Raw genomic sequence first — 54978 nt, 5'->3', positions numbered from 1 at the left:
GCCGCGGCCCTGCGAGCGGCTGGCTTCGGGGCCGCTGAAGGTCGCACGGCCGGCTTCGGGGCCGCTGAAGATCGCACGGCTGGCTTCGGGGCCGCTGAAGGTCGCACGGCCGGCTTCGGGGCCGCTGAAGATCGCACGGCCGGCTTCGGGGCCGCTGAAGATCGCACGGCCGGCTTCGGGGCCGCTGAAAAGCGCGCTGAGATCCTGGCCTGCGATCCCGACGCCGAGGAGATCGCACGCGGCGTGGAGCTCGGGCTGATCGATCGGGGCGATACGCGTCTAACGTCGCTACTCGACGGCGTCGACCTGGTGGTGCTGGCGGTGCCGGTGCTGGCCATGCGCGAGGTGATGGCCGAGCTCGCTGCGGGGCTGGGACGAGCCGCTGCGAATCTGGTGATCACCGATGTAGGCAGCACCAAGGGGGCCATTCGTGAGGCTGCCGTGGCGGCCTTTGGCGAGCTGCCGGCAAACCTGGTGCTCGGCCATCCCATCGCCGGATCCGAGAAGAGCGGCGTGGCGGCGGCCAACCCCGAGCTGTATGCCGGGCACAAGGTGATCCTGACGCCCGAGCCCGGCACGGACTCTGATGCCGTGGCTCGTGTGCGGGTGCTATGGGAAACCGCCGGCGCCGAGGTGCTGGAGATGGACGTGGAGCGCCACGACGAGGTGCTGGCCCGCACCAGTCATCTGCCGCACCTGCTGGCCTTTTCGCTGGTGGACACCCTGGCCCGGCAGGACGAGCGGCTCGAGATCTTTCGCTACGCTGCCGGCGGTTTTCGCGACTTCACGCGCATCGCCGGCAGCGACCCGGTGATGTGGCGCGATATCTTCGTGGCCAACCGTGACGCCGTGCTCCACGCCCTCGACGACTTCGAGGACGGCGTGGCCCGGCTGCGTGAGGCTGTCGAACGCGGCGATACCGATGCCATGCTGGCCACCTTCGATCGCGCCAGCCATGCTCGTCACTACTTCGATTCCCTGCTTAACCAGACCAGTTACCAGGCGGAATATCAGATGCAAGCACAAGACCAGCTGCGCTACCGGGTCAGCCCCGGCGGCGGCGTGTCCGGGCGAATCCGCGTGCCCGGCGACAAGTCGATCTCTCACCGCTCGATCATGCTCGGCGCCCTGGCCGAGGGCGTGACCGAGGTCTCCGGCTTCCTGGAGGGCGAGGACAGCCTGGCCACCCTGCAGGCGTTCCGCGAGATGGGCGTGGCGATCGAAGGCCCGCATCAGGGTCGCGTGACCGTGCACGGCGTCGGCCTGCACGGCCTCAAGGCGCCGGCCGGGCCGCTCTACGTGGGCAACGCCGGCACCGCCATGCGCCTGTTCGCCGGCCTGCTGGCCGGACAGGCCTTCGATACCGAGCTGACCGGCGACGTCTCGCTGACCAAGCGCCCGATGGGGCGGGTTGCCGATCCGCTGCGAGAAATGGGTGCGGTGATCGAGACCGCCGAAGGCGGGCGCCCGCCGCTCAGGATCAAGGGCGGTCAGCCGCTCAAGGGCATCGACTACGACATGCCGATGGCCAGCGCCCAGGTAAAGTCCTGCCTGCTGCTGGCCGGGCTCTATGCCGAGGGCGAAACCCGGGTGCGCGAGCCGGCACCGACTCGTGATCACACCGAGCGGATGCTCAACGGCTTCGGTTACAAGGTCGAGCGACAGGGCGATACCTGCTGGCTGCAAGGCGGTGGTGAGCTGGCGGCGGCGCCGATCGACGTGCCCTCCGATATCTCGTCGGCGACCTTCTTCCTGGTGGCGGCTGCCATCACTCCAGGGGCCGACCTTGTGCTCGAACATGTCGGCATCAATCCCACGCGCATCGGGGTGATCAACATCCTTCAGCAGATGGGCGCCGACCTGCGCCTGGAGAACCAGCGCGAGGTGGGCGGAGAGCCGGTGGCCGATCTGCACATTCGCTACGCGCCGCTCAAGGGCATCGATATCCCCGTCGACCAGGTGCCGCTGGCCATCGACGAGTTTCCCGCGCTGTTCGTTGCCGCCGCCAACGCCGAGGGCACCACCCGGCTGCGCGAGGCCGCCGAGCTGCGGGTCAAGGAGTCCGATCGTCTCAAGGCCATGGCCGACGGCCTTGCCGTGCTGGGCGTGGAAAATCGCCTGTACGAAGATGGCATCGACATCGTCGGTCGTGCCGAAGGGCAGGGCGGCGATGGCCCGAGCTACGGTGGAGGGCGGATCGATAGCCTGGGCGACCACCGCATCGCCATGGCCTTCAGCGTGGCGGCGCTTCGCGCCTCCGATGAGATCGTCATCGACGACTGTGCCAACGTGGCCACGTCGTTCCCCGGCTTTGTGACTCTGGCTCGCCGCGTCGGGTTGTCCCTCGAGGAAGAGCGGGAGGCGTCATGAGCGATCTGGCACCGGTCTTGACCATCGACGGTCCCGGCGGGGCCGGCAAGGGCACCATCAGTCGGCTGGTCGCCGAGCGTCTGGGTTGGCATCTGCTGGACAGCGGCGCGCTCTACCGGCTGACCGCACTGGCTGCCACCAAGCACGATGTGGCGCTGGACGACGCGCCGGCCGTGGCGGCGATTGCCGAGACGCTGGACGTGATGTTCCTGGCCGAGGATGGCGAGCCGCGCGTTCTGCTCGAGGGCGAGGAGGCCACCCACACCATCCGCACCGAGCAGGTCGGCGATGCCGCCTCGCGGGTCGCCGCCCAGCCGGCAGTGCGCGAGGCGTTGCTCAAGCGTCAGCGCGACTTCCGAAAGGCGCCAGGGCTGGTGGCCGATGGGCGTGACATGGGCACCGTGGTGTTCGTCGACGCACCGCTCAAGATCTTCCTCACCGCCAGTGCCGGGGAACGCGCCAGGCGGCGCCAGCTCCAGTTGCGAGAGGCGGGGGTGGATGCTAGTCTATCGAGTCTTCTAAAGGAGATTCAGGCACGCGATGCACGCGATATGCAACGCAGCGTGGCACCGCTCGTACCGGCCGAAGATGCCGTCGAGCTGGACACCACGAGCCTGACGATACCGGAAGTGGTGGATCGGCTGACGGAACTGCTGGCCCAGCGTGGCCTCGCCTCCGACACCTGAACTCCCTTGCGGCGTCTTCGGCAAGATGTGATGACGTGGTCGAGCACCCCGTTTCCCGTGAGCTCGGCCAGGTCGAACCAGCGCCAACATCCCCGAAGACAGTCTGAAATGGCCCGCACTCGCTGGTGGTGCGGAGGAGCGGCCCTGCCGCACAACGTTGATCACGTAGGAACATCATGAGCGAAAGCTTTGCTGAACTGTTTGAACAGTCTCTCCAGGACATCAACATGGAGCCGGGCGCCATCGTCGCGGCTGCCGTCGTCGACATCGAGGGTGACTGGGTCACCGTCAATGCCGGCCTGAAGTCCGAAGGTCAGATCCCCGCGGCGCAGTTCCGCGACGAGAACGGCGAGCTGACCATTGCCGTTGGCGACGAAGTTCACGTCGCCCTGGAAGCCGTGGAAGACGGCTTCGGCGAGACCCGTCTGTCTCGCGAGAAGGCCAAGCGCGCCGAGGCCTGGAAGGTCCTGGAAGCCGCCTTCGAGAAGGAAGAGATCGTCAAGGGCGTGATCAACGGCAAGGTCAAGGGCGGCTTCACCGTCGACGTGGATTCCATCCGCGCCTTCCTGCCGGGTTCCCTGGTCGACGTGCGTCCGGTGCGCGACACCACGCACCTCGAGAACAAGGAACTTGACTTCAAGGTCATCAAGCTCGACCCGAAGCGCAACAACGTGGTCGTCTCTCGTCGTGCCGTGCTCGAAGCCGAGAACAGCGCCGAGCGTGAAGCCCTGCTCGCCACCCTGCAGGAAGGCCAGCAGATCGTCGGTATCGTCAAGAACCTCACCGACTACGGCGCCTTCGTCGACCTGGGCGGCGTCGATGGCCTGCTGCACATCACCGACATGGCCTGGAAGCGCATCAAGCATCCGAGCGAGATCGTGTCCGTGGGCGACGAGGTCACCGTCAAGGTGCTCAAGTTCGACCGCGAGCGCAACCGTGTCTCCCTGGGCCTGAAGCAGCTGGGCGAGGATCCCTGGGTCAACATCAAGGATCGTTACCCGGAAGGCACCAAGGTGCACGCCCGCGTCACCAACCTCACCGACTACGGCTGCTTCGCCGAGCTGGAAGAGGGTGTCGAGGGCCTGGTCCACGTGTCCGAGATGGACTGGACCAACAAGAACATCCATCCGTCCAAGGTCGTCCAGGTCGGCGACGAGGTGGACGTCATGGTGCTGGATATCGACGAAGAGCGTCGTCGTATCTCCCTGGGCATCAAGCAGTGCACCGCCAACCCGTGGGAAACCTTCAACGCCCAGTACAACAAGGGCGACCGCGTGGCCGGTACCATCAAGTCGATCACCGACTTCGGTATCTTCATCGGTCTGGAAGGCGGTATCGACGGCCTGGTGCACCTGTCCGACATCTCCTGGACCGAGACCGGCGAAGAGGCCGTGCGCTCCTTCAAGAAGGGCGACGAAGCCGAAGCCGTCATCCTGTCCATCGATCCGGAGCGTGAGCGTATCTCGCTGGGCATCAAGCAGCTCGACACCGACCCGGTCGCCGAGTTCCTGGCCGTCAACGACAAGGGCTCCATCGTCACCGGCCGCGTGGTCGAGGTCGATGCCAAGGAAGCCCACGTCGAGCTGGCGACCGATGTCGTGGCCGTGCTCAAGGCCTCCGAGATCAGTGCCGACCGCGTCGAAGACGCTCGTAACGCGCTGAACGAAGGCGACAGCGTCGAGGCCCGCATCATCGGCGTCGATCGCAAGAACCGCCAGATCAACCTGTCCGTCAAGGCCAAGGATCAGGATGATACTCGCCGCAACATGAGCAAGCTGCGCGAGCAGGACGTCGATACCGGTGGCGGCCCGACCACCATCGGCGACCTGATCAAGCAGCAGATGGGTCAGGACTGAGTTCTCGGGCTTTCGGCCCGGCTCTCACGCAAGACCGGAGGCGTCGCCCGCATGGGCGGCGCCTTTTCTATTTGTGTTGGCTCACAAGTGTATGGCGAATTACTTGCTCGAGTTGATGTCGCACAATAGTTAGGAGATCGAGATAAGTTATATTTTACTGCATCTCGATGGCTGGCTTATTCGTTTAGAGTTGCGAGATATGCTAATAGGCGTAATAATGTCGGTGCACTCCCGAACGGTTCAATAAGGATTTGTTAGATGTCATCACTACTCAGCAATTACATGCAGAAAGAGCAGCAGCTCAAGCAGCTCCAGAATGAGCTCGAGCGTCTGGAGAACGATGAGCGGCTCAAGGCCGAACTTGAGTTCAAGACCAAGCTCGAGGCACTCATGAAGGAGTTCGACAAGAGCGCGAATGATGTCATAGAGCTGCTCAACCCGAAGCCCGGCGCGGCGGCGCCCAAGGCCTCGGCTCCCAGCGCCGGTGGGCGCCGCAAGCGCAAGCTCAAGATCTACAAGAACCCGAACACCGGCGAGGTGGTCGAGACCCGGGGTGGCAATCAGAAGACCCTGAAAGCCTGGAAGGACGAGTTCGGTGCCGAGACCGTCGAGTCCTGGCTGGTGCGCACCGAGGACTGAGACCTTCGGCGTTTCCGTTTACGTCATGATGCCGCCCTGTGAGGCGGCATCATGGTGTCAGAGCAGCGGAATGCGCAGCTCAAGCACGCCGTGTTCCTGGAGCAGCTGTGGCGCCTCCCCGTTCAGCGGTGCGCCGCTGCCGGCGAGGCTTCGGCATGCCAGATCCAGTACGGCCGAATCGACCTGTTGGGTGCTGTCCAGAGTGATGCAGGCGAGGCGTCGTGCCGGCAGGTTCTGCAGACGGAAGGTTGGCGGTAGCGCCAGGTGGGACGTGGTGTCGTCGACTGCTACGCCGAGATCGAGACGTGGCAGGGCGCCCGCTATCGGCTGATCGTGAAAGACGGCCAGCGGCGAGGCTTGATTGAGCGCCGAAGGCAGATCCTCGGCTCCCCAGGTGTGGCGCTGCCAGCCATGCAGGTTCTCCAGGGGTTGCGGATGATAGAGTCGCGTCAGGACCGCCTGTCGCCTTGGCAGCTCGCGAATCCGGTAGCTGAAGGTGGTGCTGTCGCTGCACTGCCTCTGCAGCGTCAAGCGCAGGCGCTGCCGGTAGTGGCGTGGCGTGTCGCCGTAGTAGCGCTGGAAGGCGCGCGAGAAGGCCGAGTGATTGCGATAACCGCAGACCGCGGCAATATGACTGATGTTCTGTGGTGTATGGATCAGCAAGCGAGCCGCTTTTTCCAGACGCAATTGGTCCCGGTAAGTACCGGGCGAGACGCCGAAGCGTTTCCTGAAGCGACGCCTGATCTGCGACGATGAGTATCCCATCCTCGTAGCGAGTTCTTCGATGCCTTGCTGGCTGTCCAGGGTTTCCTGTAGCCAGATTTCCGCTCGCATCATGTCCTGGCACATGGCCTTCCCCTCGAACTGCATTATAAACCCGTGCCTTGCTGATGCCTGTCGAGGCATATCCGGTCGACGCGCCGCCAGATCTCATGCCGGGATCGTCGGGTGTTCCATGTCTGGCCCGATTCTTGTTGTTATGGACGCTTATCGTATTCTTGCTTTATGCCGGTTAAAGGGGGTCGAAGGCAAGTTTGCCTTTTGTCATTGATCGATTCGGCACATAATGGGGCCGGGTCACCCGCTGACAGGTGTCAGGCGAAGAGAATGGAGGTATACTGCGTTGGGTTTCCTTATCAGGCCACGGCCAGCGCTTTTTCCTTCCCGGCCGAGGCCTTGAACCGACTGGTCACGAATGAAACAGCAAAAATTCCGAAAGCCCATGGATGAGCGTGAGAAGTTACGCAAGTTCCGTGAACTCGACGATGCCTTCGCCGAAGCGCTGCGCGAACTCGAGAGTCCCGACCATCAACTGGATATTCCCACTGGCCCTCCCGTACGCTCTCTCGAAGAGCAGGAGGCCGATGAGCAGTCACGCCAACAGGTCTTCGAGCATCGCTTGAAGACTTTAATGACGGATTATGCCTTGCCGGCCGAAAGCGTCAGCGAACTTCTCAAGACGCTTCAGTCGCTCGGTCGCATCGCCTGATGCGGATGACTGAAAGCTTCAGTGGCGATACCGATATACTCTCAGACTGGGCAGAAAAGGCTCTTGCTCCAGTCGTTCGTCGCTGCGGCGAGCGCGCGTGCGTTTCTCGGGTGGGTGCTGCGGTGGCAAGTTGTGACTTGGCAGGCGGCCCTCGTCTGCCGGTATGAAGAGCGGTAGCGCCACGTTCATGGCGCGGCGTATGTGCCCGTCCTCCAGGGGATCAAGGAAGAACAGGTTGGCTCGCATCAGCGGTGCCTGCTGCTGCACCTGGGCCAGGGGTTCGCCGTCGGGAATGCCGGCCAGCTGGCGCAGCTGGATGCGAACATGTGGCGCATCGGTGTCGAGGGCCAGCAGCTTCTGTTCGGCCTCGCGTACGCTCAAGCGCTTGATGGAGCGGCCGCTGGCGTACCAGGCTAGCCTCACACGGGCGACCGGTGCCGGGGCCAAGGGAATGGCTCGCCAGCACTGCTTGAGATGCAACCGTGCCAGGCCACTGCCGCGCAGGTGATCGTGCAGCTCGGGATGGCGGAACGGTAGCACCGCCTTGACCTCGGGCAGCAGGCTGGGAACTTCCTCACGAATCTGGCCGAGCAGATCGGCGAAGGCGCGCTTGGCGGCGTTGACCTCTCGGGCGCCGTCCATGAGCGGTGGCGTTGCGGCGATCAGGCCGACGTGACTGCGCGTGCTGCGGCCGTCCTGGCCATCCTGATACCAGAAGTCCAGCAGCGCCCGATGCAGCCAGGTGGCATCGGCGCATGCTTCCCCGAAGGCCCAGGCCTCGCCGCCTTCGCTGCGCCAGGTGGTGGCCAGTGCCTCGCTGGCGTCGATCAGCGTGTCATAGGCGGCCTCCAGCCTGGCCAGCAGCCGGTATTCGGGGGCGGCGTTCATCGCTTCAACTGCCGCCATCCCGGTCTGCCTGGGCCAGCCAGGCGTCGATATCGGCCTCGTCCATGGACGGCTCACCGGCGATTCGATGCGACTCGTCGGCCCAGGCGCCCAGGTCGAGTAGTCGGCATCGCTTGCTGCAGAAGGGGCGGTAGGGATTGTCCTCGCTCCAGCGGACCTTCTTGCGGCACTGAGGGCAGGCGACCTCGAGGGGGCGGTCGGAATCGGCTGGGGTCATGCAATGTCTCTCGGTGGCTGGGGCGTTCTCGATGATGACAAGGATGGCGAATCCGCGTCCCGGGGGCAAATCCGCGTCACTTCCCCGAGGGCTGCGCGTGGCGGCGATCGCCCGCGCTGTCGGACATCATGGCCCGCCGGTCGCCAACGCCCGGTAATGACGGTCCAGTTCGGCAACCCGCGCTGCCAGGCCGGATCGGCCGGTGTCATTGTCGAGGATGTCGTCGGCGCGGGCCAGGCGTCGGTCGCGCGGCATCTGGGCGGTGACGATGGCGCGCGCTTGTGTTTCGTCCACGTCATCGCGGCTGGCGGTCCGGCGGATCTGCAGCGACTCCGGCACGTCGATGACCAGCACGCGGTCGACGAGTTCGTGCTGCCCTGACTCGAACAGCAGGGGCGAGACCAGCAACGCATAGGGGGCGTCGCTGGTGCGAAAGTCGGCCAGCCGCTCCAGCAGCCGCTGGCGTATACGCGGGTGGGTCACGGATTCCAGCCAGCGCCGCTCGCTGGGGTCGGCGAACACGATCTCGCGCAGCGCACGACGATCCAGGCTGCCGTCGGGCTGCAGTACGCGCTTGCCATAGCGTTCGGCGATGGCGATCAGCGCCGGCTCGCCGGGCTCGACTACCTCGCGGGCCACGTCGTCGGCATCCACCCAGGGAGTGCCCAGCGCAGCGAAGGCGCGGGCGACGGTAGACTTGCCGGAGGCGATGCCGCCGGTGACGCCGACGATCAAGGTCGTATTGGACATATCACATCACCAGGGTCAGATAGGTCGCCATCAGCGGCTTGCCCAGCAGCAGTGCCATCCAGCCGGCTGCGGCGAGCCAGGGACCAAAGGGCATGGGAGCACCGCGTAGCCGGGGCACCGCCAGTTGGACTACCACCCCGACGATCGCGCCGGCACCAGCGGCCAGGATCAGCACCAGTGGCAGATAGATCCAGCCCAGCCAGGCGCCCAGCGCCGCAAACAGCTTGAAGTCGCCGTAGCCCATGCCCTCCTTGCCGGTCACCGCCTTGAACAGCCAATAGAAGCCCCACAGCGAGAGGTAGCCCGCCATGGCGCCGATGACTGCATTGGGCAACTGCAGCGGCTGACACAGTAGCTGATAGAGCAGCCCGGCCCACAGCAGGGGGAGCGTCAGCATGTCCGGGAGTAGCTGAGTGCGCAGGTCGATGACCGCCATGGCCAAGAGGCTCAGGCACGCGGCGAGGATGAAGACACCCTCTAGGGTAGGACCGAACAGGGCCGTCACCGCCAGGGTCAGCAGGGCGCCTGCCAGTTCCACCAGCGGGTATTGCGGGCTGATGCGGGTGTGGCAGTGGGCGCAGCGCCCGCGTCGTTTCAGCCAGCCGAGCACTGGCAGGTTGTCGTGCCAGGCGATCGGCGTCTCGCAGCGCGGACACAGTGAGCGAGGCGTGACCATGTTGAAAGCCGGCGTCGTCTCGGTCTCCAGTTCCAGGGCCTCCCGCGCCTCGGCGCGCCACTCGCGCATCAGCATGACCGGCAGGCGCGTGATCACCACGTTGAGAAAGCTGCCGAGACACAGGCCGATGAAGGCCGCCAGCGGCCAAAGCAGCTGAGAGGGCAAGTCGACGGGCAAGAGGCGCTCCTGATTCACGAAGAGTGTCGGTGTCCATTCTACGGTCCAGACGCCGGCTTGTCCGGGGTGACGGGTGTGAGACGCTGGCGCATTGCGTCGCGCGACGACAGGCCGGGAAGTGAAGGGCGCTCTGGTTCGCCCACTTGAGATCCAGGCATCTGCCACGATGAGTCACCTCTTTCCGACGCCTGTCAGGCAGGATGCCAACGCCGTTCGTCGCTCATGGTGCGAAAGCGCGCTACCATGGTCCTGGAAGTTCGACGGGGGCGTGGGCTGTCGCAACAGGTGTCTTTGGTCTAGAATCGCCCCCCTTCATCCGTCAGGAAGGCGATCATGACCCAGACGCTTGGACCGGTGATGCTGGACCTGGAAGGGCCTCGGTTGCGTGACGAGGAGCGTGAGCTGCTGGTACAGCCGGCAGTTGGCGGCGTGATCCTGTTCGCCCGCAATGTCGAGAATGCCGCCCAGGTGCGCGAGCTGTGCCGGTCGATTCGCGAGGTGCGTTCGGACCTGCTGCTGGCTATCGACCAGGAGGGTGGGCGCGTTCAGCGCCTGCGCGAGGGAGTTACCCGGCTGCCCGCCATGTCGCGGTTGGGCCGCGAGTATCTGGCCGCGCCCGAAGTCGCCCGACGCCTGTGTCAGGATACCGGCTGGCTGCTCGGCATGGAGATGGCAGCCTGCGGGTTGGATCTCAGCTTTGCCCCGGTGCTCGACGTCGATGCCGGACACTCCACGGTGATCGGTGATCGCAGTTTCGGTGGCGATCCCGAGATCGTGACCACTCTGGCCGGTGCCTTCATCGAGGGACTCAACGAGGCCGGCATGGCGGCGGTGGGAAAGCACTTTCCCGGCCATGGAGGCGTGGCCGCGGATTCCCACCACGAGCTGCCGGTGGACGAGCGTCCGCTCGAGGCGCTGCGCAAGCGCGACCTGATACCCTTCGATGCGCTGTCGTCTCGCCTGGGGGGCGTGATGCCGGCGCATGTGGTGTATCCGGCGTTCGATCATCGGCCGGCGGGGTTCTCCCCGGCCTGGCTGGGCATGCTTCGCGAGTCGCTGGGTTTCAAGGGCGCCATCTTCTCCGACGATCTCAGCATGGCGGGGGCCCGTACCGCCGGCGCGCCCGCCGAGCGAGCTCGTCAGGCCCTAGAAGCCGGATGCGACATGTTGCTGGTGTGCAACGATCGTGCCGCGGCACTCGAGGTCGTGGCCGCCTGCGAGGGGCGTGCCAGCAAGCGTGCTGCCAAGCTGCGCTACGGGCGCGCCCGTCCCGAGCTCGATGCCCTCGGGGCGCTGTCCCGGTGGCGCCGTGTGCATGCACGCCTCGAGGCGATGGCCGCCGACTGACGTTTCTCTGAACTTCGAACCACGACGAGCTTCCGATGCCCAAACTCGATGCCGATTCCCTCCCGTCCCTGGCGGACATGCGTGAGGTCATGGATTCTGCCGATTGCCTGATCAGCCAGGCAGAGGTGGAGCGTGCCCTGGACCGCATGGCCGAGGAGATCGCCCGCGACCTGGGCGACAAGCTGCCGGTCTTCTACTGCGTGATGAACGGCGGCTTGATCACGACGGGCCATCTGCTGACCCGGCTCGGGTTCCCGCTGGAAGTCGACTACCTGCATGCGACCCGCTACCGCGGCGGCATCCGTGGCGGCGAGCTGTTCTGGCGCGTCTCGCCCGAGATTCCCATGGCGGATCGTCATGTGGTGATCGTCGACGACATCCTCGATGAAGGGGCGACCCTGGCCGCTATCCTCGACTACTGCCGTCAAGCCGGTGCCGCCAGCATCTCCACTGCCGTGCTTGTCGACAAGCGACACGATCGCAAGGCCGTACCGGACCTCAAGGCCGACTACTGCAGCCTCGAGGTGGTGGACCGCTATGTCTTCGGCTTCGGCATGGACTACCAGGGCTACTGGCGTAACGCACCGGGGATCTTCGCGCCGAAGGGGCTGTAACCAGACGCTGCCATTCGCCGGGAGCCGATACCATGACCCCGCGGGCCAGGCCCGCGGGGTCTTGTCATGTCGGCGTTGGCATCAGTGGCAGCTCCAGGGTTCCTGGTTAGCATTGTCCTTGATGTTTCGACATGCGAAATACTCTCCATTCGTGTTGGCATGCATCACCAGATCCTCGCCCGGCGCAGGCGCAGGGCGTTGCCCACCACCGACACCGAGCTGAATGACATGGCCGCAGCGGCAATGATTGGCGACAGCAGAATCCCGAAGGTGGGATAGAGCACGCCGGCGGCGATCGGCACGCAGGGCCTCGGCGTCCATCATGGCGCGGTTCCAGGGCCATGCCGCACTTGGGGCATTCGCCGGGGGCGTCACGCACTATCTCCGGATGCATCGGGCAGGTCCATTCGGTGCTGGCCGGCATTGATCGCCGGGAGTTCCACATAGCTTAAGACTCCGGGGTAACCCAAGGGTCAAGCCAAGCGGGAAAATGGCTGGCTGTCGGCACGTCTTGTGGATCGGGATCAGTAAACGGGGCCCATGGCGGGAACGAGACGTCGGGGCCGAGGCGCGCTACGCAGGCGAGGGCCGGGCAGGGGTCATGCATGAAAGCCGGCGCCCTGGGGGCGCCGGCGGTGCGTTGGTGATCGAGAGTCTTTACAGCGTCATGAACGGCGACGCTTGATGGTCGCGGAACTGGTAGACCTCATAGGGGGCGTGCTGCGGTCCCGGCATGCCGGGAGTGCCGCTCGGCATGCCCGCCAGGCCGATGCCGTCGGTGTCGGGGTGTTGCTCGAACAGCGCTTTCAACGCGGCCATCGGGACATGGCCCTCGATCACGTAGTCGCCGATCTCGACGGTATGGCAGGAACCTTGCCCGTAGGGAACGCCGGCGGCTTGCTTTACCTCGCCGAGTTCACGGTCGTCGACGATGGTAACGTCGATGCCCAATTGCTCGAGGTGGCGGGCATAGCCGTCGCAGCAGCCGCACTGGGGATTCTTGTAGAGGATAGCGGTGTCCGGCAGGGCGGCCTGCGCGGTGCCGGCCCCCAGCAGCAGGCCGGCAAACAGCAGCAGGTGGGGAAAGGCGGGTCTCATGAGCGATCTCCCTTGTGGGTCGTGAACAAGTATTTGATGAGGGCGGCGATACCGAGCCCCAGCAGCAGCAGGACGGCCGGCGGCATCAGCCAGCCTGGCCATCCCATGTGATCCATGGTGGCGAAACAGTCGATCAACATGGTGCGACTCCCTGGCGCCGTTGCCGTCAACGGCGGGTGGATGCGAAACGCGTTGGATGGCGGGCATGGGCCCGGGGAGTCGTCAGGATCTTGGAGGGCGTCGTGGCGGCTGGGGCACGTGGTCACTGGCGAGGGTGACCACGGCGGCGGTCAGGCCGCGAGAGGCCACTGCCGCCGGAAACCGGGACGCGACGGGCGCGGCACAGGCCGTGCCGCAGGCGTCGCCAGAGTCGGGCGAGTCGAGCTGGAACGTGGCACACTCGGCCTGACAGGCCTCGGTGGAGGCATGGCTGGAGAGGGAAGCGATGGCCAACGTCATGACCAGCAGCAGCGCCAGCAGGCGCTGCCACAAGCGGCAAGAGTGCGGTGTCCAGGCCAGTGAGGTCATGCGCCATTCCCGAATGAGGAGAGGCTATTCAATCGCGATAAGGCCCCACAATGCAATTTCTGCCGAGCCGCCGGGAGGCTCAGTCCAGCCCTAGCTCGTGGGTGGCTTCCTCGCGCATCTTGAACTTCTGGATCTTGCCGGTAACGGTCATCGGAAACTCGTCGACGAACTTCACGTAGCGGGGGACCTTGTAGTGGGCGATCCTGCCCTGGCAGAAGGCCTTGAGGGCCTCTTCGTCGAGCGCTTCTCCGTCGCTGAGCTTGACCCAGGCCATGACCTCCTCGCCGTACTTTTCGTCGGGCACGCCGATCACCTGCACGTCGGAGATCGCCGGATGAGTGTACAGAAAGTCCTCGATCTCGCGGGGGTAGATGTTCTCGCCGCCGCGGATGATCATGTCCTTGATGCGTCCCACGATGGCCACGTAGCCCTCGTCATCCATGGTCGCCAGGTCGCCGGTGTGCATCCAACCGGCCGAGTCGATGGCCTTGTCGGTGGCTTCTTCGTTGTTCCAGTAACCCAGCATCACGCTGTAGCCGCGGGTGCACAGTTCGCCGGTCTCGCCTCGTGGTACCACCGCACCGCTGTCCGGGCTGACCAGCTTGACCTCCAGGTGGGGGTGAATGGTGCCCACCGTGGTCACTCGCTTGTCCAGCGGCGCGTCGGTCTGGGTCTGCAGGCTGACCGGGCTGGTCTCGGTCATGCCATAGCAGATGGTGACCCCTTCCATGTGCATCTGGTCGATGACCCGACGCATCACCTCGATGGGGCAGATGGAACCGGCCATGACGCCGGTGCGCAGGCTGGAGAGATCGAACGTCTCGAACTCTGGATGCTCCAGCTCGGCGATGAACATGGTCGGTACGCCGTAGAGGGCGGTGGCGCGCTCTTCGGCAACGCTCTGCAGGGTGGCATGGGGGTCGAAACCGTCGCCCGGGTAGATCATCGCCGCGCCGTGGGTCATGCAGCCCAGGTTACCCATCACCATGCCGAAGCAGTGATAGAGCGGCACCGGGATCACCATGCGATCGGCCTCGCTGAGGCCCATGGTACGCGCCACGAAGAAACCGTTGTTGAGGATGTTGTGGTGCGAGAGGGTAGCGCCCTTGGGTGCACCGGTGGTGCCCGAGGTGTACTGGATATTGATCGGTTCGTCGAACTGCAGCCCGGCCTGCACCTCGGCCAGCCGCGAAGCGGGCACTTCGTCGGCGTAGGCGAGCATCCCTTCCCAGGTATACATGCCCGGTAGGGCACGCTCGGCGTCGAGGCAGATCACGCGCTCGAGGTCCGGCAGTACGGGGCTGTCGACGTGGGCCGGTGTGCCCTCGCTAAGCTCCGGCACCAGTTCGGCCAGGGTGGCGACGTAATCGGACGTCTTGAAGGCACCTTGCAGGATGAGCGTGGAGGTGCCCGATTGCTTGAGGGCATATTCCAGCTCGTGGGTGCGATAGCTTGGGTTGATGTTGACCAGAATGGCGCCAAGCTTGGCGGTGGCGAACTGGGTGATGGTCCACTCGGCGCAGTTCGGCGACCAGATGCCGACCCGATCTCCCTTGGCGACGCCCAGCGCCAGCAGCGCGCGGGCCGCCCGGTCTACCGCGTCCTGCAGGGTGCTCCAGCTGTAGCGCAGTCCCTGGTGGCGGCTTATCAGGGCGTCATGGTCGGGAAAACGGGCGACGGTGTCGTCGAAGCAGTCGCCGATGGTCTGTCCCTTCAGGGGGGTGTCGCTGATGCCGCTGACGTAGCTGTTGTGACGGGTTAGGCGTGACATGGTGGCTCTCGTTGTTGTGGCATGAACGCAGGGAGCGGGGTGCGCGCCCCGGGGATCACGGCCCGGCCGGCATCGAGCGACGCTGCTTGCAGGAACGTCGCTCGATGCTTTCAGTCTTCCTGGTCCAGATGGCGCAACACCTCTCGCGCCCGCTGATCCACGTCGTCGATCTCCATGCGCATCAGGCGGATGTCCTCGAGCTGCTGCTCAAGATCGGCGCGCTTCTCCTTGAGGATTTCCAGCAGGCGTTTCAGCTGGCGCGCGTTTCCGTCGGGCATGGCGTCGTACATCATCACCACTTCCCGGATTTCGGCCAGCGAGAAGCCCAGACGCTTCCCGCGCAGCGTCAGCTTGAGGCGCACGCGGTCCTTCTCGCGGTAGATACGCTTCTGGCCTTGCCGGCTCGGCGCCAGCAGTCCTTCCTGTTCGTAGAAGCGAATGGTGCGCGGCGTCACCTCGAACATTTTCGCCAGCTCGCCGATGCTGTAGGTACGCTGCTGCCGGGGCAGGGCGTCCGAACTGGCTTCCGGGGCCTGTGATGAGGTTCGACTCATGACGATCATTCCTGTAGCCGGGTGGTCCGCCGGCGGTTTCCCACCTCGTCAGGAAACCCTAGACGAGGTTTACGTTAACGTAAAGTGCTTGTTCGACCATGGGGTGATATGGGATAAACCAAGCAAGTGCTAGGTTGGTTGTCGTGGCCGGTTGGCGATCGCCCGTGTGGCGCGGCCGGCCGGCGACCGACCCGGATCCCGTTCTCCCAAGCCGTATGACGAGAGGTTCCCATGGATTTTGCGCTCACCGATGACCAGAAGGCGCTGGCCGATGCCGCCGCCGATTTCGCCCGGGTCGAGCTGGCCGAGCACGCCGCCGACTGGGACGCGCGGAGCCATTTCCCGGTTGACGTGATCCGCCGCGCCGGCGAGGCCGGCTTCCTCGGCATCTACACACCGGAGGCGCAGGGCGGCCTGGGCCTGTCGCGTCTCGATGCGTCGCTGATCTTCGAGCAGCTTGCCCAGGGCTGCATCGCCACCACCGCCTACCTGACCATTCACAACATGGTGACCTGGATGGTCGCCAGCTGGGGCAGCGATGCCCTGCGCGAGCGCTATGTCCCGGCCATGATAGCCGGTGATGCCCTGGGCTCCTACTGTCTTACCGAGCCGGGCGCCGGTTCGGATGCCGCCAGCCTCAAGACCCGGGCGGTCAGGGAAGGCGACGAATACGTCATCAGCGGCTCGAAGATGTTCATCTCCGGGGCCGGTGCCACCGACGTGCTGGTGGTGATGGCGCGCACCGGCGAACCGGACAGCGGCGCCGCTGGCGTCTCGGCGATCCTGGTGCCGGCCGATGCCGAAGGCGTGGTGGTCGGCAAGAAGGAAGAGAAGATGGGCTGGAAGAGCCAGCCGACCTGCCTGATCAGCTTCGATGGGGTGCGGGTGCCGGTGGGCAACCGCCTTGGTGATGAGGGCGAGGGCTTCAGGTTCGCCATGAAGGGGCTCGACGGCGGTCGCCTGAACATCGCCAGCTGTTCGCTGGGGGCCGCCCAGCAGGCGCTGACCCTGTCGCGCGACTACATGGCCGAGCGCAAGCAGTTCGGCCGCGAGCTGGCGAGCTTCCAGGCCCTGCAGTTCAAGCTCGCCGACATGGCCAGCGAACTCACGGCGGCCCGGCTGATGGTGCGCCATGCCGCCTGGCGGCTCGACCAGGGCGATCCCGAAGCCACCGCGCATTGCGCCATGGCCAAGCGCTTCGCCACCGACATGGGCTTCAACGTTTGCAACGAGGCCCTGCAACTGCACGGCGGCTATGGTTATATCCGCGAATATCCCCTGGAGCGGTTGGTGCGCGACACTCGGGTCCACCAGATCCTCGAGGGGACCAACGAGATCATGCGGCTGATCGTCGCCCGCCGGCTGCTGGCCGACGGCGTCATCGAATCGCTTCAGTAACCGGACACCAGGAGAGACAGTGATGTCGGACCTTGCGGTCAGTTTCGACGAATTGCCCACGCGCGGTGGCGGCCGGGTGGGCGTGGCCACCCTCAATGCCCCGAAGTCGCTCAATGCCCTGTCGCTGGAGATGATCCAGTCTTTGGCGGCCAAGCTAGAGGCCTGGGCGGTGGACCGCAGCATGGTCGCTGTGTGGCTCGAGGGGGCCGGTGACAAGGCGTTCTGTGCCGGCGGTGACGTGGTGGCGCTGTACCGCTCTCTCGCCGAGGAAGGGGATGTCCGCGGTGCGGCGCGCGGCGGCCTGTTTCCCGAGACCTATTTCACCGCCGAATATCGGCTCGACCATCGTATCCATACCTATCCCAAGCCGCTGATGGTATGGGGCGATGGCATCGTCATGGGCGGCGGCCTGGGGCTGATGGCCGGCGGCTTCCAGCGACTGGTCACCGAGACCACGCGCATCGCCATGCCCGAGATCACCATCGGCCTCTATCCGGACATCGGCGCCAGCTGGTTCCTCAATCGCATGCCCCCCGGCATCGGCGCCTATCTGGGGCTCACCGGCGCCCAGCTCAATGCCCGCGACGCCCTGGACCTGGGGCTGGCGGACCGCTTCGTGCCGCGTGAACGCCGCGATGATCTGCTTGGCGCCCTGGCCGAGGCCGACTTCGGTGATCGCGAGCCGGCCGATTGCCGGTTGGCCGTGGAGGGCGTGCTCGATCGTTTCGAGGCTCGGGACGCCGCGCCCGAGGGCCAGGTCTGGCCGCGCCGCGATCACCTGCAGTCGCTGGTCGGCGAGGTCGGTGCCGGCGATGCCGTGACGCGCATCCTGGCCGACGATCGCGACGATCCCTGGCTCGCGGCCAATCGCGCCCGGCTTGCCGCCGGCTGCCCCATGACCGCCCACCTGGTGTGGCGAATGCTGGATCGCCATCGCCACACCAGCCTGGCCGACGCCTTCCGCGACGAACTCGCGCTCTCTGTACAGTGCTGTCTGCGCGGCGACCTGGTCGAGGGCGTGCGTGCCCTGCTGATCGACAAGGACAAGCAGCCTCGCTGGTCGCATGCTGACGTGAACGGTGTTCCCGAGGCCGACATCCAGGCGATGCTGACCTCGCCCTGGTCGAGCGAGGCGCACCCGTTGAGAGACCTCGGCGTAGGCCGCCGGGTCGGCTAGTCGACTCGCGCGGTTGCCGTATTGCACAACAACATCAACAGCCTTCAGGAAGTGCTGAGTAAATCGCCGAGCATAGTGAAGCGCAAGGCGCACGGAGCACAGAAAGCGAGACATAACGAGGGGTTAGGCGAGCTTTCGACCGAGCTGGCGTGCCAGCACCGCGCCATGATGCGACTTGCCTGCGCCGGCATTCAAGCAGTGTTTCCTGTATCGGACTCAAGGAGCAACGCCATGACAATCGCCTTCATCGGACTCGGCAACATGGGCGCGCCGATGGCCGCCAACCTTCTGGGCGCCGGCCATGACGTCTGCGTCTTCGACCTGGTCGAGGATGCCGTGGCGGCGCTGGAGGGGCAGGGCGCCCGGCGCGCCGATAGCGCCGCGGCCGCCTGTCGCGACGCCGAGGTGGTCATCTCCATGCTGCCTGCCGGCGCCCACGTGCGCGGGCTCTATCTCGGCAGCGACCAGTCGCCCGGGCTGCTCGACGACCTGGCGCACCAGCCGCTGATCATCGATGCCTCGACCATCTCCCCGGACGATGCTCGCCTGGTGGGCGAGGCCGCGGCCGCACGCGGCCTGACCTACCTGGACGCCCCCGTCTCCGGGGGCATCGGCGGTGCCAAGGCCGGCACCCTGACCTTCATCGTCGGCGGGGACGCGGCCGGCTTCGAGAAGGCGACGCCGGTGCTCGAGGTCATGGGCAAGAACATCTTCCATGCCGGCGAGGTGGGTGCCGGCCAGGTGGCCAAGATCTGCAACAACATGCTGCTCGGCATCCTGATGAGCGGCACGGCAGAGGCACTGGCACTGGGCGTCAGGAATGGGCTGGATCCCGCCGTGCTGTCCGAGATCATGAAGCAGAGCAGCGGCGGCAACTGGGCGCTCAACGTCTATAACCCCTGGCCGGGGGTGATGGAGGGCTCGGCGGCGTCCCGCGACTATCAGGGCGGCTTCCTCACCGACCTGATGGCCAAGGACCTGGGGCTTGCCTGGGAGCTGGCGCTCAAGACCCGCGCCAGCGTGCCCATGGGCTCCCAGGCTCGCAACCTGTTCGCCCTGCACAGCGCCCAGGGCAGCGGTCGGCTCGACTTTTCCAGCATTCAGGCGCTGTATCGGGCAGGGGAGGAGTCCTAGCCTCGGGCTACGGGCTACGGGCTACGGGCTACGGGCTACGGGCTACGGGCTACGGGCAGCATGTTGCCCGTGGCTCGCCGCTCACCACTCACAACTACCCATGATGCAACTCTTCCCCGCCGTCGGAGAACGACGGCGGGGTATTGGCGCTGACGATCACGCACTCGCGCTCGCCGATGTTGCGAAAGCGGTGGGGCAGGCGTGAATCGAAGTAGTAGGCGTCGCCTTCCGAAAGGACTTCCACCTCGCCGTTGACGGTGATCTCGATCTGCCCGGAGATCACCACGCCGCCTTCCTCTCCGTCGTGTTCGAGCATCTCCTCGCCGCTGTCGGCGCCCGGTGGATAGCGCTCGTGGAGCACCGACATGCGTCGATCCGGGCGTCGGGCGGCGACCAGCCGCCAGGAAAGCTTGCCGTCGCCGATCTCGGTCAGCTCGCCGGCCTTGTAGAAAGGGCGGGGGTGGCTGGTTTCCTCCCCGGCGAAGAAGGCGCTGATCGACACCGGCAGGGCATCGAGGATCTTCTTCAACGAACTCACCGAGGGGCTGACGCTGTTCTGTTCGATCAGCGAGATGCTGCTGTTGGTGACCTGTGCGCGCTTGGCGAGCTCGCGCTGGGAAAGCCCCCGTTCCAGGCGCAGTTGGCGGAGGCGTGCGCCTACGTCGAAACCTTCATCCATTGATATCGTTCACGGTGCGTGCCGCGATCCTGCTCATGTCGGAGAATGGTATGTCGTGGAAAATTATTGACGGATGATACCGTTTGCAGGCCGTGGCGATAAGTCATGACGCCTCCGATGTCGCGATCGGCACCGAACCTGACCCTCTGGTCATGGAACCTGCGGCGAGGCTGAGGCATCATGAGGCCATGCCCGATCATCCTGCTGGAGCCTCGTTGTGATCCATCGTGACGCCCTCACCGGCCTGGTCCTGGCCGGTGGCCAGGGCCGACGCATGGGCGGCCGCGACAAGGGCCTCGCGCCTTTCGCCGGTCGCCCCCTGGTCTGCCATGCCCGTGCACCCCTCGTCGGTCGTGTGGCGGAGCTGCTGATCAATGCCAATCGCCATGTCGATGCCTATGCCGAGTGGGGCGACCGGGTCATCGGCGACGTCGAGGCGGGGTATCAGGGGCCGCTGATGGGGATCTATAGCGGACTACGGGCGGCGACCACCGACTGGATAGTGGTGGTGCCCTGCGACAGCCCGTCGCTGCCGGGTGACCTGGTCGCTCGCCTGGTCGACGGCCGCGGCGAGTCCGACATCGCCGTGGCCCACGACGGCGAGCGGTTGCACCCGGTGGTGGCACTGATCCGCCGCTCGCTGGCCGACGACCTGGCTCAGGCGCTGGCCGCCGGCGAACGCAAGATCGATCGCTGGTATGCGCGTCACGCCTGGCAGCCCGTGGACATGTCGGACTGTGCCGAGGCCTTCGCCAACCTCAACACCGAGGCCGATCGTCGGCGTCTCGAGGAGACGCGACCATGAGCGATGCGAACGCTGGCCCCCTGCCGCTGCTGGATGACTTGCCGCTGCTGGGCATCGCCGCCTGGAGCGGTACCGGCAAGACTACCCTGCTGGAGCGGCTGCTGCCGGCGCTGCGTCAGCGCGGGCTTCGGGTGGCGGTGATCAAGCACGCCCACCACGCCTTCGACGTGGACCAGCCCGGCAAGGACAGCCATCGGCTGCGCCAGGCCGGCGCCGAGCCGATGCTGGTGGCTTCCCGGGCGCGGATCGCGCTGATGATGGAAACGCCAGGCCGCGACGAGGCCGATCTGGCCGAGCTGGTTGCCATGGTGCGGCCTCAGGCGCCGGACCTGGTGCTGGTAGAGGGCTTCAAGGCCTGGCCACTGCCCAAGCTGGAGCTCTATCGTGAAGACGTGGGCAAGCCGCTGCGGGCCGCCGAGGACGGCTGGATCAAGGCGGTGGCCAGCGATGGTGCGCCGTCCTTGCCGGTCGGCGTGGAGGCGCTGGATCTCAACGACCTCGAGCGTCTTGCCGACTGGGTGGCCGCCTGGCCCGGTCGCTGGCCCGACCAGCGTCGGCCGCGCCACCAGGAGCCACGGGCATGACGCTGTCCTGTTTCGATCTCGGCGAGCACATGCTGACACCGGACGAGGCGCGCCAGGCCCTGGCCGAGCTGGTTGCCGGCGTTCTGCCTGCGGAGCGATTGCCCCTGGTTGACCTGCACGGTCGGGTGCTGGCCGAGGAGGTGATCTCCCCCATCGACGTTCCCCAGAACACCAATGCCGCCATGGATGGCATCGCCCTGGCCTGGCCACAGCGGGACGAGCCCCCGGCGCGCTGGCGGCTGGTCGGCGAGGTGCTGGCGGGGCATCGTTGCGAGGTCCCGCTGGCGCCGGGCGAGTGCATGGCGATTACCACCGGCGCGCCGCTGCCGCCGGGCGCCGATACGGTGATCATGCGCGAGCAGTTGCATGAGACGGCAGCAGAGGTGAGCGTCGACCGACCCGAGGTGGTGCGTCACGGCCAGCACGTGCGCCAGGCCGGAGAAGACATTGCCCGAGGCCAGCGTGCCCTGGCCGTCGGCCACCGGCTCGGTGCCGCCGAACTGGGCCTGCTGGCATCGCTCGGCCTTGCTCACGCGGTGGTGTTCCGCCGCCCTCGGGTGGCGATCTTCTCCACCGGCGACGAGGTCACCGCGCCAGGGGAGCCGTTGCCGGCGGCCGGCATCTACGACGCCAACCGCTTCAGCCTGCATGGCCTGCTGGTAGAGCACGGCGCCGACGTGATCGACCTCGGCATCCTGAGCGACGATCCCACGGCCGTCGTCGCGGCTCTCGATGATGCCGCTCGATGCGCCGATCTGGTGCTGACCAGTGGCGGCGTATCGGTGGGCCAGGCGGACTACACGCGGCAGGCGCTGGAAACGGTGGGGCAGCTGGCCTTCTGGCGTATTGCCATTCGTCCCGGTCGGCCGCTGGCCTGTGGCGTTCTCGGCGCGCGCCGGGTGCCGTTCCTCGGCTTGCCCGGCAACCCGGTGGCGGTGATGGTGACGTTCCTGCAGTTCGTCGCTCCGCTGCTGACGCGGCTTCAGGGACGTACCGATCTCGAGCCCGTGCGGCAGTACGCCCTGGCCGACGCACCGCTGAGAAGCCGCCCTGGCCGCACCGATTATCTGCGCGGAGTCCTCCGCAGCGATGATCAGGGCCGGCGCTGGGTGCGGCCGACCGGGGCGCAAGGCTCCGGCATCCTGTCTTCGATGGTGGCCGCCGATTGCCTGATCGAGCTGGACGCGGCCTGCGGGTCGGTCGAGCCCGGCGAAGCGGTGGTCATTCAACCCCTTTTCCGATTGTCATGAGGCCCCTTTCATGAGCCTGACCCACCTCAACGCCCGCGGCGAAGCCCACATGGTCGATGTCGGTGACAAGCCCGAGACGCACCGCGAGGCGAGTGCTTCCGGCGTGATCCACATGCAGCACGCGACCCTGGCGCTGCTCGCCGACGGCGGCCTGCCCAAGGGTGACGTGCTGGCGACGGCCCGGATCGCCGGCATCCAGGCCGCCAAGCGGACCCACGAGCTGATCCCGCTGTGTCATGCGCTGCCCCTCTCCAAGGTCAGCGTGGCGTTCGAGCTGGACGAAGCCAACGCCTGCGTGCGGGTTACCGCCAGCTGCCGGCTGACCGGCCGCACCGGAGTCGAGATGGAGGCGTTGACGGCCGTGTCGGTGGCCTGTTTGACGCTCTATGACATGTGCAAGGCAGTGGACAAGGACATGGAAATTGGCGAGATCCACCTGGATGCCAAGAGTGGCGGCCGCTCCGGCGATTACCGTCGCGATATGGGGCTCGGTGAAGCGCCTATCGTCACCGGTGAAGGCGAGGCCGGCGAGGTGACCCTGGGGGCTCGCTGTGGGCTGGATGAGCCCTGCGTACTGGTCAAATGCCTGGCCGAACTGCGTGAGCGCCTCGGTGTCGGCGAAGTTTCCGTGCCGTTCGAATCGCTCGAGCGTGCCGACGTAGGCGGACTCAAGGCGGCGCTGAAGGCCATGGACCCTCGCTTCGCCGGCCTCGAGGAAGGGCGCGTGCTGTGTGCCGTCAATCAGGTGATGGCGGGCAATGCCACGCCGCTGACTGCCCAGGACGAAGTCGCCTTCTTTCCCCCGGTCACCGGAGGCTGAAGATGTCACGTGTGCGCGTACAACAACAAACGTTCGACCCCGGCGCCGTTCAGAGGGAAGTCCTCGGTGAGCGCACCGATATCGGCGCGGTGGTCAGTTTCACCGGCCTGGTGCGCGATTTCAACGAGCGACCTGACATCGAGGCGCTGAGCCTGGAGCATTATCCGGGCATGACCGAGTCGGCCCTCGAGTCGATCGCCGACGAGGCCGAATCGCGTTGGCCGCTTCAGGGCATCCGGGTGATTCACCGGGTCGGACGTCTGGCCCCCGGGGATCCCATCGTGTTAGTGGTAGTCGCCAGTGCCCACCGACGCGCCGCCTTCGAGGCCTGCGATTTCATCATGGATTACCTCAAGACCCGTGCGCCCTTCTGGAAGAAGGAGCACTCCGCCAGCGGCGACTATTGGGTGGCCGAACGTGAAACCGATCATCAGGATGCCAGACGCTGGGAGACTTCATCATGACCGACGAACTCATCGACGATTTCGGCAGGCGAGTGCGCTATGTCCGCATCTCGGTCACTGATCGGTGTGATTTTCGCTGCGTCTACTGCATGAGCGAAGAGATGACCTTCCTGCCTCGTGCCCAGGTGCTCACCCTCGAGGAGCTGTCACTGGTGGCGAGGGCCTTTACCGAGCTCGGCGTGGAGAAGGTCCGACTGACGGGAGGCGAGCCGCTGGTGCGCCGGGACATCGACCGCCTGGTGGCGGACATCGGTGCACTGCCGGGGCTCAAGGACTTCGCCATGACCACCAACGGTGCCAGCCTTCCCAAGTATGCCGAGCGGCTGAGGGAAGGGGGGCTCCAGCGTCTCAATATCAGCATCGATTCCCTCGACAAGGAGCGCTTCCGTCGACTGACCCGCACGGGGGATCTGGACAAGGTGATCGATGGCATTCGTGCGGCCAAGGCGGCTGGCTTCGAGCGGATCAAGCTCAATGCGGTCATCCTCAAGGGGCGTAACGACGACGAAGTCGTCGATCTGGTGGACTTCGCGCGTCGCGAGGGGCTAGACATCAGTTTCATCGAGGAAATGCCTCTGGGTGACGTCTCGGACCATACGCGCGACGAGACCTTCTGTTCCAGTGATGACGTCCAGGCATTGATCGAGGCGCGTCATCGTCTAGTGCCCACCACCGAGTCGACGCTGGGGCCATCCCGCTATTTTCAGATGCCCGATAGCGATACTCGGGTCGGCTTCATCTCGCCGCACAGCCATAACTTCTGCGCCAGTTGCAATCGCGTCCGGGTCACTGTGGAAGGACGCCTGTTGCTGTGTCTCGGTAATGAGCACTCGGTCGATCTGCGCGCCGTGCTGCGTCGCCATCCCGGCGATATCGATGCCCTCAAGGAGGCCATCGTGGCTGCCATGCCTCTCAAGCCCGAGCGCCATCATTTCACCACCGACGGCGATGTACAGGTGGTACGCTTCATGAACATGACGGGGGGGTAGGCACCCCGCCATGAGCGGGGGGGGTGCATGGAATGCCGCCCTCGTTGCCTTTTCCCTTTCTACCAATACCTAGGGTTTTTCGGCCTGATCGCCACTCCTCCAGCCTGGTCTTTCGATATCATCTGGACGTATTTTTGTGTCGCTTTTCTTGCCAAAGCGACAGTGACGCATATACTTTCCCGTACATCGGTCAGATATAGGCCGTGCGTCAATTTTCTTCATGGAGGGGGCAATGTCAGAACATACCCTGGAGCGCATCGCTCGCAACAAGAACGTCGCCCGAGCGGCGGCGCGTCAACTCAGCATGGAGCAACTCCACAAGCTGGCCGAGGTGATCGGCGAGGTCATCGAGCAGAAGCACGACGAAGAGCGTCAGCGCCAGGAAGAAGAGGCTCTCAAGGCTCGCAAGCTGGCCGAAATTCGTGAGCAGATCAACGAAGCCGGCCTGTCGATCGAGGACCTGGTCCCCGAACAGCCGCAGCGCAAGCGTGGGCGTCCGCCGAAGAAGGCTGCCGACAAGGCGTGAAGCCAGCGCCAATGTACGCGCCATTCGGGCAGTGACAAGCGCAGCGTGAAACGTAAACCCCGAAGGTCACCACCTTCGGGGTTTGTTGTTGCACAGGATCAGATCACGCCATTTGGCTCACCACTCCCACTCACCACTCCCAGCCCTTACTTCGAAATTTCGGCTTCTGCGGCGAGAATCTGCAGATGGATCTCTGGCATGCGGCGCAGATGATCGCCGAACCACGCGAGCATGCGGGGGCGCAGCGCCAGTCGCAGCTCGGCAAGGGATTCCACCTGAATGTCATCCAGGCAGTCGTCGAGCCAGTCGCTGAAGGCATCCTCGTCCAACGGACTCGCGTCATGGGTATCCAGCAGCAGGCGGCCGATACGCGTCCAGCCGTCGTCGGTGGCGGCCACGGTCAGGGCCAGGTACAGCTGGCCATGTCGGTGTTCGACGTTTCCGCCAAGGCCGGGCAGCCTGGCCACCTCGTCCTGATGAATGATGCGTGGCGTCTGGGGATGACGCGTCTCCAGGTGCAGGCCTTCGGTGTCCAGGCGGATCATGTCGCCATTGCGGGGGATCAGCGGGGCCATGATGCCGAGTGCCCGGGCCACTTCCCGATGGGCCTGCTGATGGCGGGATTCGCCATGTACCGGCAGCAGGTGACGGGGACGGACCCAGCCATACAGGGTGGCGAGCTCCTCCTGGGCGGGATGGCCCGAGGCGTGCAGTTCCGCGTGGTTGGTCTCGTCCAGCAGCGACACGCCGAGTCGTGTCAGGCCCCGTTTGAGGCGCTCGATCAGCCGCTCGTTGCCCGGGATGGCCTTGGAGGAAAAGATGACGCTGTCGCCGGGTTCAAGCTCGAAATGCGGGTGCCGGCCCTTGGCGAGACGCGACAGCGCCGCGCGGGGTTCGCCCTGGCTGCCGGTCGCGACCACCAGCACCTCGTCGGGTGGCAGGTAGCCCAGGTCGGTGACCGGCACCAGAGGAGGCAGATCGTCCAGATAGCCGAGCCCCCGGGCCACGCCGACCATCCGCTCCATCGAGCGTCCCATCAGGCTGACCCGGCGGCCGCAGCGCTCGGCGGCGCGGCCAATGGCCAGCACGCGGGCCAGGTTGCTGGCGAAGCAGCTTACTACTACGCGTCCCTGGCAGCCATCGATAGCCGCGGCCAGAGCGTCGGCGACTTGCCCCTCGCTGCGCGAGTGCCCTGGCAGGGGGGCGTTGGTGGAATCCCCCACCACCAGGTCGACCGGGGCCAGGGCCCGGTAAGTCTCGGGATCCACGGTGGGGCCGATCAGCGGAGCCGGATCGAGTTTCCAGTCACCGGTGTGCAGCACCCGATGGCAGCCGGCAGCAATCAGCAGTGCGCAGCTCTCGGGGATTGAGTGCGTCAGTGGCAGGTAGCGCAGGGTGAAGGCGCCGACGCTCAGCGCCTCTCCGGGTTCGATGACCTGAATGGCCTGCTGGCTGAGGCCACGCTCGGCGAACTTGGCACGCAGCAGGCCGGCCGCCAGAGGAGTGGCGTGGATCGGACATCCCCACTGGGGCCACAGCCAGGCGGCAGCGCCGATATGGTCTTCGTGGCCGTGGGTGATGATCAGCGCCTCGGGCGTGATGTCCAGCGTGTCGAGGGTCGACAGGTCAGGGACCTGAAGCGGGCTGTCGGGCAGATCCTGACGGATCATCATGCCGCAATCCACGGCGATCCAGCTCTCCTCGTGGTTCTTCTCCCCGTAGCCGTAGAGGTTGAGGTTCATGCCGATCTCCCCGCAGCCCCCCAGCGGCAGGAAACGCAGGGGAGGGCGGCGGCGGGGGCGAATCTGGACGCGGGCTTGAGGCATCGAGGGGCCGGGAACGGAAAATGTGGTTTTCACTATACGGGATCGTGGCGTTGGCCCACAACGCGACGGAATCACTGGTGAACGGGTCTGTCCTGCGCCGGGGATTTCGCTACAATGCAGGTCCGTTCGACACTTCCAGGGTTACGGTCTTTCGATGTCACACTATTACCGGCTCGTGGTTTCCTGCCCCGATAGATTGGGGATCGTATCGCGCGTCTCGAGTTTCATTACCGGCCAGGGCGGCTCCATCACCGAAGCCAGCCAACACTCCGACCTGGAGTCGGGGCGCTTCTTCATGCGCTACGTGATCCTGGCCGATTCCATCGGTATGTCCGCCGAGGCCTTGCGCGATGCCTTCTCACCCATTGCCGATGAATTCGGCATGGACTGGGCGCTGACCGATACCCATCAGCGTCGTCGCGTGGTATTGATGGTATCCCGCGAGAGCCACTGCCTGGTGGACCTGCTGTATCGCTGGACCGCCAATGAGCTCGACTGCGACATCGCCGCGGTGATTTCCAATCATGATGACATGCGCTCGCTGACCGAGTGGCACGGTATTCCCTACCATCACGTCCCGGTCGATCCCGACGACAAGTCGGTCGCTTTCGCCGAGGTGCAACGCCTGGTTGATGAAACGCGGGCCGATTGCGTGGTGCTGGCGCGCTACATGCAGATCCTGCCGCCCAGCCTCTGCGAGCGATATGCCGGTCGCGTGATCAACATTCACCACAGTTTCTTGCCGTCCTTCGCCGGTGCCAAGCCTTACCATCAGGCGTACCAGCGTGGCGTCAAGCTGATCGGCGCCACCTGCCACTACGTCACCGAAGACCTGGATGCCGGTCCGATCATCGAGCAGGACATCCATCGCGTCAGCCACTGTCACACGCCCAACGATCTGGTGCGCTTTGGCCGCGACGTGGAGAAGGCCGTGCTTGCTCGCGGCTTGCGCTGGCATCTCGAGGATCGTGTGCTGGTGCATGGCAACAAGACGGTGGTCTTCGCCTAGATCGCCGGCGAGGACGTACCGCAATCGGGAGCGGCGCGATGTCCTTTTCCGAGCCGGTGCTGGCGCCTTGGCTGCTGTGGCTGGGAAGCGGCATGTCACTGGCCTTTCTCGGGCTGGCGCTGACACGTCGTCCTTGGCAGGCGCTACTGGTCGATCGTGCCCTTCAGCATCGTTGGTTGGCGGCCACTGTCATGGTCATGCTCCTGTGGTTGCTCAGGGCCCAGGCGGTCGACTGGCTGACCCTTCACCTGATGTTCACCGCCTTGCTGACGCTGCTGTTCAAGGCGCCGTTGGCGCTGGTGTCGGTGACCCTGGTGAACCTGGCCATGGTGCTGCTGGGGCGGGATGCCTGGCCACTGCTGGGCGTCAATGTGCTGGTGACCGGCGTGGTGCCGGTGCTGATCATCAGCCTCGTCTGGCGATGGGTCGACCGACGCCTGCCCGATCATCTGATGGTCTTCCTGTTCGTGTGCGCCTTCTTCGGCTCGGCGTTCACCGCGCTGGGCAGTGGGCTGGCCGCGGTTGGATTGATGGCGCTCGGTGCTACCGATATCCAGTCGATGCACCAGGCCCTGGAGTATGCCCGCTTCCTGCCGCTGCTGATGCCTTCGGAAGCCTTCATCACCGGCATGTTGATGAGCATCCTGATGGTCTATCACCCCGAGTGGGTCGCCACCTTCAACGCCCATCGCTATATCGATACCAAGTAGTGGCGTTGCCGCCAGGAAGTGAATCGGCGTCTCTCAAGTGTCGATATGTGTCAAAAAGTATCTTTAATGTAACTTTAGCTGAATTAGCGAGTGCTTTAGGCGCGTGATGTGGGGATTGATCGGCGCCAGGTTTGTCACAGTAAGGCCATCTTCGTAGTGGCTCAGACTCGACATGACCCTGACGGCTTCCCCTGTAGCGCGTTCTGCCAGGCTGATCCGCCGCCAACTGCTGAGTGACCATCGCTTTCTTGGCCTGCATCAGCTTTGGTTCGCCCTGCTGATGACCCCGGTGATCAGCTATGGTCTGGCACTAGGCTTCGATCCCACCGGCTGGTGGCTGGCCGGCTGTGGTTTCCTGGTGGCCTGGGCCCTGGCGGAGCTGGTGTTCCTGCCACGCCGTGTCGCCATTTACCGGCTGGCCAGCAAGGAAAGCAACGACGAACGATGTCAGGCGGCACGGCGTCATGGGGTCGCGCTGCATGAAGTGCAAATCATCGATCGAATAAACTGAGCGACGGGCGACGGGCGACGGGCGACGGGCGCTATAGTGGCAGGGTCAACTGCTGGCGGGCGGCTTCGGGTTGCAATCGCACGCCCACCCCCAGCAGCCGCACGGGCCGTTCGGCGCGGGCCCAGGCCTGTGCCAGCAAGCGCTCGAAGCTGGGCCGGTCGATGGCCTGGCCGCGGCTCTCGAGGGTGGTCAGGCTGAAGTCGTCGAAGCGGACCTTCACGAACAGCCCGGCGATCGCCGGGCGTCCATGGCGCTCCAGGCGTTCCTCGAGCCGGTCGCAGAGAGGCGCCAGGCCGTCCCTGGCCTGGCCGAGGTCGGGGAGGTCGCTGTCGAAGGTGGTCTCGACGCTCACTGACTTGCGTTCTCGCTCGATCTTCACCGGACGCTCGTCGATGCCTCTGGCCAGTTCGAACAGCCGGTGGCCGAACTTTCCGAACTCCTCGATCAATCGCTCGCGTGGCAAGCGTCGAAGCTCCGCGCAGTTTCCTACGCCCAAGGCTTCCAGTCGCGCACCGGTGGCAGGTCCGACGCCATGCAATTTCTTGACCGGCAGACTGGCTACGAAGCTGTCCACTTGCTCCGGCGGTATCACCGTCAAGCCATCGGGCTTGTCCCAGTCGCTGGCCACCTTGGCCAGGAACTTGGCAGGCGCGACGCCCACCGACACCGTGATGCCGGTTCGGGCCAGGCACTCCCGTTTGAGCCACTGCGCCATCCAGGTGGCGCTACCCTGGAAGCCCTCGACGCCAGTCACATCCAGGTAGGCCTCGTCCAGCGAGAGTGGCTCGACCAGGGGCGTCAGCTCATGGAAGATCGTCTGGATCTGCCGCGATACCTCGCGATACTTGTCGAAGTCGCCGGGCAGCAAGGTGAGGTGAGGACACAGGCGCAGGGCCTGGGCTGTAGGCATCGCCGAGTGAATGCCGTAGGCCCGAGCCGGATAGTTGCAGGTGGCGATGACCCCGCGATGCTCGCGCGAGCGGCCGATGGCCAGGGGAATATCGCGCAGGCTGGGATCATCGCGCATCTCGACCGCCGCGTAGAAGCAGTCGCAGTCGGCGTGCAGGATCTTGCGCTGTGAGTTCATGTCATTCGTATGGTGGCTCGACGCCAGGCGGGCGTAGCCTGCGTCAGGCTAGCGCCTGACCGTTGCCGCCGCGTATCACCCCCACGCCAATGCCCTCGATCTCGAGTGCCTCGTGGCGCAGGTCAATCTCGATGGCGGCAAAGTCGGGATTCTCCGCCTCGAGCCGCACGTGATGCCCCTGGCGATGGAAGCGCTTGACGGTCACTTCCTCCTCGAGACGCGCCACCACGATCTGGCCGTCGCGGATGCGGTCGGTGCGATGCACGGCCAGCAGGTCACCCTCCAGGATGCCCACGTCCTTCATCGACAGACCCCGCACCCGAAGCAGGTAGTCGGCTCGCGGGGTGAAATACTCGGGAGGCAGCGGGCAGTAACGGTCGATGTGTTCGGCGGCGAGGATGGGGCTGCCGGCGGCCACTTCGCCAATGATCGGCAGACCTTGGCTCGGCTCGTCGTTGGAGGCCTCTCCGGCGGCGGCAGGTTCGGCCTCCTGAACGGGAAGGCGGATGCCCCTTGAGGTACCGCGGATCACCCGGATGACCCCCTTGCGCTCCAGGGCGCGCAGATGCTCTTCGGCGGCGTTGGCCGACTTGAACCCCAGTGCCCGGGAGATCTCCGCTCGGGTGGGGGGATAGCCCAACTCGTTCATGGTCTTGACGATGAAGTCGTAGACGTTCTGCTGGCGTGGCGTGAGGGGGCGTGTCATGCGACCTCCGGAGCGGATGGCTAGGCGATTATTGGTTAAGTATACAGCATGGGATTCCATCCAGTAAAAGCCATCTTGTACCGTCAGCAGAGGCTGTCGGCCAGCCCTTCCGCATCCAGGAAGTTGACTCGTTTCAAACGTATGGCGCTTGACCTCGTTGAGGTAAATCCCTCACTGTCTTAGACTGTACGAAGATTCAAACAATCGTTTCTAACTGAGCGTTCAATTTAAACCTCTGCCTACCCCGGATTGACACGATGGCCCAGCCCGATACCGTCACTCGCATTCTCGATACCGCCGAGGTGCTGTTCGCCGAACGCGGCTTCGCCGAGACGTCGCTGCGCAACATCACCAGCAAGGCCAAGGTCAACCTGGCTGCAGTCAACTATCACTTCGGTTCCAAGAAGTCGCTGATCCAGGCGGTCTTCGCGCGCTATCTCGATCCCTTTACCGAGCGCTTTCACCGTGCGCTGGATGAGCTGGAAGCCCGACATGAACGGGATGGAAGCGAGATTCCGTTGGAAGAGCTGCTCGAGACCATGGCCAGGACGGTGCTCGAGGTGCCGGCCGAGCGCAACAGCCTGAAGGTATTCATGCGTCTGCTGGGGCTCGCCTATAGTCAGGCCCAGGGCCACCTGCGTGGTTACATTCAGAGCGAGTACGGCGATGTCTTCACCCGCTTTACCGAGCTGGTGAGGCGAGCCACGCCGGAGCTGCCGGATGCCGAACGCTTCTGGCGCCTGCATTTCATCCTCGGTTCGGTGATCTTCACCCTCTCTGGGCTGGATGCGCTGCGCGACATCGCCGAGCACGACTATGGCGAACGCGTCTCGGTGAGCGATCTGGTGCTTCGCCTGCGGCCTGTCGTGGTTTCTGCCATGCAGGCGCCGCTGCCGGGGTAAGGCCCGAGGTTCGACAGGCTTCTCGCGCCTTGTCCCCTTACCCCTAAATCACCGTCCCCAGCTCGAAGATCGGTAGATACATGGAGATCACCAGGCCGCCGACCAGCATGCCGAGTACCACGATGATGAAGGGCTCGAGCAGGGAAGTGAGCGCATCGACCTTGTTGTCGACTTCCTCCTCGTAATAGTCCGCGACGCGGTTGAGCATGGCGTCCAGGGCGCCGGCTTCCTCGCCGATACCGACCATCTGCACGGCCAGGGCCGGGAAGCGTTCGCTGAGGCGCATGGCGAAGTGCAGCTGTTGACCGGTGGCCACGTCATCGCGAATCTGATGCACCACACGTTCGTAGACCTTGTTCCCGGAGGCGCCGGCGGCCGTTTCCAGCGCCTCGACCAGCGGTACCCCGGCTGCGAACGTGGTGGCCAGGGTGCGTGAGAAGCGCGCCACGCAGGACTTGTCGAGGATGTCGCCCACCACCGGAAGGCGTAACGACAGGGTGTGCATGCGGTAGGCGAAGGTGTCGGAGCGTTTGATGCCGGCCCGGATAAGGAAAAGCGCGATCACCACGACACCCAGCGCACTGAGCCAGTATTGCTGGGCGAGTTCCGAGAGCTGAATCGTCATGCGTGTCATCGCCGGCAGTTCGGCGCCGAAGCCGCGGAACAGGCCTTCGAACTGTGGCACCACCTTGATCAGCAGCAGGGCGGTGACCCCGATGCCCACCGCAATCACCGCGGCCGGGTACCAAAGTGCCTTTTTCACCCGCGACTTGATGGACTCAACCTTTTCCTTGTAGGTGGCGACGCGTTCGAGCATGCGGTCCAGCGAACCGGATTGCTCGCCGGCCTCCACCAGATTGCAGAACAGCCGGTCGAAGTCGTGCGGATGACGCCTCAGTGCCTCCGAAAAGCTGGCACCGGCGGCCACCTCATTCATCAATTCCTGTACCAGGGCGCGCATGGCCGGTTTCTTCATGCTCTCGGCCACCACCTGGAATGCCTGCATGGCCGGGACTCCGGCGCGGATCATGGTTGCCATCTGGCGTGCGAACAGCATGGTATCGCGCGGCTTGACCTTTCCCATGCCGCTACCGATGCCGCTCTTGCGGCGGATGCTCTTGACGATGATGTTCTGGCTGGTGAGCTCGCGCTCGACCTCGATGCGCCTCGAGGCGATGATCTCACCGCCGATCTTGCGACCCTGTGGCCCCTTGCCGGACCATCGCCAGCGATAGAGCTTCAACTTTTGCGGCTTGCGCATGGTGGCGGTGGGCATGCTGGCATTTCCTGCGGTCTGGTGAGCGGTGAGTCGTGAGTCGTGAGTCGTTATGCGGGGGCGGTGGAGAAGTGACGGGTCCTCAATCCGTTGTCACGCGATTGACCTCGGCCAGGCTAGTCACTCCCTGGATGACCTTCATCAGCCCGCTGCGCCGCAGGTCCGGGTGGCCTTCCTCGCGAGCCTGGGCGTCGAAGTCCATGGCGTTGCCGTGGGTCATGATCAGGCGGCTCATCGACTCGCTGATCGGTACCACCTCGTAGATACCGACGCGGCCCTTGAAGCCTTGGGTACAGTGCTGGCAGCCAACGGGCTCGAACAGGGCTGCGCCGTCGACCTCGGTCTCGCTGAAACCCTGTGCCAGCAGCGTCTCACGGGGAATCTCGGTCGGCTGTTTGCAGTGATGGCACAGTCGCCGCGCCAGGCGCTGGGCAATGATCAGACTCACCGAACTGGCAATGTTGAAGGGGGGCACGCCCATGTTGGCCAGGCGCGTCAGCGTCTCTGCCGCGGAGTTGGTGTGTACGGTGGAGAGCACCAGATGGCCGGTCTGTGAGGCTTTCACGGCGATCTCGGCGGTTTCCAGATCGCGGATCTCACCGACCATCACCACGTCAGGGTCCTGCCGCAGGAAGGCGCGCAGGGCGCTGGCGAAGTCCAGGCCGATCCTGGGCAAGACATTGACCTGGTTGACTCCAGGGACCTTGATCTCCACCGGGTCTTCGGCGGTGCAGATATTGCGCTCGATCTCGTTGAGCATGTTGATGCCGGTGTAGAGCGTCACCGTCTTGCCACTGCCGGTGGGGCCGGTCACCAGGACCATGCCCTGCGGCTGGTCCAGTACCGCCTCGTACATGGCGCGCTGCTCGGCGGTGAAGCCGAGCTCCTCGATGCCCATCTGCGCCGAGGCCGGGTCGAGGATCCGCAGCGCCAGCTTTTCGCCGTAAACGGTAGGCAGCGAGTTGACGCGAAAGTCGATGGAACGCGTGGACGATATCTTCAGCTTGATGGCGCCGTCCTGGGGGAGGCGGCGCTCGGAGATATCCAGCCGCGACATCACCTTGAGGCGTGCGGCGATACGCGTGCGCATGGCAAAGGGTGGATGGGCCACATCGTGGAGGAGGCCATCGATGCGAAAGCGCACCCGATAGCTGGTCTCGTAAGGCTCGAAGTGGATATCCGACGCACCGCGGCGGATAGCATCCAGCAGGATCTTGTTCACGAACTTGACGATCGGCGCGTCGTCACTGGCGGTGGCGCTGGCCTGCGATTCGTTGCGAGCGTCGGTGGCCTCATCTTCGTACTGCAGCTCGCCGATGCCGTCGTCGGCGGCCGTGAGTTCATCGAGCATCGATGCCTCGCCATGCGACAGGTAGGCCTCGACCACCGGGCCCAACTGGTCCACCGGTGCCAGGATGCCTTCCGGCGTCAAGCCGGTGGCGAACTGTAGCTCGTCCAGCAGGGCCAGGGTGCTCGGGTAGGGCACGGCGACCGTGAGTCGATGCCCATGACGATGCAGGGGGAGTACGCCCAGCTTGCGCAGAATGCGTTCCGGGTACTCCTGGGCGGGCGGCAGGCTTTGATGGCGCAGGGCGTCGAGATCGATGATGGGCAGGCCGTATTCTCGAGCGGCGGCCAAGGTGGCCTGTCGGGCCGAGACCAGGCCGGTTCGGATGGCGTGCTCCAGCAGCGAAACCTCCGAGTCGTGGGCCTCCTGCTCGGCGCGGGTGGCCGCGGCCTCGTTCAACAGCCCTTCCTCCACCAGCCGTCGGGACAGACCTCGCATGCCATGACGCACTCTGCTGCGGCCCAGCGCCTGAGAAGGGCGCGAGTCAGGGGTAGTCGTCGGCTTGGGGTGTTCGGCAGAAGCGGAGTGGTTGTCGTTCATGCAGTTCCCTGGGCGGATGGAGCGACGGTCTAAGGTTGCATAGCCAAGATTCTAGTCCTTATGCCTTGCTCCCGCCCAGCGACGGTGGGTATTGAGTAAGACTTTAGTATGATGATGCATGGCCATCTATCGTATGGCTGGGGGTATGAGGCGCTTCAACGGGTCGGATGGCAAACTTGCAGGCATGCGGGCTGTAACTTAGTGTAAGTGAGTGGGCGGTATGGGCCAATTGTAGATAAACCGGCCTGTTGGCGAGCTCGGCTGCCAGGGACGCTGCAGCAACCTTCGGCAAGGTGGCGCCCGAACGCGAAGTCTGCCGTCAGGCGACGTGATGCGATCAAGGCAAGGAGGTAAACGATGAACGTACAGATCATGCAGAAAAGGATGCCGAGTGCTCAAGGCGGCTTTACGCTGATCGAGCTGCTGATTGTCGTCGCGATTATCGGGATTTTGGCCGCGATTGCGATTCCTCAATACCAAAATTATGTTGACAGATCAGCAGACGCTGCCTGCAAAGCCGAGGCTAGATCTTTTGGTACTGCTGTCGCCGCTGAGCGTGCAAGTGATGAAGCTGATCCTACTCTAGCAGAAGTCTTTGGCGACGATTATGCAGATGAATGTGGAGTAGGAGTAAGTGGCGATGATAGCAATTTGATTGATTATGATTCTGGCACTGGGACTGATGATGCATCCGGGACGATAAGAGTCGGAAGTTAATTAAGTTGAAGTTGGCAGCAGTCTTTTTTATCCAAGATGACTGCTCGACGAAAGACCTTGTGTAAAGTGACGGCCGGCTCGTGTCGGCCGTCTTCTTGGTGTGCGCCAGGCATGGCGCGCAGCGCCTGATTGGCGCTGTTCCTGAAAGTGGTGTTTCGGGATGACTTGGGGGTGAAAGTCCCCTGCACGCCCGGCAAGGGGAAGTGCTAGCCGACGGCAAGGGTGTCCGCCGCGAGGGGGAATCCGAAGGCAGCCCGAGGCAAAACGCTGGCCTGACGAACAGGAAGCGGATATGAGGCGGCATGGCGGGGTGAGATGGCACCAATCATCAAAGCCCAGTACTTGCACGGAACGCCATGCCGTAAATCCGACAGGCATAAGCGGGAAGGTCGCGCGTCTTACCCTGGGAGGTCTGATGGCCTGCCACAGTGCTACCGGCGTCGAGAGGCGAGGGGATGGGCCACCAAACGTCAGCAGAGGCCATAGTAAGTGCCGATTCACCCCGGCACCAAGGGCCGAACATGAAGAACCGCGAGTAGGCGATGACGTCTCGAGGATCGATCAGGAAGACAGGAACTGGCGCTGATGCCGCCACCCACCCAGAGGGGCAGGGGCAGCACCCTGAGTCCCAGCCGGTGGGCGTCGAGACGGTTCCGGCGTCGTCATCGTGGACGAAAGCGAAGTCCGCCCCGCTCATGGAAGTCGTGGTAGAGAAGGCCAACATGGCGCGGGCTTACCGGAAGGTGGTCGCCAACCAGGGCGCACCGGGTGCCGATGGCATGCCGGTGGACCAGTTGGCTGACCACCTGAAACAGATCTGGCCAACACTGCGCGAGCGGCTGCTGGCCGGTGAGTACCACCCCAGTCCGGTCCGAGCCGTCGAGATCCCCAAGCCCAAGGGCGGGACGCGACAGCTCGGTATTCCCACGGTCACCGATCGGCTGATCCAGCAGGCGCTGCTGCAGGTGCTGACGCCGATCTTCGATCCGGGCTTCTCCGCATCGAGCTACGGCTACCGCCCGAAGCGCAGCGCCCAGCAGGCCGTCTCGGCGATGAAAGCCCATGTCACCGCCGGCCACCGCTGGGTGGTCGACCTCGACCTGGCGGCCTTCTTCGACCGGGTGAACCACGACCTGCTGATGGCGCGGGTCGCGCGCCGCGTCCGCGACAAGCGGGTGCTGCGCCTGATCCGCCGTTACCTGGAAGCCGGCATGTTCCAGGACGGCCTGGCCGCGCCACGCCGACAGGGAACGCCCCAGGGCGGACCGCTGAGTCCGCTGCTGGCGAACATCCTGCTGGACGACGTGGACAAGGAACTGGAGCGCCGCGGCCACCGCTTCTGCCGCTACGCCGACGACATGCAGGTATATGTCAGGAGTCGGCGGGCGGGCGAACGCGTCATGACCAGCCTGAGTGATTTTCTCGAGAGCTCGCTCAGGCTCACGGTCAATCGCGACAAGAGCGCGGTGGACCGGCCGTGGAACCGAGGGTATCTGGGCTACACGCTGACTCGGCACAGGCTGCCGAAGCTGACATTGGCCAAGGCCAGTCTGCAACGCTTGATGGGGCGTGTCCGCGAGATCCTGAAGCGCGGCAGGGGACGCGATGTTCGGCGCGTCACGAGGGAGCTGGCCCCCGTCCTGCGGGGCTGGGCCAGCTACTTCCGTCTCGTCGATGTGAAGCGGCCACTGGAAGCGCTGGATCAATGGATACGTCGCCGGTTGCGCGACTTGATCTGGCGGCAATGGAAGCGCCCACGAACCCGGCGCCGTAAGCTGCTGGCACTGGGGCTAGATGCGCAGCGCGCCTGGAAATCATCGGTAAACGGGCGAGGCCCCTGGTGGAATGCAGGTGCGCTGCACCTGCGCCACGCCTTGCCCAACCGCTGGTTCGCTCAGCGTGGGTTAATCTCGGTACTGGACACGGTAAGAGGGCTTAGCCGTTCTTCGTGAACCGCCGTGGTACGGAACCGTATGCCCGGTGGTGTGAGAGGACGGGGGAGGTGACTCCCCCTCCTACTCGATTGGTTTCATCATCCTGTATCCGGGCGTAAGAATACTTCACCACTCACCACTCACCACTCACCACTCACGATCCCGTATCATATGCTGCCAGTGACGCCATCGCCCTTTGGAGCCCCTCTGGATGTTCGAGCACCTTCTCGTCGTGTGTACCGGCAATATCTGTCGTAGCCCCGTCGCCGAAGCCATGCTGAAGGTGACGTTCCCCGAACGGCACGTGGTGTCGGCGGGCCTGGGGGCGCTGGTCGGTCAGGGCGTCGAGCCCAAGGCCCGCAAGCTGGCCGAGGCCGATGGCCTGCAGGTCGAGGCGCATCAAGCAAGACAAATCACCCACGAGATGATTCATGACGCCGACCTCATCCTGGTGATGAGCGAAGGCCAGCGTCGATCTCTCGGCGATCTTTCCCCGTCAGCGCTCGGCAAGATCATGCTGATCGGTCGCTGGCTCGATGGTGGCAAGGGAGTCGAGATCCCCGATCCCTACCGCAAGAGCGACGAAGCCTTCGAGCACGTGCATGGGCTCTTGAAGGAAGCCATACAGACATGGCGGGAGAGACTATAGCCGAAGGGCGTGTGGCGCCACCAAGCGCCTAAGGGATTCAGCCAATGCCCGGCTCGGCGGACCGAGCCGGGCATTGTCGTCTCCGGAACGCTAGCCGGCAAGCACCGTCGGTAGCCACAGCACGATGGTCGGCCAGACGCTGATGATCAGGGCGGCGAGGCACATCAGCGCGAAGAAAGGCGCCGCGGCCAGTGCCACGCGGCCGATGCTCTCACCGGTCAGCCCTTGAAGCACGAAGAGGTTGAAGCCCACCGGCGGGGTGATCTGCCCCAGCTCCACCATGATCACCAGGAAGACGCCGAACCACAGCGGGTCGTAGCCGGCCTGGATGATGATCGGCAGGGTGATCGGCAGGCTCATCACGGTGATCGAGATGCCGTCCAGGAAAAGCCCCAGCAGCACGTAGAACAGCGCCATGGCGAGCAGCAGGGCGACCGGCGAGAAGGACTGTGCGGCGATCCAGCCGGCCAGTTCGCTCGGCAGATGCAGGTAGCCCATGGCGGTGGAGAGCAGGGCGGCGGCCACCAGCAGACTGCACACCATCACCGCGCTCACCAGCGCGCCGCGCAGCGCGTCCAGGAACAGCGCCACCGTCAGCTGGCGCTCCCACAGCAGCAGCGCCAGGGTCGCGGCGCAGCCGACGGCGGCGGCCTCCGAGGGCGTGGCGATGCCGGTGTAGATGGCGCCGATGACGATCACGATCAGCCCCAGCACCGGGGCGAGGTCGTGCAGCGCCTGGAGGACATTGGTGCCGGTGTCTTCGGCCTTCGGTGCGAGGGCCGGATCGGCCAGGCAGCGCAGCCCCACATAGCCCACATACAGCGCAGCGATCAGCAGCCCCGGCAGCACGCCGGCCATGAACAGCTTGCTGATCGACACCTCGGCCTGCACGCCGTAGACGATCATCACGATCGAGGGCGGAATCAGCAGTCCCAGGCTGCCGGCGCCGGCCAGCGAGCCGATCGACAGGCCGCGATCATACTGGCGCTGGGCCAGCTCGCGGGTGGTGATCTTGCCGATGGTGGCGGTGGTGGCGGCGCTCGAGCCGCTGACCGCGGCGAACAGCGTGCAGCCGAGCACGTTGGTGTGCAGGATGCCGCCGGGCAGTCGCCGGGTCAGCGGCGTCAGGCCACGGAACAGCCGCTCGGAGATGTTGGAACGGAAGATCAGCTCGCCCATCAGGATGAACAGCGGAATGGCCGAGAGCTCCCAGCTGTTGGCGGCGCGGAACAGGATCTTGGACAGGATCAGGCCGATGCGGTTGGCATCGAAGTCGCCGAGCCCCCACAGCGAAAGCATGGCGACGATGACCAGGCCGGCGAATACCCAACTGCCGAGCGCGAGTACGGCGAGCAGCAGGCCGATCACGCCGGCTCCGACGAGTAGCGTTTCCATATCAGGCGTCTCCGCTGTCGAAGGCATGGCGCTGCACCAGGATGCGCAGCGAGCGGACGGCGAGCACCAGGCACAGCAGGTAGAGGCCGACCAGCAGCGTGCCCTGGGGAATCCACAGCGGCGTCTGGGCCAGGGTTTCGCTGACGATGCCGCGCTGGAAGCTGCGCTCCACGGCGACGGTCCAGTAGCGGGCCAGCCAGCCGAAGGCCAGCAGGGCGGTGACGCTGGCGAACAGTTCGAACGGCCAGCGCCAGGCCCTGGGGAGACGCTCCAGGACAAGCGCCACGCGGATCAGCCCGCCCTTCTCCAGCGCGTAGGGCAGCCCGAGGAAGGTCATGGCGGCCACGGCGTAGCCGATGTATTCGTCGAGAATGAAGGTGGAGCGTCCGAACAGGCGTAGCCCGATCTCGAGCAGAATATGGCCGAGCATATAGACCACCAGCAGCATGGCCAGGCCGGCGCCCAGCGCCGCCAGGGCGCTGGTCATCCGGCCGAGGGCCTCGACAAGCAGGGCGGCGACGCTGGGGAAGGCGGCACCGTCACGGCGATGCTGTGAGCTCATTCGGCGGTCTCTTGGTGGAAGGCGTCGAGGATGCGGGTGGCGCGCTCGCCGGTGCTGTCGATCCAGTCGTCGACCACCGGCTGCGCGGCCTCGGCGAGGGCGTCATGGAACACCTCCGGTACCGGATCATGGATGGTCACGCCGTGTTCCTCGAGCTGGGCGTAGTTCTCGGCCACGCGCTCCTTCACCACGTCCCAGTTGTGGGCATCGGTTTCCCTGGCTGCCTGCAGCACGGCCTGCTGGTCGTCCTCGCTCAGCGATTCGAAGGCGTCACGGTTCATGTGCACCATGTTGAGCGGCACGGCGTACTGGATGGCGTTGAAGTCGCTGAGGTGCTCCCAGAAGCTACCGTTGGCGCCGGCCTCGGCGGAGGTGAGCACCGCCTCGATGCCGCCCGTGGCCAGCTGGGGCACCACATCGGCCCAGGAGAGCTTCACCGGGGCAGCGCCGGCGTTTACCAGGGTGGCAGTGCCGCTGCGGTCGTAGCTGCGGATCTTGAGACCGTCGAGTGCCTCCATGCTGGTGACAGGCTTCTCGGCCCAGATGCCGCTGGCCGGCCAGGGCGAGGCGTAGAGCAGGATCTGATCGTTGTCCTCGAACACCTTGGCGTATTCCGGGCGGGCGATGTCGTAGAGACGGTGGGCGGATTGGACGTCGTCGGCAACGAACGGCAGCGAGGACAGCAGGAAGATGGGATCGATGCCGCCAAGGGTCCCGGAGAGGCTGTCGGCTATCTGCACCGCATTGTCGGCCACCGCGTAGAAGTGATCCCCCGAGCGGAAGCCGAGCGAGCCGCCGGTGTGCAGGGTGATATCGACGTCGCCGTCGGTCAGTTCCTGGACTCTATCGATGAACCAGGCATCGCCCTGGGCGTGGATCGAATTGGCGTTGTACTCGTTGGAGAAGTCCATGCCGGCGGAGTGGGCCGGGAGAGAGACGGCGGCCATGCCGAGCACCAGCAGGGGAAGGGCCGCCTTGGCGAACGTGGGGCGAAAGTGCCGTTTCGGAAAAGAACCGGGCATCAGCAGAATCCTTGTAGGTTGTGATCGTTAGCCGATTCAGCATCCTGAAATACGCGTTGTCCTGGGGGCACCGTAGCGACACCGAATGTTCCAGACGCGGCACGCGTGGAGGGAATGAGGGGAACGATGCTTTTCCGCGGGGTGTTTGACAGTGTCGAAATAAACGACTCATATTGAGGTGGCGACATAATAAAATTCACCAAGTTGCGAGAAAATCATGAAAGGAACAAACGTATCGCTTCTGTCCGCCGCCATCCTTGCACTCGGTGGGGGCATCGCTTCCACGGCCCACGCGCAGGATCCCTACACGGTCGGGGTGGAAGCATCGTTTCCCCCCTGGGCCTATGTGGAAAGCGGAGAGTTCAAGGGAATCGCCATTGATGCCATGGAGGCGATTGCCGATGAAATCGGCATTGATATCGAGTTCCAGGACATGCCGTTTCCTTCGCTGATTCCGGCATTGGCCGCTGAAAAGATCGATATCCTGGCGACCGGGCTGACGGTTACCGAGGAGCGCAGCGAGAACATCGATTTCACCATTCCCTGGTGGGAAACCAACGATGTCGTACTGGTGCCCGAGGATTCCGATCGCAATGTCTTTACCGCGGTGTGCTGCGGGGCGCGTATCGGTGTACAGGGTGGGTCTTCCCAGGAAGCCTGGATGGAAGAAAACGTGGTGGATTCCAGTGACATCGACGTCGAGCTGGCCAAGTACGACAGCTACGTCACGGCGGTTGATGACATGGCGATCGGTCGGATCTCCTCGGTGATCGTGGATGACACCTCGGCCCAGGAGTACATCAACGCCGGCAAGCCGGTGAAGATGGCCGGCAAGATCTACATCCGTGCACCGCTGGCCCTGGCAGTATCGAAGGATGACCCTCAAGAGATCCTGGGGCAGCTGAACCAGGGCATCATGGCCATCTACGAGTCTGGTGAGTGGGGGGAGATCGTCGACCAGTACATTCCTGGGGTGTCCGTCCCGACCATCCCGGGCCATATGCCGGACTTCGTCGATACCTACCAGAAGCCGGTTGCCGGACTTCCCGAGCTTGGTAACGAATGATTCGATGCCACGACGAACGCCTTCTCCCCGGGGAAGGCGTTCGTCTTGCTAGGAACCCAGCATGGATATCTACGACGTACTCATTCGAGACTTTCCCTTTTTACTGCAAGGACTGGGGGTGGCCATCGTGCTGCTGGTCGCCCTGCTGTCGATCGGTTTCGTCCTGGGCATGGCCATCTGCCTGATACAGCTGTATGGACCCAGAACCCGGCTGGTGCAGTGGCCGCTGCTGCTCTACGAGCGGATCTTTCGCGGTATCCCGATCATCATCATGCTGTTCATCTTCTACTACGGCATATCCGGCGTGTTCGATATCTCGGCATTCAGCGCGGCGATTCTTACCATGGGGCTGCGTTCGGGGGCCTACCAGTCTCAGATCTTCCGTAGCGCCTTCCAGTCGGTACCTTCCGGCCAGATGATGGCCGCTCGCGCCATGGGCATGTCCAAGATCAAGGCGATCCGCCACATCATCTTTCCCCAGGCGGCGCGACACGCCATTGGTCCGTGGACCAACGAGTTCTCCTCGGAGATCAAGGAAACGTCGCTGGCCTACGTCATCGGCGTGGTGGAGCTGACGCGCCAGGCCCACTACATCATCACCAGTACCCAAGGCAACGTCCTGACGGTCTTTGCCGTCGTGGCGCTGCTGTATTTCATCCTGAACCGGACAGGCAACAGCCTGTTGTATGCCTTCGAGCGGAAGCTGGCAGTGCCGGGTTTTGAAAAATAATGCAAGGGGACAGCCGATAATGGCGGATGAACTGATTCTGGACGTACAGGGAGTGAAGAAGGCCTTCGACGGCCTCGAAGTCCTCAAGGGCATCGGCTTCGGGCTTCGCAAGGGCGAGACCAAGGTATTGATCGGCCCCTCCGGTTCGGGCAAAAGCACCCTGTTGCGCTGCATCAATTACCTGACGGTGCCGGATGCCGGGCGTATCTATCTCAACGGAGAAGAAGTCCTGGATGCCAACATCGATTCGATGCGAGCTCGAATGGGTTTCGTCTTTCAGGATTTCAACCTCTTTTCGCACCTGACGGTGCTCGACAACGTGCGTATCTGCCAGGTCAAGGTCAATGGCGTGGACAGGGAGGCCGCCACGCGGCGGGCTCATCATGAGCTGGAGCGAGTCGGCCTGGGCGACAAGGCCGCTGCCTATCCGGCGGAGCTTTCCGGCGGCCAGCAGCAGCGCGTCTCGATCGCCCGCGCCCTGGCCATGGACCCCGACCTGCTGTTGTTCGACGAGCCTACCTCGGCGCTGGATCCGGAATTGACCGGGGAGGTAGTACGCGTGATGCAGCAGTTGGCCGCCGAGGGAATGACGATGGTGGTGGTGACGCATGAAATGAGCTTTGCCCGGCAGGCGGCGGACGAGATCATCTTCATGGAAAAGGGCCATATCGTCGAGCAAGGGACGCCGGACGCCATGTTCACCGCGTCAGAGCACGCGCGGACGCGCGCTTTCCTCAATGTCATCGCGGAGCACGGGTGAGCCATGCTGGAATTCATCGAGTTCGGTATCGAGTGGTTCCCCGAGTTGCTGCGAGGCATCCCCGTCACCTTGTCGATGTGGGCGATCGCCATTTCGCTGGGGTTTATCCTTGGGCTGATGCTGTGCTGGGCCAGGGTCTACGGCAATCGGCTCCTTTACTGGATCAGCACCGTGTACGTGGAGCTGTTCCGTGGCACGCCGATGCTGGTACAGATGTTCTTCATCTACCTGGGACTTCCCCACGTCGGGATCGTCTTCGATGCTTTCACCGCGGCGGTGATCGCCATCACGCTCAACAGCGCCGCCTACCAAGCCGAATACTTCCGCGGTTCGGTGCTATCGGTGCCCAAGGGGCAACTGGTCGCCGCCCGAGCCTGTGGCATGACGCAGTGGCAGGCGATTCGCTACATCATGCTTCCCCAGGCCCTGCGGCGTGTGATCCCGCAGTGGTCGAACGAGGCGATCATCGAGCTCAAGTTCACCTCGATCGCCTACACGATCGGCGTTGTGGAGATCACCGCCATTGCCTCGGATATCGGGTCGAAAACCCTGGATTTTTTCCAGATCTTCCTGTGGGCGGGCCTGATCTACCTGGTGCTCACCTCCACGGTGGCGAGCCTTTTGAGGCTACTGGAACGGCGTTTCTACGTCCCCGGGGTCACCAGTGCCTGATGCGCTTTCGGCATGCGGAGCAGCCAACGTCGTTGCCGACACCAGGACATCGCCGCACTGGCGCCGATACGGTTATCTCCGGCCGAGGCCCAGCAGCCAGTGCTGGAAGGCCCGGCTGGCCTGGGAGATGCGCGCGCCTTGAGATCCGAGACGGCGCCATGCGGGTTCCGGAACGTCCGGGGCTTGGCCTGAGCCTGCATGAGCGGGTCGCCGGCTGGACGCTCGCCACGGCGGAAGTGGGGCAGCGCGCCTGAGGAGAGCGGAGGCGAGTGGCCTGGCGCTGGCTGTATCGCGAAGGACCCCGACACACCGTGGTCGGGGTCCTTGTCACAAGACAATATGGGAATGAGGCCAGGAGTGACCTGGACGTCATCGGTCAGCAGTCAGTCGGCACTCAGTGCCGGTTCATCTCCATCGGATGGATCAGCCTGACTGGAGCTGCTCTTCAGCGAAAGCGAGAAGCGACTGATAGTCACGCTGGCGAATGATGTTCTTGACGATGTCCGAGTCCAGGTTCAAATAGTCGTGGACAAGCGCATTTCGCAGACCGATCACCTTGTTCCATGGCGTACCGCTATGGTCGTGACCCTGCGTCTGGAGTTTGGCAAAGGCCTGGCGGGCATCGCTCGGCACGACCAGGCCCTGGGATTTCAGCCGCTGCTTGGCGATGCCGATGCACGCTTCTGTCAGCAGCTGCAAGTTGCGCTCGGCGGCTCTATAAAGCAGCGAGTTGAGGCCGCCAGGCTCGGTCGCCGCTTGATGGAGCTGATCCAGTTCTTCTCCCAGCGTGGCAAGGTGCTCTCGCATGGCGTCAATGTACTCGGCTTCCATGGGATGTCACCTCGTTGCTTCAGGCATGATGGCGTTGATGATATTGATGATCGAGCTCCCACATCGAGGTGATCCGGTTCTCCTCTCGGATCAAGCGCAGGCGGTCGTTGGCGTGGAGCACCTGACCCGTTCGGATCACGGCGTGTGCCAGTGGGATAGGCGCCAGATTGATATCCACGATGGACAACTGGTCCCCAGTCAGGCCCAGGGCATCTTGCCAGGCCTGGGCGAGCAGTTCTGGACGCAGGCGCCGCTCGAGGGGATCCTCCTCGAAGGACCGAAAGGCAACGGCCAGATCGTAGTCGCTGTTCGAGGTGGCGGTTCCCTTGGCACGCGAACCGTATAGCCACAGCACGGCAATTTCGTCGTCCGTGGTTGCGAGCTTGATGAGATCGTCCAGGGGGGCGGATGTAGCGGACATTCAGGATCCTCGCGTGATGCCATGGGTAGCAGCAAGCACAGTCTATCATCCCGGCGAGTCGATACCGTGGTGCGGCGAACATCTCCCCGTCTGGATCGGGTCACATGCGCTCTTGCCAACAGGCGCGATGGTCTTGGCACGAGGAACTGGCAATAGAGGGGGAAGACAACAGCACCATGCTGGCGCGGAGGCGCAAGAAGTGAGTTCACCTGGTGCATGGCTGGTGGCCGGAAAATGACCTGGAGAAGGCAAAGCGACAAGGTCTTTGTTTGTTGTTGTTGCCAAGACCTTGATTCAGAAGCTTATTGTATTTGTTGGCGTGGCTTTCGCTTATTGTTGGATGAATGGTCGCCAAGGCGGCGGCTATTCAAACGTGAGCTGGCGTGCTCCAACTGGTCCCCTTCGGGGGACTTTTTTTATGGGCGGATCTTCAATGTGCGGGTGCGTTTGTTGTTGTTGGTCGTTGGCCGCCGTGTCCGTCTCGATGGTCGCTATCATGGCGGCAGCGGGATGCTGCGACAACGCGACCTTAGTGGTGCGACCTTAGTGGTAGGCTCGAGAGATCTCTTGCATGATGGACGCGCATGGCCAGCGACGGCCCATGAAGTCCGTGATGAAATCTGCCTGACATGGCACCATAGCGAACCTTTCGCCCGCAGGCGGGTCAGTCGGCTGATAGGTGTCGACGGCACGGGGCGCGCGGCTGACACAGAGAAGGTGACATGCAGGACGTAATTCAGGCATTCCATGACATCCATCCCGATCCGGACGAGGCCGGGCAGGCCGTTAGCTTCGGGACTTCCGGGCACCGCGGCCGCTCGCTGGCCGGCTCCTTCAATCGGGCGCATATCCTGGCGGTGACTCAGGCGGTGGTGGATTACCGACGCCAGGCAGGCATCGAGGGTCCGCTATTCCTCGGCCGCGATAGTCATGCGCTGTCTCGGCCGGCCTGGGAAGCCGCGCTGCAGGTGTTGGTTGCCAACGGCGTCGAGACGCGTATCGAGCGTGACGGCGAGCTGACCGCTACCCCGGTGGTAAGTCGTGCCATCCTGCACCATAACGCCGATTCCCAGCTGGCACGGGCCGACGGCCTGATCGTGACGCCGTCGCACAACCCGCCCGAGGACGGTGGTATCAAGTACAACCCGCCGCATGGCGGGCCCGCCGAGGGCGAGGTGACCGGCTGGATCGAGCGTCGAGCCAATGCCCTGCTGTCTCAGGAGCTCGATAGCGTCGCCGAGGTATCCCTCGACGAAGCGCTGACGCAGTCTGTCCGCCATGACATGGTCGGAGATTATGTGGAGGAGCTGGCATCGGTGGTGGATCTTTCGGCCATTGCCGCCTCTGGCTTGCGGCTGGCTGCCGACCCCATGGGAGGAACGGCGCTGCCGGTCTGGCAGGCCATCGCCGAGCGTCATGGGCTGGATCTCGTGGTGGTCAACAGTGATGTCGACGAGACGTTCGCCTTCATGCCGCCGGATCATGACGGCAAGATCCGCATGGACTGCTCCAGCCCCGCGGCCATGGCCAATCTGCTGGCGATGAAGGATGAATTCGACCTGGCCTTCGGCAACGATCCGGATGCCGACCGCCACGGTATCGTCGATGCCGCCGGCCTGATGAATCCGAACCACTACCTGGCGGTCGCCATTGATTACCTGCTTGGCCATCGCTCCGGCTGGGCAACATCCCTCAAGGTGGGCAAGACCCTGGTCTCTTCCTCGATCATCGATCGGGTGGTCTGCGACCATGGGCGTGATCTCCATGAAGTGCCTGTCGGCTTCAAGTGGTTCGTCGATGGGCTGCACGAGGGGTGGCTGGCCTTTGGTGGCGAAGAGAGCGCCGGGGCGAGCTTCCTTACCCTGGACGGTCGGCCCTGGTCGACCGACAAGGACGGCATCCTGTTGTGCCTGCTGGCGGCCGAGATCATGGCCGTTACCGGGCAGCGTCCCAGCGAGCGATATCGCGAGCTGACCGCACGTTTCGGGGCCCCCCACTATCGACGGGTCGATACTTCCTGCACGCTAGAGCAGCAGCAAGCGTTCAAGCGCCTTGACCCCGCAAGGCTGACGCTGACCACCCTGGCCGGCGACTCGGTCGAGCGGGTGATGGCCAATGCGCCCGGCAACGGAGCTCCCATCGGCGGGCTCAAGGTGGAAACGGCCAACGGCTGGTTTGCGGCTCGCCCCAGTGGCACGGAACCGCTCTACAAGATCTATGCCGAGAGCTTTCGTGGCGAGGCACACCTGCAGTCACTGATCGATGAGGCCCAGGCTACGCTGGATGCGGCACTGTAGCAGGGCATTCCGCGGCGCGGCCCATGCCCTGCTGACCAGTCTCTCGTTTGCCACCTTCCATGATCGAATGGATGGCACAACGGTTTTGCTGGCAGACAAGCATGGGCCCCGGAGCAGGTATCCCTCGCGATACCTCAATGTATTTGGTCTTCGTGGCCTTTTCGGCGTCTCGTTCATTTGATTCGGCATGCTAAAATTAGCGGTGGCTTCATCTGGTCGTGTGGCGTCAAGCTGTCATGAAGTAACGTGTTTGTGGTTAACAAGCTAATAAAAGGCGATTAACGCCAATGCATAAGTATGAGATTTTTCATTCGCCATTATCAGGGAAATGCATTATGTCGGGGTCGCTTGGTACCTCCAAGTTAAATTAGCCGGATCGGTGTGTATGTGGTTAATACATGGAGGAGCTATGGCTACTGGCGTAAAATATTGGCCTTTCCATCCAAGGGGCGACGTAAAAGAGCCAGTCGACACACAAGCACCGTCAAGCTACACGACAGAGATAAATAGAGAGGGGTCATGACTAGGCCGCCTCTACATTGGTTGTGCAGTGACGTCAATAGCTCGGTGGGTCAGGACGGTGCCTGGAGAACTGTCAACGGGTTTCTGTTCCTGCTCAGGACAGGTAGGTGCTAACGTGGCCAACGTCAAGGAATGCTAAAAAATCATAAATCCCTGAAGTGCAAGCGGAAAGATGGGGGCGCTATAGCTGATTTGCTCAGCGCTGTAAAACTGGTGAGCCATGAGCAGCAACATGGATTACGCAAGTTACTCGGCGAGCCATGGGTAAAGTGTTGATATGGTGGATTGCTGTTGCCGCGAATGTCCAGTGAAGGTTCGTGGCATGACAAAGTGTCCGCGCTGAGCCGATAGAGTGGCTTATGCCGACGCCAAGCATTATAGGGTATGGGAAATCGCCCGGAACAATCCCGGGGCGGTAGCGTGCCAATAAAGATATCGTCAGAGAACGTCCTGAGTTGTCGTTGCTTTCAGCGCTGTTCGATTTCGATAGGCTGCGGAGAAGTGCCTGGCTTTTCAGGAAAGGGCGAGTCTCTGGAAAAATAATGTTCTTGAGTCGTTTAAATGAGTTTGTCAGGTTGCAGTGTAATAATTCTGGCAAGATTTAGAGTGAGTGTCATTTTGTAGATTCCTGTGAAGTCCAGAGGAGAAGCTTTAATGGTTATGTCGGCGTTTTTGATGTGTTTGAAGTCTTGACAAAGTTGAGATGCGAGTCGGCATTATAAGTCATGATCCGCATGGCTTGATTATTTAACAAGTGAAATCATTTCCTGCAATGAATGAGCAATCGATAGAAGAAAATCCGGGGATCGCGAAGCTTCCACCAGCAAGCAATGCGTTAAGCTGGCCTCGTGAGGCCATGCGCCAGGCTGAATGGGACAAAGCCTGCGAGCGGTGGGCCATTATGCGCCAAGTCTACTTTGATGAGGTGGCTGTTTGGGTGCAAGCAGCGATTGCCCATCGTAAGTTGGGTCAGTTCGACTTGGCAAACGGGCTGCTCGATAGTGCACGGGAGCGATTTCCCGACTTGCCTGACCCCTTGATTGAGTTGGCCATGCTGCAATGTGAGAGAGGTTGCTTGGCCGAGGCCGAGGCGCTGGCGGCAGAATTACGGAAGAGATTCCCCGGCAACCTGGCCGTCATGCTGAATTCAGCACGGGTATCTGCCAGGCGTGGCAACCTCTCGGAGGCACTGGTGTTTAATCGCCAGGCCCGTGAAACATTCGAGGAGTCTTCCGAGCCATGGCTACAGTATGCGGAGCTTGCCATGCAGGCCAAGGATTGGTCACTGGCACTGGAGCGGTGGCAAGAAGTGAGGCAACGGTTTCCCAAACACGCCGAGGGCTTTACTAGAGCCGCGGTCGCTGCCGATGCTCTTGGTGACGGGAGTCAGGCCCGACGCCTCAGGTTGGCACAGGAATACGGCAATGCCTGGTTGGAAAGCGTTCAGGATACAGACCTGGGCGAGAATGAGACGGCACATACGATTAATCCCCCTCAGCGCCGAAATTGGCGAACCTTTGCGGATCTCGTCTGGACCAAGGCTCGACTGAACCTCAAGAGCGAAGCCAGCAAGAATCACCTGCGTTATCTATGGTGGATACTTGATCCTGTGCTCTACATGACGGTTTTCTATGTCGTGTTTGGTATCTTGATGGAGCGAGGCGGTCCCGGTTTTATCGCCTATCTGCTGACTGGGCTGGTGCCTTTTCAGTGGTTTGCCAAGACGGTGCAGCATACTTCTAACTCCATTGTCGGAGGCAAGGGGTTGATGCATAAAGTGCGAATCTCACCCCTGTTTTTTCCGCTAGTGGGGATCGTGCAGAACACGGGAAAGCAGTTGCTGGTGTTCGGCATGTTAGGAATCTTCCTGGCTCTCTATGGGTTGCCGCCGACGATTCACTGGCTGGCTTTTATACCCATTGTGCTGGTTCAGTTAATGTTGATGACGGCAGTCAGTTGCACGTTGGCTATGTTGGTGCCATTCGCCAGGGATCTGACCAATTTGATTCCCACCGGTATCCAGTTTCTGCTTTTCACCAGCGGTATCTTTTATACCATCGACAGGATTCCAGAGGAGTGGCGCTCGCTGTTTTTTACCAATCCGATGGCCAATATTCTCTATCAGTACCGTCAAGTGTTCGTCGAGAACCAGTGGCCGGACTGGAGCGGACTCGGTTGGGTGGCTCTCGGGTGTGTTGTAGGGCTTAGCATGGTGATTTTTCTGTATCGTCGCCTGGAACCGATCTTTCCAAGGGTGGTGATTGAATGAAGTCCAGTGATCTCAATGGAATGTGCGGCGATGTCATTATTTCTCTACAGAATGTAGGCGTGCGTTATAAACGTCGCGGTGGGTTCCTTCGCAAGCCTGAATATTTTCAGGCGCTGGAGGGAGTCAGTTTCGATATTCATCGTGGCGAGACATTAGGCATCCTTGGTCGAAATGGTGCCGGCAAGTCGACACTGCTTCGCGTGGTAGCTGGCATCATCCAGCCGGATAGCGGAGAAATAGTGAATCATGGTGTTACCGTTTCGTTGCTAGCGCTCCAGGCGGGCTTTGATGCTGAATTGCCAGGAACGGATAATGCCATCCTCAGTGGCATGCTGATGGGGTATACCCGCAAGCAGGTTGAGGCTCGCCTGGATGATATCGCTGAGTTTTCTGAGCTCGGCGATTTCATGTATGAGCCAGTAAAAACCTATTCGTCAGGCATGAAGTCAAGGTTGGGTTTTTCGGTGGCGATGTATATGACACCTGACGTGCTTCTTTTAGATGAAGTCTTGAGTGTGGGTGATAAGGATTTTAAAAAGAAAGCTGAAACGGAAATGATGAAAAAAGTGCACTCCAATCAGACGGTTCTTCTTGTTACGCACTCTGAACAGCAAGCGAAAAGGCTGTGTGAACGTAGTATTTCTTTGTGAATGTTTCTTGTCAAGAGGTCGTTATGATGGCAAGGGTTGCAGTTGTTATTCCGGTGCATAATGAAAGAGATCGACTGGTCGGTGCTGTTCAGTCTATAGCGGAATATAATAGTGTCTCGGTCAAGTTCTATATAGTCGATGATGCCTCTACAGATGGGACCAAGCAGGCAGTTGAAAACTACCTGGATAATAAGAGGCTGCGACATGAGATAATTGTCAATACTCATCCTCAAGGGGCTGGAAGCAGCAGGAATCTTGGGTTTGAGAGAGTAGAAGAGGACTATACTCTTTTCTTTGATGCGGATGATTTTGTGTTTCCGGGTATGCTGGACAGGTTGGTGGAAAAGGCAGATCTGGAGTCAGCACAGGTCGTCGTGGCAGAGTATGATCGTGTCTACGCGGAAAATGACCGCAAGCTGGGCATGAATCATCACGACGAAAGAGTATTTGAACGAGTAAGAAGAGAACGAGCGGCTTCTCCTTATTCAATAAGACGTATGGGGTTTGTTCTGGAGTTGGTTAACTATCCCTGGAATAAGCTTGTCTCTACCAGCTTTGCGAAAGAGATAGGCCTCCGGTTTTCCTCGACCCCCGTCCACAACGATGTCTTTGCGCACTGGCAGATTCTGATGAACTGTGATCGCCTTTCAGTTCTTCACGAGTCACTTTGTGGTCATAGAGTCTCAATGAAAGCGCATCAGATTACCAATATATCAGACTCCAGGCGTTTGTCTATGCTGGATGTCTTTTCTGAGGTTGATGACTACTTCAGGATCAATAAAGACTTCAAGGACATTTTTTATCATTATTTTGTTTCTTTCAAAATAAAGCTCTTCAGGTGGGGGAACGCCAGAATAGATGAGCCTCACCGGGAAGAGTTTCATAATGCTTTTTGTGAAACTTTTTCAATGATGACGAAGCGAGATTTTTATCTTCTTTCTGAAAGGATGCCGCGTGTCGCGGTGGAAGCCCTTCGTTATCGACTCCGTCTAGCCTGAAGGTGATCCATGATCTCGGTAATTGTTACTACTTACAATATTGAAAAGTATGTTGAGCAGTGTCTAGAGAGTGTCATTGGTCAGACATTTAAAGAATTGGAGATAATAGTCGTTGATGATGGTTCTAGTGACGGAACCAGAGAGATCATCAACCGAATAGCAGGGCTTGACGATCGTGTGGTGCCTGTGTTGCTCCCGGAAAATACTCTTGGGGGAGTGGCTGTCGCTGCAAATATCGGCTTGTCGAAGGCGAATGGCGAATATATCGGCTTTGTCGATGGTGATGATTGGTGTGAGCCTTTCATGTTCGAGAAGTTGGTGTTTTCGGCTACAGAACTTGGTTCGGACATCGTCATTGGTAATTTCAAGAATTACGATGAGTTGTCAGCTTCTTACTATGACGCAAGCGACAAGAGACACTGGATCAATGGCCTTCCGAAGAACCAGTTGCTCTCTGGGGAGGAAGCTACAAAGTCTCTGCTGAAGTTCAATCCGGTGCCATGGAGAAAGCTTTATAAGCGATCGTTTCTCGAGGAGAATCATATAAGGTTTCCCGAGGGCGATTATTTTTATGAAGACAATCCATTTCACTGGTTTTGCGTTACCAAGGCGAAGACGTTTTCTTTAGTTCCTGAATATCTTTGTTATCATCGAATGAATCGCGTGGGTCAAACCATGTCATCTGGTGATAGAAGACTTCTTGCAATGTATGAGCACCATAAAACCATTCATGACTGGCTGGTGAATAACTCTTTGCTTGAAACCTACAAGAAAGAGTTGGTTTTGTGGGTGGTAAATAACTCTTGCTGGATACATGATGCTATCAAGGATGAGTATAAAGAAGACGTCATTTCATGTCTTCAGCGTGAGTTGAGTAACTACGAGCCGGAGTTTGTTAAGACTACGCTTGCTCCCGGCAATATGGGCAACAAGGGAAGGAGATTGGCTTACCGCGCACTAGGTATTGAGGAGAGAGATGGTTCGGGTCAAGTAAATCACTCTGAAAAGAGCCTGAATAAGCTAGGCCTGGTTGGCGATGCCGTAGAATACTACAAGGAATATGGTGCGCTAGAGACCGCCAAGAAGGTAAAGAGCTACTTGCATGCCAGGGCCCCCGCCAAGGTGAGGCGGGTGGTTGGTAGATTGCGCTCTAGTCGCGATGGGAGTGACGATTTGGAAAAAGTCCTCAAAGAGGTGCGTGATCATGTCGAGTTTCAAAAGCTCATGAGCGCCCTTGCTGAGGAAGAGAATGAAAAGCTGAGGGAAGAGATAAAGGCTATTAGAGCTGAGCTTGTAGAAATAAAAAATAAGCTCGGATAGATGGATTCAAGTCGTTACTCAAATTTTGTGTGGAGTGCCTAGCATGAAGATCACAATCTTCGGCACCGGTTACGTGGGCCTGGTGACCGGCACCTGCCTGGCCGATGTGGGCCACGACGTGTTGTGCATGGACGTCGACGCGGCCAAGATCGCCCGCCTGGAAGCGGGGGAGATCCCGATCTACGAGCCAGGCCTCGAGGAGATGGTCAAGGCCAACGTGGCCGAGGGGCGGCTGCGTTTCACCACCGAGCCGGCCGCGGCGGTGGCCTTCGGCACCCTGCAGTTCATCGCCGTGGGCACGCCGCCCGACGAGGACGGCAGCGCCGACCTGCAGTACGTGCTGGCGGTGGCCGAGACCATCGGCCGCCACATGACCGAAGAGAAGGTGGTGGTCGACAAGTCGACGGTGCCGGTGGGCACCGCCGATCGCGTGCGGGAGACCGTGGCGGCGGCATTGGCCGAGCGCGGTGAGTCGCTTGCCTTCGAGGTCTGCTCGAATCCGGAATTTCTCAAGGAAGGGGCGGCCATCGAGGACTTCACTCACGGCGCCCGGATCATCGTGGGGACCGAGTCCGAGCGGGTGAAGACGCTGATGCGCGAGTGCTATGCGCCCTATATCCGCCTGCACGACAAGCTGATGTTCATGGACGTGCGAGCCGCCGAGCTGACCAAGTACGCGGCCAACGCCATGCTGGCCACCAAGATCAGCTTCATGAACGAGATCGCCAACCTGGCCGAGCGCCT

Annotated in this window: 55 protein-coding genes and 2 pseudogenes (1 of these 57 only partly in view); 34 read left to right on the top strand and 23 right to left on the bottom strand. The window is 62.8% G+C overall.

Going from position 1 to position 54978, the window contains the following annotated elements; all coding sequences use genetic code 11:
* From FHR96_RS14545 to FHR96_RS14530, 4 genes are all read left to right on the top strand, one after another.
* Positions 1-2370, top strand: partial view of a bifunctional prephenate dehydrogenase/3-phosphoshikimate 1-carboxyvinyltransferase gene (locus FHR96_RS14545; RefSeq protein ID WP_183388410.1) — the 3' portion only. 66 nt of this gene lie to the left of the window's left edge; 2370 of the gene's 2436 nt are visible here — the last part of the coding sequence; its start codon lies beyond the left edge, outside the window; it ends in the stop codon at positions 2368-2370.
* On the top strand, positions 2367-3056 hold the full coding sequence (gene cmk / locus FHR96_RS14540) for a (d)CMP kinase (protein WP_183388409.1): 690 nt from the start codon (positions 2367-2369) through the stop codon (positions 3054-3056). Before FHR96_RS14545 ends, cmk begins: the two co-directional genes overlap by 4 nt.
* A gap of 176 nt (positions 3057-3232) precedes the next feature.
* Positions 3233-4912: a 30S ribosomal protein S1 gene (gene rpsA / locus FHR96_RS14535; protein ID WP_183388408.1), complete on the top strand. Its 1680-nt coding sequence runs from the start codon at positions 3233-3235 to the stop codon at positions 4910-4912.
* Positions 4913-5170: 258 nt separating this feature from the next.
* A complete protein-coding gene (locus FHR96_RS14530) occupies positions 5171-5551 on the top strand; it encodes a histone-like nucleoid-structuring protein, MvaT/MvaU family (RefSeq protein WP_183388407.1) in 381 nt (126 codons plus the stop codon).
* A gap of 57 nt (positions 5552-5608) precedes the next feature.
* Here FHR96_RS14530 and FHR96_RS14525 read toward each other — a convergent pair whose 3' ends face one another.
* On the bottom strand, positions 5609-6400 hold the full coding sequence (locus tag FHR96_RS14525; protein WP_183388406.1) for a helix-turn-helix transcriptional regulator: 792 nt from the start codon (positions 6398-6400) through the stop codon (positions 5609-5611).
* A gap of 373 nt (positions 6401-6773) precedes the next feature.
* On the opposite strand from FHR96_RS14525, the gene FHR96_RS14520 reads away from it, so the two are divergent.
* Complete coding sequence (locus FHR96_RS14520; protein ID WP_246392975.1) at positions 6774-7040, top strand: hypothetical protein; 267 nt, start codon at positions 6774-6776, stop codon at positions 7038-7040.
* Positions 7041-7058: 18 nt separating this feature from the next.
* Here the strand turns inward: FHR96_RS14520 and FHR96_RS14515 are convergent, their stop codons facing one another.
* From FHR96_RS14515 to FHR96_RS14500, 4 genes are all read right to left on the bottom strand, one after another.
* A complete protein-coding gene (locus FHR96_RS14515; RefSeq protein WP_246392973.1) occupies positions 7059-7946 on the bottom strand; it encodes a DNA replication terminus site-binding protein in 888 nt (295 codons plus the stop codon).
* On the bottom strand, positions 7933-8163 hold the full coding sequence (gene yacG / locus FHR96_RS14510; protein ID WP_183388404.1) for a DNA gyrase inhibitor YacG: 231 nt from the start codon (positions 8161-8163) through the stop codon (positions 7933-7935). Before yacG ends, FHR96_RS14515 begins: the two co-directional genes overlap by 14 nt.
* A gap of 126 nt (positions 8164-8289) precedes the next feature.
* Positions 8290-8913, bottom strand: a complete 624-nt coding sequence (coaE, locus tag FHR96_RS14505; protein WP_183388403.1) for a dephospho-CoA kinase — start codon at positions 8911-8913, stop codon at positions 8290-8292.
* Between the two features lies 1 nt (position 8914).
* Positions 8915-9766, bottom strand: coding sequence for a prepilin peptidase (locus FHR96_RS14500; protein ID WP_183388402.1), 852 nt, complete (start codon positions 9764-9766; stop codon positions 8915-8917).
* 333 nt (positions 9767-10099) lie between these two features.
* Between FHR96_RS14500 and nagZ the strand changes: the two genes are divergently transcribed.
* Positions 10100-11113 (top strand): beta-N-acetylhexosaminidase, encoded by a 1014-nt coding sequence (gene nagZ, locus FHR96_RS14495; RefSeq protein WP_183388401.1) that lies wholly within the window; start codon positions 10100-10102, stop codon positions 11111-11113.
* A 35-nt stretch (positions 11114-11148) separates the two neighbouring features.
* Entirely contained in the window at positions 11149-11727 is a 579-nt protein-coding gene (locus FHR96_RS14490) for a hypoxanthine-guanine phosphoribosyltransferase (RefSeq protein ID WP_183388400.1), read from the top strand.
* A 164-nt stretch (positions 11728-11891) separates the two neighbouring features.
* Here FHR96_RS14490 and FHR96_RS14485 read toward each other — a convergent pair.
* The 7 genes and pseudogenes from FHR96_RS14485 to FHR96_RS14460 form a co-directional block, all read right to left on the bottom strand.
* Positions 11892-12029 (bottom strand): annotated as a pseudogene (locus FHR96_RS14485) (hypothetical protein); the annotation flags it as partial.
* 38 nt (positions 12030-12067) lie between these two features.
* Positions 12068-12121 (bottom strand): annotated as a pseudogene (locus FHR96_RS22765) (heavy metal-binding domain-containing protein); the annotation flags it as partial.
* A 263-nt stretch (positions 12122-12384) separates the two neighbouring features.
* Positions 12385-12825: a DUF411 domain-containing protein gene (locus FHR96_RS14480; protein WP_183388399.1), complete on the bottom strand. Its 441-nt coding sequence runs from the start codon at positions 12823-12825 to the stop codon at positions 12385-12387.
* Positions 12822-12965, bottom strand: coding sequence for a hypothetical protein (locus tag FHR96_RS14475; RefSeq protein WP_183388444.1), 144 nt, complete (start codon positions 12963-12965; stop codon positions 12822-12824). Before FHR96_RS14475 ends, FHR96_RS14480 begins: the two co-directional genes overlap by 4 nt.
* A gap of 82 nt (positions 12966-13047) precedes the next feature.
* Positions 13048-13353, bottom strand: a complete 306-nt coding sequence (locus tag FHR96_RS14470; RefSeq protein WP_183388398.1) for a hypothetical protein — start codon at positions 13351-13353, stop codon at positions 13048-13050.
* Between the two features lie 79 nt (positions 13354-13432).
* Positions 13433-15124: an AMP-binding protein gene (locus FHR96_RS14465; protein ID WP_183388397.1), complete on the bottom strand. Its 1692-nt coding sequence runs from the start codon at positions 15122-15124 to the stop codon at positions 13433-13435.
* 110 nt (positions 15125-15234) lie between these two features.
* Complete coding sequence (locus FHR96_RS14460) at positions 15235-15678, bottom strand: MerR family transcriptional regulator (RefSeq protein ID WP_183388396.1); 444 nt, start codon at positions 15676-15678, stop codon at positions 15235-15237.
* A gap of 231 nt (positions 15679-15909) precedes the next feature.
* Here FHR96_RS14460 and FHR96_RS14455 point away from each other — a divergent pair, with 231 nt between their 5' ends.
* The 3 genes from FHR96_RS14455 to mmsB all read left to right on the top strand — a co-directional run bounded on the left by FHR96_RS14455 (position 15910) and on the right by mmsB (position 19387).
* Positions 15910-17076 carry an acyl-CoA dehydrogenase family protein gene (locus FHR96_RS14455; protein ID WP_183388395.1) on the top strand — a complete coding sequence of 389 codons (1167 nt, stop codon included), beginning with the start codon at positions 15910-15912 and terminating at the stop codon, positions 17074-17076.
* 22 nt (positions 17077-17098) lie between these two features.
* On the top strand, positions 17099-18253 hold the full coding sequence (locus FHR96_RS14450) for an enoyl-CoA hydratase/isomerase family protein (protein ID WP_183388394.1): 1155 nt from the start codon (positions 17099-17101) through the stop codon (positions 18251-18253).
* 231 nt (positions 18254-18484) lie between these two features.
* A complete protein-coding gene (mmsB, locus tag FHR96_RS14445; protein WP_183388393.1) occupies positions 18485-19387 on the top strand; it encodes a 3-hydroxyisobutyrate dehydrogenase in 903 nt (300 codons plus the stop codon).
* Positions 19388-19481: 94 nt separating this feature from the next.
* Here the strand turns inward: mmsB and FHR96_RS14440 are convergent, their stop codons facing one another.
* Positions 19482-20066 carry a cupin domain-containing protein gene (locus FHR96_RS14440; protein WP_183388392.1) on the bottom strand — a complete coding sequence of 195 codons (585 nt, stop codon included), beginning with the start codon at positions 20064-20066 and terminating at the stop codon, positions 19482-19484.
* Positions 20067-20283: 217 nt separating this feature from the next.
* On the opposite strand from FHR96_RS14440, the gene mobA reads away from it, so the two are divergent.
* The 7 genes from mobA to FHR96_RS14405 all read left to right on the top strand — a co-directional run bounded on the left by mobA (position 20284) and on the right by FHR96_RS14405 (position 25504).
* Positions 20284-20871, top strand: coding sequence for a molybdenum cofactor guanylyltransferase MobA (mobA, locus tag FHR96_RS14435; protein WP_183388391.1), 588 nt, complete (start codon positions 20284-20286; stop codon positions 20869-20871).
* Positions 20868-21455 (top strand): molybdopterin-guanine dinucleotide biosynthesis protein B, encoded by a 588-nt coding sequence (gene mobB / locus FHR96_RS14430; protein ID WP_183388390.1) that lies wholly within the window; start codon positions 20868-20870, stop codon positions 21453-21455. Before mobA ends, mobB begins: the two co-directional genes overlap by 4 nt.
* Positions 21452-22705 carry a molybdopterin molybdotransferase MoeA gene (moeA, locus tag FHR96_RS14425; RefSeq protein WP_183388389.1) on the top strand — a complete coding sequence of 418 codons (1254 nt, stop codon included), beginning with the start codon at positions 21452-21454 and terminating at the stop codon, positions 22703-22705. Before mobB ends, moeA begins: the two co-directional genes overlap by 4 nt.
* A 10-nt stretch (positions 22706-22715) precedes the next feature.
* Positions 22716-23525: a cyclic pyranopterin monophosphate synthase MoaC gene (moaC, locus tag FHR96_RS14420; protein WP_183388388.1), complete on the top strand. Its 810-nt coding sequence runs from the start codon at positions 22716-22718 to the stop codon at positions 23523-23525.
* Positions 23526-23527: 2 nt separating this feature from the next.
* Positions 23528-23989, top strand: a complete 462-nt coding sequence (gene moaE / locus FHR96_RS14415) for a molybdopterin synthase catalytic subunit MoaE (RefSeq protein WP_183388387.1) — start codon at positions 23528-23530, stop codon at positions 23987-23989.
* Positions 23986-24978: a GTP 3',8-cyclase MoaA gene (gene moaA, locus FHR96_RS14410; RefSeq protein ID WP_183388386.1), complete on the top strand. Its 993-nt coding sequence runs from the start codon at positions 23986-23988 to the stop codon at positions 24976-24978. The genes moaE and moaA overlap by 4 nt, the downstream gene beginning before the upstream one ends.
* Positions 24979-25210: 232 nt before the next feature.
* Positions 25211-25504, top strand: coding sequence for an H-NS family histone-like protein (locus tag FHR96_RS14405; RefSeq protein WP_183388385.1), 294 nt, complete (start codon positions 25211-25213; stop codon positions 25502-25504).
* A 146-nt stretch (positions 25505-25650) separates the two neighbouring features.
* On the opposite strand, the gene FHR96_RS14400 is transcribed toward FHR96_RS14405, so the two are convergent.
* A complete protein-coding gene (locus tag FHR96_RS14400; RefSeq protein WP_183388441.1) occupies positions 25651-27246 on the bottom strand; it encodes a ribonuclease J in 1596 nt (531 codons plus the stop codon).
* Positions 27247-27484: 238 nt separating this feature from the next.
* On the opposite strand from FHR96_RS14400, the gene purU reads away from it, so the two are divergent.
* The 3 genes from purU (at position 27485) to FHR96_RS14385 (ending at position 29560) form a co-directional block, all read left to right on the top strand.
* Complete coding sequence (purU, locus tag FHR96_RS14395) at positions 27485-28339, top strand: formyltetrahydrofolate deformylase (RefSeq protein WP_183388384.1); 855 nt, start codon at positions 27485-27487, stop codon at positions 28337-28339.
* 38 nt (positions 28340-28377) lie between these two features.
* Positions 28378-29049, top strand: a complete 672-nt coding sequence (locus FHR96_RS14390; RefSeq protein WP_183388383.1) for an energy-coupling factor ABC transporter permease — start codon at positions 28378-28380, stop codon at positions 29047-29049.
* 172 nt (positions 29050-29221) lie between these two features.
* Positions 29222-29560: a hypothetical protein gene (locus FHR96_RS14385; protein WP_183388382.1), complete on the top strand. Its 339-nt coding sequence runs from the start codon at positions 29222-29224 to the stop codon at positions 29558-29560.
* Between the two features lie 31 nt (positions 29561-29591).
* On the opposite strand, the gene dinB is transcribed toward FHR96_RS14385, so the two are convergent.
* Together dinB and lexA are read right to left on the bottom strand one after the other, a co-directional pair.
* Entirely contained in the window at positions 29592-30647 is a 1056-nt protein-coding gene (gene dinB / locus FHR96_RS14380; RefSeq protein WP_183388381.1) for a DNA polymerase IV, read from the bottom strand.
* A gap of 43 nt (positions 30648-30690) precedes the next feature.
* Positions 30691-31353, bottom strand: coding sequence for a transcriptional repressor LexA (gene lexA, locus FHR96_RS14375; protein ID WP_183388380.1), 663 nt, complete (start codon positions 31351-31353; stop codon positions 30691-30693).
* 257 nt (positions 31354-31610) lie between these two features.
* On the opposite strand from lexA, the gene FHR96_RS14370 reads away from it, so the two are divergent.
* Positions 31611-32255: a TetR/AcrR family transcriptional regulator gene (locus FHR96_RS14370; RefSeq protein ID WP_183388379.1), complete on the top strand. Its 645-nt coding sequence runs from the start codon at positions 31611-31613 to the stop codon at positions 32253-32255.
* 43 nt (positions 32256-32298) lie between these two features.
* Here FHR96_RS14370 and FHR96_RS14365 read toward each other — a convergent pair whose 3' ends face one another.
* Together FHR96_RS14365 and pilB are read right to left on the bottom strand one after the other, a co-directional pair.
* On the bottom strand, positions 32299-33531 hold the full coding sequence (locus FHR96_RS14365; RefSeq protein ID WP_183388378.1) for a type II secretion system F family protein: 1233 nt from the start codon (positions 33529-33531) through the stop codon (positions 32299-32301).
* Between the two features lie 82 nt (positions 33532-33613).
* Positions 33614-35419 carry a type IV-A pilus assembly ATPase PilB gene (gene pilB / locus FHR96_RS14360; protein ID WP_183388377.1) on the bottom strand — a complete coding sequence of 602 codons (1806 nt, stop codon included), beginning with the start codon at positions 35417-35419 and terminating at the stop codon, positions 33614-33616.
* A 357-nt stretch (positions 35420-35776) separates the two neighbouring features.
* On the opposite strand from pilB, the gene FHR96_RS22760 reads away from it, so the two are divergent.
* The 3 genes from FHR96_RS22760 (at position 35777) to FHR96_RS14345 (ending at position 38719) form a co-directional block, all read left to right on the top strand.
* Complete coding sequence (locus FHR96_RS22760) at positions 35777-36136, top strand: prepilin-type N-terminal cleavage/methylation domain-containing protein (RefSeq protein WP_379685057.1); 360 nt, start codon at positions 35777-35779, stop codon at positions 36134-36136.
* A 695-nt stretch (positions 36137-36831) separates the two neighbouring features.
* Positions 36832-38088, top strand: coding sequence for a group II intron reverse transcriptase/maturase (gene ltrA / locus FHR96_RS14350; protein WP_246392971.1), 1257 nt, complete (start codon positions 36832-36834; stop codon positions 38086-38088).
* A gap of 193 nt (positions 38089-38281) precedes the next feature.
* Positions 38282-38719: a low molecular weight protein-tyrosine-phosphatase gene (locus FHR96_RS14345; protein WP_183388375.1), complete on the top strand. Its 438-nt coding sequence runs from the start codon at positions 38282-38284 to the stop codon at positions 38717-38719.
* A gap of 90 nt (positions 38720-38809) precedes the next feature.
* Here the strand turns inward: FHR96_RS14345 and FHR96_RS14340 are convergent, their stop codons facing one another.
* From FHR96_RS14340 to FHR96_RS14330, 3 genes are read right to left on the bottom strand one after another with little or no spacing between them, the layout of a single operon-like run.
* Positions 38810-40114 (bottom strand): TRAP transporter large permease, encoded by a 1305-nt coding sequence (locus tag FHR96_RS14340; RefSeq protein ID WP_183388374.1) that lies wholly within the window; start codon positions 40112-40114, stop codon positions 38810-38812.
* A 1-nt stretch (position 40115) separates the two neighbouring features.
* Positions 40116-40676 (bottom strand): TRAP transporter small permease, encoded by a 561-nt coding sequence (locus tag FHR96_RS14335; protein WP_183388373.1) that lies wholly within the window; start codon positions 40674-40676, stop codon positions 40116-40118.
* Positions 40673-41698: a TRAP transporter substrate-binding protein gene (locus tag FHR96_RS14330; RefSeq protein ID WP_183388372.1), complete on the bottom strand. Its 1026-nt coding sequence runs from the start codon at positions 41696-41698 to the stop codon at positions 40673-40675. The genes FHR96_RS14335 and FHR96_RS14330 overlap by 4 nt, the downstream gene beginning before the upstream one ends.
* Before the next feature lie 217 nt (positions 41699-41915).
* Here FHR96_RS14330 and FHR96_RS14325 point away from each other — a divergent pair, with 217 nt between their 5' ends.
* The 4 genes from FHR96_RS14325 to FHR96_RS14310 all read left to right on the top strand — a co-directional run bounded on the left by FHR96_RS14325 (position 41916) and on the right by FHR96_RS14310 (position 44926).
* Complete coding sequence (locus FHR96_RS14325) at positions 41916-42764, top strand: ABC transporter substrate-binding protein (RefSeq protein ID WP_183388371.1); 849 nt, start codon at positions 41916-41918, stop codon at positions 42762-42764.
* Between the two features lie 61 nt (positions 42765-42825).
* Positions 42826-43494 carry an amino acid ABC transporter permease gene (locus tag FHR96_RS14320; protein WP_183388370.1) on the top strand — a complete coding sequence of 223 codons (669 nt, stop codon included), beginning with the start codon at positions 42826-42828 and terminating at the stop codon, positions 43492-43494.
* Between the two features lie 19 nt (positions 43495-43513).
* The gene (locus FHR96_RS14315) at positions 43514-44254 is read left to right on the top strand and encodes an amino acid ABC transporter ATP-binding protein (protein ID WP_183388369.1); all 741 of its coding nucleotides are present in this window, start codon (positions 43514-43516) and stop codon (positions 44252-44254) included.
* 3 nt (positions 44255-44257) lie between these two features.
* The gene (locus FHR96_RS14310; RefSeq protein ID WP_183388368.1) at positions 44258-44926 is read left to right on the top strand and encodes an amino acid ABC transporter permease; all 669 of its coding nucleotides are present in this window, start codon (positions 44258-44260) and stop codon (positions 44924-44926) included.
* A 423-nt stretch (positions 44927-45349) separates the two neighbouring features.
* Here the strand turns inward: FHR96_RS14310 and hepT are convergent, their stop codons facing one another.
* Both hepT and mntA read right to left on the bottom strand, forming a co-directional pair.
* Positions 45350-45757, bottom strand: a complete 408-nt coding sequence (hepT, locus tag FHR96_RS14300; RefSeq protein WP_221195836.1) for a type VII toxin-antitoxin system HepT family RNase toxin — start codon at positions 45755-45757, stop codon at positions 45350-45352.
* 19 nt (positions 45758-45776) lie between these two features.
* A complete protein-coding gene (gene mntA / locus FHR96_RS14295; protein ID WP_183388367.1) occupies positions 45777-46178 on the bottom strand; it encodes a type VII toxin-antitoxin system MntA family adenylyltransferase antitoxin in 402 nt (133 codons plus the stop codon).
* A 722-nt stretch (positions 46179-46900) separates the two neighbouring features.
* On the opposite strand from mntA, the gene pgm reads away from it, so the two are divergent.
* The 6 genes from pgm to FHR96_RS14265 form a co-directional block, all read left to right on the top strand.
* On the top strand, positions 46901-48475 hold the full coding sequence (gene pgm, locus FHR96_RS14290) for a phosphoglucomutase (alpha-D-glucose-1,6-bisphosphate-dependent) (RefSeq protein ID WP_183388366.1): 1575 nt from the start codon (positions 46901-46903) through the stop codon (positions 48473-48475).
* Between the two features lie 1294 nt (positions 48476-49769).
* Positions 49770-51266: an ABC transporter permease gene (locus FHR96_RS14285; protein WP_246392969.1), complete on the top strand. Its 1497-nt coding sequence runs from the start codon at positions 49770-49772 to the stop codon at positions 51264-51266.
* Positions 51263-51916, top strand: a complete 654-nt coding sequence (locus FHR96_RS14280; RefSeq protein WP_246392967.1) for an ABC transporter ATP-binding protein — start codon at positions 51263-51265, stop codon at positions 51914-51916. Before FHR96_RS14285 ends, FHR96_RS14280 begins: the two co-directional genes overlap by 4 nt.
* A 23-nt stretch (positions 51917-51939) precedes the next feature.
* The gene (locus FHR96_RS14275; protein WP_183388365.1) at positions 51940-52914 is read left to right on the top strand and encodes a glycosyltransferase family 2 protein; all 975 of its coding nucleotides are present in this window, start codon (positions 51940-51942) and stop codon (positions 52912-52914) included.
* A 9-nt stretch (positions 52915-52923) separates the two neighbouring features.
* Positions 52924-54234, top strand: coding sequence for a glycosyltransferase family 2 protein (locus tag FHR96_RS14270; RefSeq protein WP_183388364.1), 1311 nt, complete (start codon positions 52924-52926; stop codon positions 54232-54234).
* A gap of 43 nt (positions 54235-54277) precedes the next feature.
* Positions 54278-54978 (top strand): UDP-glucose dehydrogenase family protein (locus FHR96_RS14265; RefSeq protein ID WP_183388363.1); only part of this gene is annotated, 701 nt, incomplete at its 3' end.

Source organism: Halomonas organivorans, assembly GCF_014192055.1.
GTDB lineage: Bacteria > Pseudomonadota > Gammaproteobacteria > Pseudomonadales > Halomonadaceae > Halomonas > Halomonas organivorans.
The sequence above is the reverse complement of the archived record's forward strand: the minus strand, read 5'-3'. Positions and strand labels throughout refer to the sequence as shown.

Excerpts from the sequence above, each read along its gene's own strand:
- cmk (WP_183388409.1), top strand. The coding sequence starts at position 2,367 with ATGAGCGATCTGGCACCGGTCTTGACCATCGACGGTCCCGGCGGGGCC.
- rpsA (WP_183388408.1), top strand. The coding sequence starts at position 3,233 with ATGAGCGAAAGCTTTGCTGAACTGTTTGAACAGTCTCTCCAGGACATC.
- FHR96_RS14530 (WP_183388407.1), top strand. The coding sequence starts at position 5,171 with ATGTCATCACTACTCAGCAATTACATGCAGAAAGAGCAGCAGCTCAAG.
- FHR96_RS14525 (WP_183388406.1), bottom strand. The coding sequence starts at position 6,400 with ATGTGCCAGGACATGATGCGAGCGGAAATCTGGCTACAGGAAACCCTG.
- FHR96_RS14520 (WP_246392975.1), top strand. The coding sequence starts at position 6,774 with ATGGATGAGCGTGAGAAGTTACGCAAGTTCCGTGAACTCGACGATGCC.
- FHR96_RS14515 (WP_246392973.1), bottom strand. The coding sequence starts at position 7,946 with ATGGCGGCAGTTGAAGCGATGAACGCCGCCCCCGAATACCGGCTGCTG.
- yacG (WP_183388404.1), bottom strand. The coding sequence starts at position 8,163 with ATGACCCCAGCCGATTCCGACCGCCCCCTCGAGGTCGCCTGCCCTCAG.
- coaE (WP_183388403.1), bottom strand. The coding sequence starts at position 8,913 with ATGTCCAATACGACCTTGATCGTCGGCGTCACCGGCGGCATCGCCTCC.
- nagZ (WP_183388401.1), top strand. The coding sequence starts at position 10,100 with ATGACCCAGACGCTTGGACCGGTGATGCTGGACCTGGAAGGGCCTCGG.
- FHR96_RS14490 (WP_183388400.1), top strand. The coding sequence starts at position 11,149 with ATGCCCAAACTCGATGCCGATTCCCTCCCGTCCCTGGCGGACATGCGT.
- FHR96_RS14480 (WP_183388399.1), bottom strand. The coding sequence starts at position 12,825 with ATGAGACCCGCCTTTCCCCACCTGCTGCTGTTTGCCGGCCTGCTGCTG.
- FHR96_RS14475 (WP_183388444.1), bottom strand. The coding sequence starts at position 12,965 with ATGTTGATCGACTGTTTCGCCACCATGGATCACATGGGATGGCCAGGC.
- FHR96_RS14470 (WP_183388398.1), bottom strand. The coding sequence starts at position 13,353 with ATGACCTCACTGGCCTGGACACCGCACTCTTGCCGCTTGTGGCAGCGC.
- FHR96_RS14465 (WP_183388397.1), bottom strand. The coding sequence starts at position 15,124 with ATGTCACGCCTAACCCGTCACAACAGCTACGTCAGCGGCATCAGCGAC.
- FHR96_RS14460 (WP_183388396.1), bottom strand. The coding sequence starts at position 15,678 with ATGAGTCGAACCTCATCACAGGCCCCGGAAGCCAGTTCGGACGCCCTG.
- FHR96_RS14455 (WP_183388395.1), top strand. The coding sequence starts at position 15,910 with ATGGATTTTGCGCTCACCGATGACCAGAAGGCGCTGGCCGATGCCGCC.
- FHR96_RS14450 (WP_183388394.1), top strand. The coding sequence starts at position 17,099 with ATGTCGGACCTTGCGGTCAGTTTCGACGAATTGCCCACGCGCGGTGGC.
- mmsB (WP_183388393.1), top strand. The coding sequence starts at position 18,485 with ATGACAATCGCCTTCATCGGACTCGGCAACATGGGCGCGCCGATGGCC.
- FHR96_RS14440 (WP_183388392.1), bottom strand. The coding sequence starts at position 20,066 with ATGGATGAAGGTTTCGACGTAGGCGCACGCCTCCGCCAACTGCGCCTG.
- mobB (WP_183388390.1), top strand. The coding sequence starts at position 20,868 with ATGAGCGATGCGAACGCTGGCCCCCTGCCGCTGCTGGATGACTTGCCG.
- moeA (WP_183388389.1), top strand. The coding sequence starts at position 21,452 with ATGACGCTGTCCTGTTTCGATCTCGGCGAGCACATGCTGACACCGGAC.
- moaC (WP_183388388.1), top strand. The coding sequence starts at position 22,716 with ATGAGCCTGACCCACCTCAACGCCCGCGGCGAAGCCCACATGGTCGAT.
- moaE (WP_183388387.1), top strand. The coding sequence starts at position 23,528 with ATGTCACGTGTGCGCGTACAACAACAAACGTTCGACCCCGGCGCCGTT.
- moaA (WP_183388386.1), top strand. The coding sequence starts at position 23,986 with ATGACCGACGAACTCATCGACGATTTCGGCAGGCGAGTGCGCTATGTC.
- FHR96_RS14405 (WP_183388385.1), top strand. The coding sequence starts at position 25,211 with ATGTCAGAACATACCCTGGAGCGCATCGCTCGCAACAAGAACGTCGCC.
- FHR96_RS14400 (WP_183388441.1), bottom strand. The coding sequence starts at position 27,246 with ATGAACCTCAACCTCTACGGCTACGGGGAGAAGAACCACGAGGAGAGC.
- purU (WP_183388384.1), top strand. The coding sequence starts at position 27,485 with ATGTCACACTATTACCGGCTCGTGGTTTCCTGCCCCGATAGATTGGGG.
- FHR96_RS14390 (WP_183388383.1), top strand. The coding sequence starts at position 28,378 with ATGTCCTTTTCCGAGCCGGTGCTGGCGCCTTGGCTGCTGTGGCTGGGA.
- FHR96_RS14385 (WP_183388382.1), top strand. The coding sequence starts at position 29,222 with ATGACCCTGACGGCTTCCCCTGTAGCGCGTTCTGCCAGGCTGATCCGC.
- dinB (WP_183388381.1), bottom strand. The coding sequence starts at position 30,647 with ATGAACTCACAGCGCAAGATCCTGCACGCCGACTGCGACTGCTTCTAC.
- lexA (WP_183388380.1), bottom strand. The coding sequence starts at position 31,353 with ATGACACGCCCCCTCACGCCACGCCAGCAGAACGTCTACGACTTCATC.
- FHR96_RS14370 (WP_183388379.1), top strand. The coding sequence starts at position 31,611 with ATGGCCCAGCCCGATACCGTCACTCGCATTCTCGATACCGCCGAGGTG.
- FHR96_RS14365 (WP_183388378.1), bottom strand. The coding sequence starts at position 33,531 with ATGCCCACCGCCACCATGCGCAAGCCGCAAAAGTTGAAGCTCTATCGC.
- pilB (WP_183388377.1), bottom strand. The coding sequence starts at position 35,419 with ATGAACGACAACCACTCCGCTTCTGCCGAACACCCCAAGCCGACGACT.
- FHR96_RS22760 (WP_379685057.1), top strand. The coding sequence starts at position 35,777 with ATGAACGTACAGATCATGCAGAAAAGGATGCCGAGTGCTCAAGGCGGC.
- ltrA (WP_246392971.1), top strand. The coding sequence starts at position 36,832 with ATGGAAGTCGTGGTAGAGAAGGCCAACATGGCGCGGGCTTACCGGAAG.
- FHR96_RS14345 (WP_183388375.1), top strand. The coding sequence starts at position 38,282 with ATGTTCGAGCACCTTCTCGTCGTGTGTACCGGCAATATCTGTCGTAGC.
- FHR96_RS14340 (WP_183388374.1), bottom strand. The coding sequence starts at position 40,114 with ATGGAAACGCTACTCGTCGGAGCCGGCGTGATCGGCCTGCTGCTCGCC.
- FHR96_RS14335 (WP_183388373.1), bottom strand. The coding sequence starts at position 40,676 with ATGAGCTCACAGCATCGCCGTGACGGTGCCGCCTTCCCCAGCGTCGCC.
- FHR96_RS14330 (WP_183388372.1), bottom strand. The coding sequence starts at position 41,698 with ATGCCCGGTTCTTTTCCGAAACGGCACTTTCGCCCCACGTTCGCCAAG.
- FHR96_RS14325 (WP_183388371.1), top strand. The coding sequence starts at position 41,916 with ATGAAAGGAACAAACGTATCGCTTCTGTCCGCCGCCATCCTTGCACTC.
- FHR96_RS14320 (WP_183388370.1), top strand. The coding sequence starts at position 42,826 with ATGGATATCTACGACGTACTCATTCGAGACTTTCCCTTTTTACTGCAA.
- FHR96_RS14315 (WP_183388369.1), top strand. The coding sequence starts at position 43,514 with ATGGCGGATGAACTGATTCTGGACGTACAGGGAGTGAAGAAGGCCTTC.
- FHR96_RS14310 (WP_183388368.1), top strand. The coding sequence starts at position 44,258 with ATGCTGGAATTCATCGAGTTCGGTATCGAGTGGTTCCCCGAGTTGCTG.
- hepT (WP_221195836.1), bottom strand. The coding sequence starts at position 45,757 with ATGGAAGCCGAGTACATTGACGCCATGCGAGAGCACCTTGCCACGCTG.
- mntA (WP_183388367.1), bottom strand. The coding sequence starts at position 46,178 with ATGTCCGCTACATCCGCCCCCCTGGACGATCTCATCAAGCTCGCAACC.
- pgm (WP_183388366.1), top strand. The coding sequence starts at position 46,901 with ATGCAGGACGTAATTCAGGCATTCCATGACATCCATCCCGATCCGGAC.
- FHR96_RS14285 (WP_246392969.1), top strand. The coding sequence starts at position 49,770 with ATGAATGAGCAATCGATAGAAGAAAATCCGGGGATCGCGAAGCTTCCA.
- FHR96_RS14280 (WP_246392967.1), top strand. The coding sequence starts at position 51,263 with ATGAAGTCCAGTGATCTCAATGGAATGTGCGGCGATGTCATTATTTCT.
- FHR96_RS14275 (WP_183388365.1), top strand. The coding sequence starts at position 51,940 with ATGATGGCAAGGGTTGCAGTTGTTATTCCGGTGCATAATGAAAGAGAT.
- FHR96_RS14270 (WP_183388364.1), top strand. The coding sequence starts at position 52,924 with ATGATCTCGGTAATTGTTACTACTTACAATATTGAAAAGTATGTTGAG.